This window comes from Actinoplanes nipponensis, from assembly GCF_016862275.1.
Lineage (GTDB): Bacteria > Actinomycetota > Actinomycetes > Mycobacteriales > Micromonosporaceae > Actinoplanes > Actinoplanes nipponensis.
This window is the reverse complement of the sequence record NZ_BOMQ01000017.1, coordinates 113047-169313: the sequence shown is the minus strand read 5'-3', so window position 1 is coordinate 169313 and position 56267 is coordinate 113047. Positions and strand designations below refer to the sequence as shown.

The following is a 56267-nucleotide window of genomic DNA, read 5'->3' as shown; positions in this document are numbered from 1 at the left end:
CATCGGGTACGCGATGCAGAACCGCCGGCTCACCGAGGCCGTGCTGCCGGAGCTGCCCCGCCCCGACGACCTGTTGAGCATCGAGGAGACCCCGCAGTTGCTGCTGCGCGCGCTGCGCGACGCGGCCGGCCCGGCGGCCGGCGACGACCCGGCGGTGGTCGTGCTCAGCCAGGGCCCGGACGACTCGGCCTGGTTCGAGCACCGGATGCTGGCCGAGGAGATGGGTGTGCCGCTGGTCCGCAGCACCGAGCTGCTGGTCGACGAGGGCCGGGTGCACCGGGTCCGCAACGGCCGCAAGCACCCGGTGGACGTGATCTACCTGCGGATGGGCGAGGACAGCCTGGTGCACTCGCCCGGCGCGGACGGGATGCCGCTGGGACCGAGCCTGGTCACCGCCCTGCACGCGGACACCGTCGTGCTGGCCAATGCGCTGGGCAACGGCATCGGCGACGACAAGGCCGTGTACGCGTACGTGCCCAAGCTGATCGAGTACTACCTGGGCGAGAAGCCGCTGCTGGCCGACGTGCCGACGTACCTGTGCGGCCTCCCGGAGCAGCGCGAGCACGTGCTCGGCCGGCTCGAGGAGCTGGTCTGCAAGCCGGTCGACGGCTACGGCGGCGACCGGATCGTGATCGGCCCGCACGCCTCGGCCGAGGACCTGGCCGCGGTCCGCCGGCAGATCCGCACGGCGCCGCACCGCTGGGTGGCGCAGGAGGTCGTGAACCTCTCCACCCACCCGGTGTTCGACGGCCACCAGCTCGCGCCGCGCCACGTCGACCTGCGCGCCTTCGTCTTCACCGGCAGCACGTCGGTGGTCGCGCCGGCCGCGCTGACCCGGGTCGCCCCCGCCGGCAGCATGATCGTCAACTCCTCGCGCGGCGGCGGCTCGAAGGACACCTGGCTGCTCGGCTGAACCTTCACACCCGCGACACATCCCCGAAACGGCAACAGCAGACCCTGAACGACTTGGAGGATCAGGCATGTGTGGAATCGGCGGCGAACTCCGGTACGACGCCCAGGCAGCGGACGGTGACGCCGTCCGGCGGATGATGCCGTGCCTGCAGTCCCGCGGGCCTGACGGCGAGGGTCTCTGGCAGCGCGGCCCGATCGCGTTCGGCCACCGCCGGCTCAAGATCATCGACTTGTCGGACGCCGGCTCCCAGCCGATGACCGACGAACAGCTCGGGCTGACCCTGGTCTTCAACGGCTGCATCTACAACTACCAGCAGCTGCGCGACGAGCTGCGCGGCTACGGCTACACCTTCGCCTCCACGTCCGACACCGAGGTGATCATCAAGGCGTACCACCGCTGGGGCGCCGACTGCGTCAAGCACTTCCTCGGCATGTTCGCCTTCGCCGTCGCCGAGCACGCCACCGGCCGGGTCATGCTGGCCCGCGACCGGCTCGGCATCAAGCCGATGTACCTGGCCGAGACCCCGGGCCGGCTGCGCTTCGCGTCCACCCTGCCGGCCCTGCTCGCCGCCGGCGACGTCGACACCTCGATCGACAAGGTGGCGCTGCAGCACTACATGACGTTCCACTCGGTGGTGCCGGCGCCGCGCACGATGGTCAGCGGCATCCGCAAGCTGCCCCCGGCCACGGTCCGGATCATCGAGCCGGACGGCACCTCGACCGAACGCGTCTACTGGGAGGCCGACCACACCCGCACCTCGGTCCGGTCGGCCGCCGAGTGGGCCGAGGCGGTGCACGAGTCGCTGCGCACCGCGGTCGAGCGGCGGATGGTCGCCGACGTGCCGGTCGGCGTGCTGCTCTCCGGCGGGCTGGACTCCAGCTACATCGTGGCGCTGCTGGCCGAGCAGGGCCAGCGCGGGCTGACCACGTTCAGCATCGGCTTCGAATCGGCGGCCGGCGAGAGCGGCGACGAGTTCGCCTACTCCGACATCATCGCCAAGCAGTTCGACACCACCCACCACCAGATCCGGATCGGCCGCGACCGGTTCCTGCCGGCGGTGGCGCGCACCGTCGCGGCGATGAGCGAGCCGATGGTCAGCCACGACTGCATCGCCTTCAACCTGCTCAGCGAGGACGTCTCCAAGACCATCAAGGTGGTGCAGTCCGGGCAGGGCGCGGACGAGATCCTGGCCGGCTACAGCTGGTACCCGCCGCTGGCCGACGTGCCGCGCGAGCAGGCCGTGGACGCGTACGCCCGGGAGTTCTTCGACCGCCCGTACGCCGAGCTGGCCCGCCAGCTCGCGCCGGAGTGGCTGCTCGACACCGACGTCAGCCGCGAGTTCGTCGCGGCCGGCTTCGCCCGGCCGGGCGCCACCACCAGCGTCGACGCGGCGTTGCGGCTGGACTCGCAGGTCATGCTCATCGACGATCCGGTCAAGCGGGTCGACAACATGACCATGGCGTGGGGGCTGGAGGCGCGGGTGCCGTTCCTCGATCACGAGCTGGTGGAGCTGGCCGCCGCCTGCCCGCCCGAGCTCAAGCTGGCCCACGGCGGCAAGGGCGTGCTCAAGGACGCGGCCCGCGGCGTGGTGCCGGACGAGGTGATCGACCGGACCAAGGGCTACTTCCCCGTTCCCGGGATCCGGCACCTGGAAGGCCCGATGCTGGAGCTGGTGCGCGACGCGCTGCACGCGCCGGCGGCCCGGGCGCGCGGGCTGTTCCGGCCGGAGTACGTTGACGCGCTACTGGCCGACCCGAACACTGCTCGTACCACGCTCGGGGCGAACCAGTTGTGGCAGCTGGCGCTGCTCGAGATGTGGCTGCAGGACAAGGGGATCTAGGAAGCCGAGGGAGGACCCGTATGACCGGTCAGCTCAACCGTGTCGACGTCACCGTGCTGCCCGTGGGGTGGATTTCCCTCCCCTCCGAGGTCGCCGGCAGCTGGTCGGCGACCCCGTCACCCGATGGCCGGCACGTGGCGTACGTCTCCGACCGCAGCGGCTCACCCAAGGTGTGGGTGCAACCGGTCGGCAGCGAGCTGACCTTCCTGGTCGACACCGGCGAGCACCCCGTCGTCTCGGTGCACTGGTCCACCGGCGGCGGCTGGCTCGCCTGCGTGCTGGCCCCCGGCGGCGCCCCCCGCACCGAGGTGTGGCTGGTCCGCCCGGACGGCTCGGCGCTGCACCAGGTGGCGGGCTTCGGCGCGGACAGCGCGGACAACGTGCGCTGGCTGCCCGGCCGGCCGCTGCTGGCGGTGACCGAGAACCTGGAGACCACGCTGCTGGTGGACGCCGAGCACGGCACCCGGGAGACGATCACCACTGCGGAACTGGTCGCCCTCTTCGACGTCGCGCCGGACCGCAGCCGGGCGCTGCTGCGCCTCGGCCCGCGCGGCGGTCGCCACATCGCGGTGCGCGATCTCACGACCGGCGTCGACGAGTACGTGACCAGCGGCGAGCAGGCCTGTTTCGGCCCGGACGGCGCGGTGTACGCCCGCAGCGACGCCGGCGAGCTGCCGGTGCTGATCCGGGTGGCCGACGGCCGGGCCGAGGTGCTGGCCTCGTCGGAGACCGCCGAGGTGGAATCCTTCGCGCTGACCGCCGACGGCCGGTCGATCGCGGTGCTCTGGAACGTGCGCGGCGGCGAGTCCGAACTGACCGTCCTGACGCCGACCTCAGCCACCACGGTCGACCTGCCCGGCCCGGTGGTCTCCGGCGTGTCCTGGTGCCACGACGGCAGCACCCTCACGTTCACCGCGGAGGGCCCGGGCCAGCCACACGGCGTGTGGACGTACGACGGCGACCTGCACCCGGTCTCGGTCGAGGAGCCGGCGCCGAACGCGGTCCGGCCGGTGCTGCACCGCTTCCCGTCGCACGACGGCCTGGAGATCAGCGGCTGGCTGTTCCGGCCGGCCGGCGAGGGCCCGCACCCGACGGTGCTGTGGCTGCACGGCGGCCCGGAGGCCCAGGAACGGCCGGGCCACGGGCCGCTGTTCCAGTCGCTGGTGGACCGGGGCATCGCGGTCTTCGCCCCCAACGTGCGCGGCTCGTCGGGCTTCGGGCGCAGCTTCGTCAACGCGGACAACGGCGCCCTGCGGTACGCGGCCATCGGCGACGTGGCAGCCTGCGTGTCGTACCTGGTGTCCACGGGCGTCGCCGACGAGGCCCGGGTGGGCTGCATGGGCCGCTCGTACGGCGGCTACCTGACGCTGGCCGCGCTGACCACGTACCCGTCGATGTTCGCGGTCGGCATCGACGTGTGCGGCATGTCGAACTTCGCGACCTTCTACGAGCACACGGAGCCGTGGATCGCGGCGGCGGCGGTCTCCAAGTACGGCGACCCGGTGGCGGACGCGGAGCTGCTGCGCGACCTGTCCCCGATCACCCGCATCGACAACCTGAAGACGCCGCTGATGGTGGTGCACGGCGAGAACGACAGCAACGTCCCGGTGATCGAGGCGGAGCAGGTGGTGGCGGCGCTGGCGGAGCGTGGGGTGCCGCACAAGTACCTGCTCTTCCCGGACGAGGGGCACGAGCTGCAGCACCGGACGTCGCGGGCCGAGTATCTGCGGGAGACGGTGAGCTGGCTCACCACGCATCTTGCGCCGGGGCCTGCGCTGCTCGGCTGATCTTTCTTCGCGGTGCGGGGGTACGCTCCCGCACCGCGATTTTTCTGTTCGCCACTCCTTCTCTGCGCCACTCCGCCACCCGGCTCTCCCTTCTCCCTTCCCCGCCTCCGTCTTCCTCCTCTGGATCTTGTGACGGCAAGCCACTTTCCGCGGCTGGCGCGCCACAAGATCGGAGCTCAATACCACCGCTCCCCGCCCCATTTCCGCCAACCAACACCGATCTTGTGGCGCCGAGGCTCGTTCCCCGGCCAGCCCGCCACAAGGTCCGGCTCCCACCCCAGCGAGCGACCTACGCGACCCGCAGTCCGCCACCGAAGCGCGCCACGTGCAGCCCCGGCCCCGCGTCAGTCGCCGGCCCGCCGCTCCCACACCGGTGACATGCGCCGCCTGCCCCGAGCCCTCGCGAACAAGGCCGCCTGCTGCTCGCCGCCTGCTGCCCGCCGCCCGCCGCCCGCCACCCGCCACCCGCCACCCGCCACCCGCCACCCGCCACCCGCCGCCCGCCACCCGCCGCCCGCCGCCGATCTTGTGGCGGCCAACCCCGTTCCACGGCCAGCGCGCCACAAGATCCGAGCTCAACACCACCGCTTCCCGCCGGCGCCACCGCCCACCAACACCGATCTTGTGGCGACAAGCCCCATTCCACGGCCAGCCCGCCACAAGATCCGAGCTCAACATCACCAAGCGACCAACGCCACGAAGCCGACCAGCACCACTCACCGCTCACCGCCCGCTGCCCACCGCGAATCTTGTGACGGCGAACCCCATTCCACGATCAGCCCGCCACAAGATCGGCTCCAACCGCCGCCAAGCCGACCGCACCAGGAGTCAAGGTGAGACCGCCGGCTGGGGTTCAGGACGATCGGTAGGGAGCTGGGTCATGTCGACGCTGGCCGAGCTGGGCAGCCGGAGCGGGCGAGGGGCAGGGGCGAGGGGCGGGCGAAGGCGTAGGCGAGGGGCGAGGCGAGGACGAAAGGCGAGGACGAAGGGCGGCGCTGAGACGAGCCGAGTCCCGGACGCCCAGCGCACCCGCTACCCCACCTGCAGCGCCTCCCGGATCTGCCCCGCCACCACCGCGGGATCACTCCGCAGCAACCACCCGGGAAACCGAAGAATCCGATCACCGGCAAGCCAGATCCTGTTCTGCCGAATCATGTCCCCGGCCCACTCCGCCACGTTCATGTGATACCCACCGTCCACCTCCACCAGCACCCGCCACTCCCGCCAGTACGCGTCCAGGTACCGCTGCCGCCCATCGGCATCCCGGCGGCGCTGCTGGGTGTCGGGCAGCGGCAGCCTGTACCGGCGGCACAGCGCCAGCAGGTCGAGCTCCGACAGCGCCGACGCCCCGCCCTCGATATCCCTCAGCGTTCTCCGCAGCAGCCCCCGCCGCCGCACCCGCGTCATCACCTTGAGCACGGTCAGGATCTCCTCCGGACGCACCAGCCGCTGTTGACAAGCGGCGGCGGCCATCAGGATCGCCTCCCGGTCCGACCGGGCCCACGCCGCCGCGTCGACCACCGACCGGGCCACTGTGGTTCGCGGGATCCCGACGGCCGGCTGACGGTGCTCCACCGGTAGCACGCTGCTGCGGTACACCCGTACGGTGCGCATGTCCGGCGGTAGCCGGGGCACGCGCCGGCTGGCGTTCCGCTCGGCCGGGATGAGCACCGGGATCTGCCTGACCGGCAGGCCGCGGGCGCCGCTCGCCGTCAGGGCCGCCGCTCCGGCCAGCAGGGCGCCCTTCCCGGCGGTCAGCACCGCGACCCAGTGCTGCTGTTCCGGGCTCAGCGCACCGTTGTTGGTCAGCAGGATCCCTGAGCAGATCCGGCGCCACCGGCCCTGACGCACGTGCCCGCGGACAGCGGGCGGCCCGGCCAGCTCGACGGCCTGGTCGCGGGTCAGGACGCCGTGTTGAAGGGCCGGGAGCTGCATCACCCCAACCTGGCAGATCCACCTCGCCCCCGGGACGGGCCTGTGGACAGCCCCAGCCTGTGGACAGCCCAGGCCCGTCCGCCAGCCCAGGCCTGTGGACAGCCCAGGCCCGTGGACAGCCCAGGCCTTGAGGACAAGCCCTGGACAGCCCTGCGAACAACCCAAGTCCCCCGGCGTGACGGGTCACACGTCCCATTTGTGACCCGGATCGTTGTCGCTCCCGGCCCGCCCGGGAAAGGGTGGGTGCACGCGATCGGATGGAGTTGACGTCATGCTGGGCGGTGCCCGGGCCTGGGCTGTGTGGGCCGTGGGGCTGACGGCCTACGTGGTCGCGGTTCTGCATCGCACCTCCCTCGGCGTCGCCGGGCTGGACGCACAGGTCCGCTTCGACATCGGGGCCGGCGCGCTGGCCTCCTTCGCCGTGCTGCAGCTGCTGGTCTACGCCGGCCTGCAGGTTCCCGTCGGGCTGCTGCTGGACCGGTTCGGTTCGGTGCGCCTGGTTGTCGGCGGCGCCGTCGTCATGGCGGCCGGGCAGGCGTTGATGGCGTTCTCCGACGGGGTCACCGGGGCCGTGCTGGCCCGGGTCCTGGTCGGGGCCGGCGATGCCATGACGTTCATCAGCGTGTTGCGTCTGGTGCCGCAGTGGTTCCCCGCGCGGCGGGTGCCGGTGGTGACCCAGTTGACCGGGCTGTCCGGGCAGCTGGGGCAGGTGCTCAGCGCCGTACCGCTGGCCGCGCTGCTGGCCGGTCCGGGCTGGACCACCGCGTTCGTCTCGGCGGCCGGCGCCGGGGTGTTCGTCGCCGTCGTCGCGCTGGTCGCCCTGCACGACACCCCGCAGCGGCGGGTCAACTCCGGCGCGGCCCTGACCCTGGGTCAGCTGGGGAGCGACCTGGCGAGCGCGTGGCGGCATCCGGGCACCCGGCTCGGGCTGTGGACGCATTTCACCACCCAGTTTCCCGGTACGGTGTTCGCCCTGATCTGGGGCTATCCGTTCCTGGTGGCCGGGGAGGGCCTGTCGCGGGGTACGGCGAGCGCGCTGCTCACCCTGTTCGTGCTGACCGGCATGGCCGCCGGTCCGGTGGTCGGCGTGCTGGTGCAGCGGCATCCGTTGCGCCGCTCCTGGCTGGTGCTCGGCGTGATCGGCGCCAACGCCCTGGGCTGGGGGCTGGTCATCGCCTGGCCGGGGCGGGCGCCGCTGGCGGTGCTGGTGGTGCTCGTGCTGGCGCTCGGGCTCGGCGGACCGGGCTCGATGATCGGGTTCGAGTTCGCCCGGACGTTCAACCCGCCGAACCGGCTGGGCACGGCCACGGGCATCGTCAACGTGGGGGGCTTCGTCGCCTCGCTCGTGTCGATCCTGCTCGTCGGCCTGATCCTGGACGCCCGCACGGGCGGCCGGGCCGCGTACGACATCGTGGATTTCAAGGTCGCGATGTCGGTGCAGTTCGCGATCGGCGTGATCGGCCTGATCGGCATCCTGCGGACCCGCAAGCTGGTCCGACGGCGCCTCGCCGACGAGCAGGGCGTGATCGTCCGGCCGCTGCGGGAGGTGCTCGCCGAGAAGGGTTGGTTTAGCGGCGAGCGCATCGGTAAAAGTTGAGGTTTTGCCCGCTCACGACAGTTCGATGCGAGGAGGACATGAGCGAGCGCACACCGGACCGCATCTGGTCCGGCATCGAGATCACCAAGGTCATCGCGGGCACACTCGCGGCAGTCACCGCGGCGGTGATCGGTTCCTTCCTGGGAGTGGCCGGCACGCTGGCCGGCGCGGCTGTCGCCAGCGTCGTCGGCTCGGTCGGGACGGAGCTCTACCAGCGGTCGCTGCACCGGGGGGCCAAACGGCTCAGCACCATCGCCCCCACGTTCGTGAAGGTGCCGGCCGCCGTGGGCACGCCCCCGGTCGCCGCGGCGGCCGAGGAGGAGAGCCCGTCGCACACGGTCGTGCCCGGCCGGAGCCTGCGCTGGGGTCACGTGGCCATCGCCGCGACGGCGCTGTTCGTGCTGGCGATCGGCTCGCTGACGGTGTTCGAGCTCATCGCGGGCAAGTCGGTGGCCTCGGCCGTGGGCAACGCGTCCACGGGCCGCAGCACCGTCAGCAGCGTCTTCGGCGACGACTCGGCGCGGAAGCCGGCGGTCACCCCGTCGCCGGACAGCACGCCGGCCCCCTCCGGGGAGCCGACCGAGCCGTCCGGCGGGCAGACGGAGCCGTCCGGGGCGCCCACCACCGCGCCGACCACGGAACCGGCCACCGAACCGACCACGGAACCGGCCGGCGAGCCGACCACCGGCGCGCCGGAGCAGACGCCGCCGCCCGACACCCAGGATCAGGAGCAGCCGAACCAGGACGTCGCCCCGGACCAGGGCACGACCAAGTAGCGGCGTTTCCCACCGAGCGAAGGAGCACGTCACCGTGGACCCCAGCGAACTGCTCACCGAGGCCTTCGGCCGGCTGCCCGCCCTGGTGCGGTCGGCGGTCGAGGGGCTGAGCCCGGAGCGGCTGCGTACGCCGCCGGCCGGGGGCGCCAACACCATCGCCTGGCTGGTCTGGCACCTGGCCCGGATCCAGGACGGCTATCTGGCCGAGCTGACCGGCCGGGAGCAGGTGTGGGTGGGCGGCGACCGGGCCCAGCGGTTCGGCCTGAAGCCGGACCCGGACGACAACGGCTACGGCCACACGGCGGCGCAGGTGCTGGCCGTCCGGCCGGAGAGCGCGACGGTGCTGGTGGACTACTACGAGGCGGTCCACCAGCGCACCCTGTCCTATCTGGCCGGCCGCACCGCGGACGACCTGGATCGGGTGGTGGACGAGTCCTGGGATCCGCCGGTCACGCTGGGCGTGCGCCTGGTGAGCATCCTGAACGACGACCTCCAGCACGTGGGCCAGGCGGCCTACGTGCGGGGCCTGCTCGAGAACTGACGTACGCCGGCCGCCGGCGCTCCCGCACGCAGCGGGGGCGCCGGCGGCTGCTATTCCGCCACGCCGAGCAGGCCCAGCGCCTCGGCCGCGGGTAGGCGCGTCCACGGCTCCCCCGGATCGCCGGTGACCGTGAGCGCCACCGAGCCCGCCGCCACGCCGTCGGGCACGAGCCGGTCCAGCGTCTCGCCGTCGACGGTGGCGGCCAGCACCGTCCGGCCGCGCGTCCCGTCCACGGCCGGGAGCACCCCGGTGTCGGCGGCCGCGGCCGCCCGGATAGCCGGGACCGCCGGCTCCACCTCGGTGCACGTGCCGTCGGCGTGGGCCACCAGCACCCGGTCCGCGCGGCCGGCCGCCTGCCAGGCCAGCAGGTCCAGCAGGGTCGCCCGGTGGCCGCCCGCGAAGTGCTCCCACTGGTCGGCCGCGGCCCGGGCCAGCTGGTCGCCGTGCCGGGTCACGCTGTGCCCGTAGCCGCGTCCGGGCAGAGCCAGGTCGGTCCAGAGCAGCTGCCGCCCGGTGAGGTCGACGACCATCGACAGCAGCATCCGGGTGTCGCCGCGCAGGTCGAAGCGCTGCTCGACCCGGGCCGCGTCGAACTGGGCGCCGCCGGCCAGCGGCCGCATCAGCCCGGCGAACGCCTCGGTGAGCAGCTCGAACGGCACGGCGTTGTAGCTGATCACCACCGGGAGCACGTAGCGCACCCCGGCCTCGGCGAGGCGGGCCGGCCGCAGATCCAGGAACTCCGTGGCCCCCAGCGGCGCCGGCGCGGAGGTGAGGTCCCCGGAGTGCACGGCGCCGTCGCCGGCGAACCGCAGCCGGGTGTAGTCGCAGTGCCCGACCCGCTGCCAGTTCGCGTCGTAGAACCCGCAGGACAGGTCGAGGTCGACCCGGTGGTCCTCGGTGTCCTCCCAGTGCAGGAACAGCCGCAGCACCGGCCCGCCGGGCAGGGCCCGGATGCTGCCGCGCGGCCAGCCGGCGAGCTGGCCGGAGGCGGCCCGCTCCCGCATCGGCATGGGCACCCGCGCGAGCGCGGCGTCGATCACGGCCAGGTCGAAGCGGCCGAGGCCCGCAGCCCGGCGGACCAGCTCGTCGTCGACGACGGTACGCACGGCGGCGACGGCCGCGGTGGGCAGCGGGGCACGGCGCTCGGGCTCGGTCCACGTCGTCACGGTGCTGCCCCGGGGGAAGAAGACCCGCCGCGGCATGCCGGGTCCCGGCCGCCCGCCGACGATCCCCGCCGCCGCACCGGCCTCCGCGCCGGCCCCGGCAACCGCACCCGCGGCACCCGGCACCCCCACATCCGCGCCCGGCACAGCGCCCGCGCTCGGCCCAGCCCCGCCCGCAGCAGCGCCCGCGCTCGGCCCAGCCGCACCCGGCACAGCGCCCGCGCCCGGCCCAGCCGCACCCGGCACAGCGCCCGCGCCCGGCCCAGCGAACCGGCGGCTCAGCGTCTCGAAGGCCGCCCGGAACGCCCGCCCGATGCTGGTCCCGGCCGGGTCAACGCTCACCGGGCCACCGGCCGGCCGGCCGGCACCCTGCGCCCGGACCATCGCCGCCGCCCGGGCGGCAGCCACCGCGGCGAGCTGCTCCTCGGTCGCCGCCACCGTCTCGTCCCGGCCCGCCAGCTCGGCGGCCGCCGCGGCCAGCACGCCCGGCGCGACCCGGCCCGCGCTGTCCCGCAGCACACCCGTCAGCCCCTCGTGGCCGTCCGGTCCCGTCGTCCGCAGCAGCTGGTCGACCCGCCGCCACAGCTCGCCGGGGCGCTCGGCGAGCAGCCGCGCGGCCCGGCCGGCGTCACCGTCGGCGAAGGCCCGCTCGACCAACGCCGCGTGGGTGCGGAGCCGGACGGTGACCGTACCGTCGGGGTGGTCGGTCAGCACCAGCCGGCGCGGATCCTCGGCGCCGGCCGCGACCATGGCCGCGCCGAGCGCGGAATCCCGCGCGGTGCGGGTGCCACGCAACGCCGCGAACGCGACCGCCGCGCCCGGGTGCGCCGGGACCCGCTCGTACGGGTGCAGCCGCTCCCCCAGCCGCTTCCACACCGCCGGATGCCGCCGCAGGTCCTCGGCCGCGGCGCCCGCACCGCACGCGTCCAGGCGCCCGAGGGCGGCCCGGCGCAGCGCCCGCGGCAACGCCCGCACCCGGGTCACCGGCACCGGCGTCGCCGGCTCGTCCACCGGCCGCCACGCCTCCCCCGGTGCGGACGGCCCGTCGGCCCGCGCCGGCAGGTTCAGTCCCGCGTCCCCGCCGGAGTACGCCCACAGCGTCCGCGCCACGTCCGTCGCCGTCTGCCACCGCCGCCGCGTCTCGGCGAGCACCTCCGGATACGCCTCGGTCAGCGCCGTCGCGTGCAGCGCCCACGCCAGCACCAGCGCGAGTGTCTCGCGGGCCGGCACGGTGGCGGGCAGCCAGCCGAGTTCGGCCGGCGCGGTGGCCTTGATCAGCACCGCCAGGTCCGCCCGGTCGGCCTCGCCCAGCGCGCCGGGCCGGGCGACCAGTTCGTCGCGCAGCTTGGTGGCGGCGGCGGCCGGATCGTGCTCCAGGCGCAGCAGCCGTACCCGTACCGGGGGCCCGGCCGCCGGCGGCCCGGCCGGCGCGACCATCGGCAGGTAGGGCGTCCCGGCCGCGGGCCGGCGCCCGCAGATCGGGCAGGCGCTGAACTCCTCGGGCGCGAAGCAGGACCGGCACACCGGGTGACCGCACGGGTCCAGCGGCTCGCCGTCCTGCTCGCGGCCGCACAGCACGCACGGCGCCCCCGGCACGGCCAGCAGGTGGGTCAGCAGCCGCCGGACGAAGACCGCCTCGGGGTTGCGCGGGGTGTCCGGGAAGGACCGGTACAGCGGGACCATGGTGCGGTCGGCGCCGGTCAGCTCGTCGACCGTCGCGAGCAGCCAGTCGGCCCACTGCACGCGCAGCGGCGGCGTCAGCTGGGCGGCGGCGGACCACAGCTCACGGTGCAGCAGCCAGCCCCGCTCGGCCAGGTCGGCCTCGAGCGCGCCGGCCCAGGCCGCGCCGTCGGCCGGTCCCGGCCCGGCCGCGGCGACCGCGACCCTGGCGGTACGGCGCAGCAGCACGACTGCGAAAGCATCCATCGTCCGACCTCCCCCGAGACATGCGGAAGCGGTGGGCGGAGAGTCGCGACGCTAGTTGGCGATTAGGAGTCGTGGAGAAGGAAGCACCGCGGGGAGCCGCCCACCGCTGAGTCGATCATAGGAGGCGCGGGCCGGTGGATCACCCGATTAACGCGACGCCTGCTCGGCCAGCGGCAGGCTGACCAGGAAGCGGGTGTCGCCCGGCTGGGACCGCAGCACGATGTCGCCGCCGTGGCCGTTGACCACGATCCGGTACGAGATGTCCAGGCCCAGCCCCGTGCCCTCGCCCACCGCCTTGGTGGTGAAGAACGGCTCGAAGACCCGCTTGCGCAGCTCCTCCGGCACGCCCGGGCCGGTGTCGCCGATCGACACCACGACGTGGTCGTCCTCGCGGTAGGTCCGGATGGTCAGCGTGCCGGCGCCGTGCATGGCCTGGACCGCGTTGTCGATGATGTTGGTCCACACCTGGTTGAGCTCGGCCGGGTGGGCGGGCACCTGGGGCAGGCCGCGGTCGTACTCCTTGACCACCTTGACGCCGTCGCCGATCTTGTGACCCAGCATGACCAGCGTGCTGTCCAGGCCGGTGTGCACGTCGATCCACTGGTGCGCGGCCCGGTCCAGCTGCGAGTACTGCTTGGCCGAGGCGACCAGCGAGGAGACCCGGCCGGTGGCGTCCTCGATGTCGCTCATCAGCTGCTCGGTCTCGAGCGCGTACCCGATCCAGTGGATGGCCTGGTCGAGCAGGCCGGGCTCGACCACCTTGGCCTTGATCAGCTCCAGGCACTCGATGTCGAGGCCGCCCTGGGCGAACACCGGCGCCAGGTCCCAGCCGCCGGTGACCTGGTGCTCCTCCATCCAGTCGCCGAGCTCGTCCTCGCGGTCGGCGGCCTGCAGGGCGGTCAGCGCGGGCGCCTTGGCGGCCCGCTCGATGACGTCCTCCTGGAGTTCGACCAGCGCGTCCAGCCGCTCCGGGGCGACCTTGCCCGCGGCCAGCATGCCCAGCTTGTGCCGCATGCCGGCGACCCGCTGGCGCAGCGCGCCGGTGGCCCGCGACGCCGCGGCGGCCGGGTTGTTCAGCTCGTGCATCAGGCCGGCCGACAGGGCGCCCAGCGCGACCAGCCGCTGCCGCTCCGAGATGGCCGCCTGGGTGCTGCGCATGCCCAGGGTCAGGCCCTCCAGCAGGTGGATGGCCATCGGGAACCATTCGCGCATCATCCAGCCGAAGTCCGCCGCCGACAGCACGAAGAAGTCCGAGTCGTCGAGGGCGCGCATGGACGCCATGTACTTGCGCTCGACCCCCTCGTCCCGGATGTACGCCTGGGTGGCGCCCATGTACACGCCGCGCTGCTCGGTGCGGGTGGTCTGCACGTCGTCCTGGCCGACCCGGCGGCTGAGCGCGATGGTGCCGCTGAGCAGCAGGAAGAACTTGTCGGCGGGCGCGCCCTCCTCGATCACCAGCTCACCGGCGGCCACGTGCTCGACGCAGCCGTGCTCGGCGATCCAGGCGAGCTGGTCGTCGGTGAGCTTCTCGAACAGGAACAGGGTCCTGAGCTCGTCAGGCGTGAGCTTGGGCGCGGACATCTACTGTGCCTCCAGGTAACGATGGACCAGCGTGACGGCCATCGCCCCCTCGCCGACCGCCGAGGCCACCCGTTTCACCGAGTTGGCCCGGACGTCGCCGGCGGCGAAGATGCCGGGAACACTGCACTCCAGGTAGAACGGATCCCGGTCCCGATCCCATCCCGCCGGACGGGTGCCATTTGTGAGCAGATCCGGGCCCGTGTAGACGAAGCCCTTCTCGTCGCGGGCCACGGCGCCGCCCAGCCAGTCGGTGCGCGGCTCGGCGCCGATGAAGACGAACAGGTAGCCGCACTCGACGCTGGTCACCGTGTTGTTCTTGCTGTCACAGATGGTGATCGCCTGCAGGTGCCCGTTGCCCTGGGCGCCGACCACCTCGCACCGGGTCCGGACGTGCACGTTGTCGATCTTGTTGAGCTGCTGGATCAGGTAGTACGACATCGACGCCTCGAGGGAGTCGCCCCGCACCAGCAGGGTGACGCTGCGGGCGTACCGGGCGAAGAACAGCGCCGCCTGACCGGCGGAATTCGCCCCGCCGATGATGTAGACGTCGCTGCCCGCGCAGGACGGGCCCTCGGTCGCGGCCGAGCCGTAGTAGACGCCCGAGCCGGTCAGCTCGGCGACGCCGGCGGCGGCCAGCGGCCGGTACGCCACGCCGGTGGCCAGCACGATCGAGTGCGCCGAGATCTCCCCGCCGTCGGCGAAGCGCAGGGTGCGGGCCGAGCCGTCGGCGCGCAGCCCGACCACCTCGCGGGTGTTGAGCACCTCGGCGGAGAACTTGCCGGCCTGCCGGCGGGCCCGGTCGGTGAGCTGCGCGCCGGAGATGCCGTCGGGGAAGCCGAGGTAGTTCTCGATCCGCGAGCTTTGCCCGGCCTGCCCACCCACCGCCTGCCGCTCCACCAGCAGCGTCTTGAGGCCCTCGGAGGCGCCGTAGACGGCCGCGCCGAGCCCGGCCGGCCCGCCGCCCACGATGATCAGGTCGTAGAAGTCGCGCTCCGGCGCGGTCGACAGCCCGGCCGCCTCGGCGACCTCGGACGGCGTCGGCTGCGCCATCGCCCGGCCGTCGGCGGTGACCACCAGCGGGATCGATTCCGGGCCGACCCCGGCCGCCTCCAGCAGGCGGCGGCCCTCCGGGTCGTCGGCGGCGAGCCACTTGTACGGCACCAGGTTGCGCGCCAGGAAGTCCCGGATCTGGTACGACGGCTCGCTCCACCGGTGCCCGACCACCCGGATGTCGGTGACCTCGCGGTCCCCGGTGGCCTGCCAGGCGTCCAGCAGCGCGTCGATGACCGGGTAGAGCTTCTCCTCCGGCGGGTCCCAGGGCTTGAGCAGGTAGTGGTCCACGTCGACCACGTTGATCGCCTGGATCGCGGCGTCCGTGTCCGCGTACGCGGTCAGCAGCGCGCGGCGCGCGTGGGGGAACAGGTCCATCGCCTGCTCGAGGAACTCGATGCCGTTCATCTGCGGCATCCGGTAGTCGGCCAGGATGACGGCCACCCGGCCGCCGCGCAGCTTGAGCTCCTTGAGCGCCTCGAGGGCCTCGGCGGCGGAGGCGGCCCGGATGATCCGGTACGCCTCGCCGTAGCGGCGGCGCAGGTCCCGGGCGATCGCCCGGGACACCGAGGCATCGTCGTCGACGGTCAGGATGGCGGGATGGCCCATGGGTCAGTCCTCAGGGGTGCGTGAACGAGGGGGCGTCGGCGACCTCGAAGGCCACGTTGTCCTGGTAGCACCACCACCATCGCTCGCCCGGCTCGTACGACTGCACGATCGGGTGGCCGATGCCGTGGAAGTGCGCGGTGGCGTGCTTGCCGGGCGACGAGTCGCAGCAGCCGACGTGCCCGCAGGTCATGCAGACCCGCAGGTGCACCCAGCGGCCGCCCTCGGCCAGGCATTCCACGCAGCCGTCACCCGACGGCTCGACGTCCTGGACCTGGTCGACGTGGGTGCAGACGGGGTTGGTCATCCGGGATTTCCTCTCGTGGCGAGCAGATCCTTGAACTCGGGGTGCCGTTCGACGTAGCCGGCGACGTACGGGCAGCTCACCACCACCGGGGTGGCGCGCCCGCGGGCGTCGGCGAGCGCGGCCGCGGCGAGCCGGCCGGCCAGCCCGCGACCCTCGAAGGCCTGGTCGATCTCGGTGTGCGCGAGCTCGACCGCGCCGCCGTGGCGGCGGTAGTGCAGGACCCCGGCGAGCTCGCCGCCGAGCAGGATCTCGTAGCGGGACTGCTCGAAGCTGTCGACCACGGTCGCGTCCGACACGTCGCCGGAACCGACCTGGGCGCTGCCCTCGACCCGCAGCTTGCGCCGGGCCCGCTCGTAGAACGACGTGCGGCCGAAGCGGATGACCTGGGCGGCGCCGGGCACCGGGGTGATGTCGAGCTGCTGGCCGGCCTCGGCGTAGCCGGAGATGATGCCGTCGACCTCGATGGCCAGCCGGCCGCTGGTGGCCAGCACGTCCAGCCGCAACCGCTCGTCCGGCGAGAGCACCAGCGAGCGGTTGAACGACGAGTGCGCGGCGGCCGCGCTGACCAGCAGGCCCTCGACGTTGGGCGACACGATCGGGCCGCCGGCCGAGAAGCTGTACGCGGTCGAGCCGGTCGGGGTGGCGACGATCACGGCGTCGGCCGCGTACCGGACGAAGTTGCTGCCCTCGACGGTGATGCCGACGTGGGCCAGCCCGTCGCCGGGCACCCGGACCAGCGCGACGTCGTTGAAGGCAGAGACCTCCTGGCCGCCGGGCAGCACCGTGCGCACCGCGGTGCGGGACTCGATGGTGAACCGGTGCTCGTCGATCGAGGAGAGCGCGCCCGCCAGGTCCGGCAGGTCCACCTCGGCGAGGAAGCCGAGGCGCCCGACGTTGACCCCCAGCACGGGCGTCTTGCGGCCCTCGACCAGGCGCATCGTGCGCAACATGGTGCCGTCGCCGCCCAGGCTGACCAGCAGGCCGGCCCGCTCGACCATCTCCTCGGCGTCGACCGCGACGGCGTCGCAGTCGATCCGGCTGATCTCGTCGTGCAGGCCCAGCACCGTGACGTCGCGCGCGGCGGCCCAGGCGACGATGGCCTGGATGGCGGCGCCGCAGTCCCGCCGGGGATGCAGGACCAGCCCGACCACCTTGATCATGCCCACGACTGATACCCCACGATCATCCCGCTTCCCCCGGCCGCACGCGTCAGCGTTCAGCCTTGCACGTCCGACCGGGTGACTGCGAGAGGGATCTAGCTCGTGAGGGCGACGGCCACCGGGGTCAGCACGCTGGTCTGGTCGCGCTGGCCGTCCTCGCCGGAGACCAGCGGGGCCGACTCGTACGTGGTCAGCGTGCGCAGCAGGCCGGGCGGCGCGTACCCCCGGCCGGGGTCGCCGAGCAGCACCGTCGCGCCGCGCTGCATCGCGCGGCCGATGAACGGCAGCATCTTGGCGGCGACCTCGGCGGTGTAGAGGCAGTCACCGGCCAGGATGACCTCGTAGTCCTCGCCGTCACCGTCGGTGAGGTCGTCCGCGACGGTGGCGATCAGCACGCCGTTGGCGTTGGCGTTGGCCTGGATCGCCGCGATGGCGTAACCGTCCGTGTCGTTGGCGGTCACCTCGGCGGCGCCGGCGAGCGCGGCGGCGATGGCGACCAGGCCGGAGCCCGACGCGAGGTCCAGCACCCGCCGGCCGGCGACCAGCTCGGGGTTGTCCAGGACGTAGCGGGCCAGGGCCTGGCCACCGGGCCACGGCGTCGCCCAGTACGGCGCGGACAGCGGCCCGTCCTCGGTCTCGAGCCGGGCCCAGAGCAGCACGGAGTCCTCGGCGAGGAAGAGGTGGACCTCCGGGACCATCGGCACGGCGCTCATCTTGAGCGCGTCCTGCTGCGCGGTGCGCGGCGGGAACGAGGCGTTGCGCAGCAGTCGTCGCTGCAGCGCGCTGTGGGTGGCGGCCGCGTAGGGGGCTCCGGAGTACGTCTTCACAGAACTCGTTTCGTCGCAGTAAGAGATCGGGACGGGGGTAAACGACCGAGGGCCGTGCCCTCCGCGGCTACGCGGAAGGCACGGCCCTCGCCGACGTTCGTCAGATGGGACGGATGTTCGCCGCCTGCAGGCCCTTCTGGCCCTGCTCGATGTCGAACTCCACCCGCTGGTTCTCCTCGAGGGTGCGGTACCCGTCAGAGGCGATGGCGGAGAAGTGAGCGAACACGTCCGGCGCACCGCCGTCCTGGGTGATGAAGCCGAAGCCCTTGTCCGCGTTGAACCACTTCACTGTGCCGACAGCCATGCTGAACCCTTTCGAAACCACAGGGAGCTCGCACCTCGCGAACTCCGTCGCCGCCCCTCAGGAACAGGAAACCGGACTCATACGACAAAAGCCCGGCGGGTTCGGATACCCACCAGGCTCTGGCAAATATGAGAAGCTCCGGCAAATATGAGAAATCGGAACGGCAACCCGCCCAAGCTAGCACGTCCGGCGGCCCGGTGCCGGGCGATGACGCGCTGACATCGATGGACAACGATCAGCAAAGTTTCTTGACAGCTCGTTAACAAATCGACACACTCCGATTCAGAGAGCGCTCTCCCATCCCCGGAGATCCCCGGCTCAGCGGAAGGACCCCCCATGTCCCGTGCTGCTCGTTCCCTGGGCGTCGCCACCGCGGCGCTCACCCTCCTCGGCGTGCTGCCGGCGGCCGGCTTCGCTGCCGAGTCGCCCGTACCCCCCGCGCCCACCGCCGCCGCCCGCTTCGACATGGCGCCCGGCATGGTCGCGGCGATGCGGCGCGACCTGCGGCTGACCGACGACCAGATCGCGGCCCGGCTCGCCACCGAGGCCGCCGCCCCGGTGGTCGAGAAGCGGCTGCGCAATCAGCTCGGCGCGGCCTACGCCGGCGCCTGGATCCCGGCCGGCGCCGCCCGGCTCACCGTGGCGGTCACCGATCCCGCCGCCGCCGCGACGGTCCGTGCCGCGGGCGCCATCGCCGCGGTGGTCGCGCACAGCGCCGCGGACCTCGCTGCCGCGCGCGGCAAGCTCGACCGGAACGCCGCGAAGGTGGCGAACACCACCGTCCACGGCTGGTACGTCGACGTCGCGGCCAACCGCGTGGTGGTCACCGCCGCGCCCGGCCGGTCGGCCGCCGCCCGCGCCTTCGCCGCGGCCAGCGGCGCCGGGGCGGTCACGGTCGTCGAGGCGGCCGAGGCGCCCCGGCCGATGTACGACATCCGCGGCGGCGACCAGTACGTGATCAACGGCAACACGCTCTGCTCGGTGGGCTTCGCGGTCGCCGGCGGGTTCGTCAGCGCCGGGCACTGCGGCGGCGTGAACAGCCCGACGCTGGGCTACAACAACGTCGCCCAGGGCACCTTCGCCGGCTCGTCCTTCCCGGGCAACGACTACTCGTGGATCCGGACCAACGGCAACTGGACGCCTCAGCCCTGGGTCAACAACTACGCCGGCGGCAACGTGCTGGTCGCCGGCTCCCAGGACGCCGCCGTCGGCAGCTCTGTCTGCCGGTCCGGGCGCACCACGGGCTGGCGCTGCGGCACCATCCTGGGCCGCGACGAGACGATCGTGTACGCCCAGGGCGCCGTCTCCGGCCTGGTCCGCAGCAACGCCTGCGCCGAGCCGGGCGACTCCGGCGGCTCCTGGATCTCCGGCAACCAGGCCCAGGGCGTGACCTCCGGCGGCAGCGGCAACTGCTCGTCCGGCGGCACCATGTGGTTCCAGCCGGTCAACGAGATCCTCGGCGTCTACGGCCTGTCGCTGACCACCAGCGGCAGCGGCAGCGGGGGCAACTCGCTGGTCAGCAACCTGAACGGCAAGTGCATCGACGTGCCGAACGCCAACTTCGCCGACGGCGTGCCCCTGCAGATGTGGGGTTGCAACAACACCGCCGCGCAGAAGTGGACCTTCGTCAACGGCACGCTGCAGACCTCGAACAACAAGTGCATGGACGTGGCCTGGGGCTCGACGGCGAACGGCGCGGTGATCCAGATCGCCAACTGCAGCGGCAACCCGGCCCAGCAGTTCGTCCTCTCGGCGGCCGGCGACCTGGTCAACCCGCAGGCGAACAAGTGCGTCGACATCGACGCCTGGAACGCCAACGACGGCGCCCGGCTCATCCTCTGGGACTGCACCGGCGGCGCCAACCAGAAGTGGCGGCGCGCATAGGCAAGAAACTGTTATCGCCCGCCGATCGCGCTGTCCGCGATCGGCGGGCAACTCTTTGTGTGCGCCGTTCCTGAGCAGAACTTTAATGATGGTCTTAATTAACGAATCTGCAGTTAGGACTCCTAATAATTAGGGGATCCCCGCTCATCCCCCTCCGGAGGCACACCCCCATGCGCCGCAAGCGAACACTCATCCTCTCCGCGGCCGCCGTCCTGGCGGCCGCGGGGACCACCTGGATCGCCCTGCCGGCGTCCGCCGCCGCGGCGACCGCGGCCTTCACCAAGACCTCCGACTGGGGCTCCGGCTGGCAGGGCGACGTCACCATCAGCAACGGTGGCTCCGCCGCGCTGACGTCCTGGAAGGTGGAGTTCGACCTGCCCGCCGGCGGCACCGTGGGCAGCTACTGGGAGGCCGACATGGTCGCGGCCGGCAACCACCGGACCTTCACCAACCGGTCCTGGAACGGGGCCGTCCCGGCCGGCGGCAAGGTCTCCTTCGGCCTGGTCGGCGCGGGCGGCACGCCGGTCAACTGCCTGCTCAACGGCCAGCCCTGCGGAGGCGGCCCGACCGCGCCCACGGTCGCGCCGACGACCCGGCCGACCGTCGGGCCGACCACGCCGGCCACCACCGCGCCCACCACCGCGCCCACCACCCGGCCACCGGCGACCACGCCCACCACGGCCCCGGCCACCGACCCGGCCCCGCCGCCGGCGTCGAACCTGCTGCCGGTCACCGTCACCAACCACACCGGCCGCTCCGACGCGGTGTACCTCTACCTGCTCGGCGTCAACCTGACCACCGGCAAGCTGGGCTACGTCAACTCCGCCGGCGCGTTCACCAACTGGACCGGCGGCCAGCCCACCCCGGTGCCCGCGCCGGACGTGTCGATCCCCGGGCCGGGCAACGGCGCCAGCACCACCATCAGGATGCCGAAGAACCTCTCCGGCCGGCTCTACATGTCGTTCGGCCGCAAGCTCGACTTCCGGCTCAGCACCGACGGGCTGGTCCAGCCCGCGCCGTGGGCCGGGGCCGACCCCAACAAGGACATCCTGTTCGACTGGAGCGAGTTCACGCTCAACGACTCCGGGCTCTGGCTCAACAGCTCACAGGTCGACATGTTCGCCGTGCCGCACATCGTGTCGGTGCAGGGCGGCAACGGCGCGACCAGCCGGACCGGCGAGCTCAAGGCCGGCGGGCGGCAGCGGGTCATCGACCAGATCAAGGCCCAGCCGGGCTTTGAGAAGACCGTCTACACCCGCGCGGACGGGACCGTGCTGCGGGTGCTGGCGCCGGGCAAGGCCGCCGACAGCGGACAGTTCAGCGCCACGTACCTGGACCCGTACATCACCTCGGCGTGGAACGCGTACGCCGGCCGGACGCTGACCGTGGTGCCGTTCGGCGACCAGCCGAACGTCAAGTTCTTCGGCCGGACCAGCGGCGCCGTCATGAACTTCACCGACACCACCGGCCGGACGGTGGCCTCCTTCACCAAGCCCTCCACCGCCAACGTGTGGGGCTGTGACGGGGCCCTGGGCGCCCCCAACGACCAGGTCGTCGGGCCGATCGCCCGGACGCTCTGCGCCGCCCTGCACCGCAGCACGCTGGGCACGCTGGACACCCAGCCCAGCGGGACCGCGGCCGACTTCTACCGGGGGACGCTGACCAACCACTACTCGCGGATCATCCACGAGCAGATGGTCGACGGGAAGGCGTACGGCTTCGCCTTCGACGACGTGCAGAACCAGGAGTCGCTGGTGCACTCCGGCGACCCGCGGCAGGCCGGCATCGTGCTGACGCCGTTCTGACCGTCGGCCGGGGGCCCGGCGCGTCAACCGGATTACCATTCTTCGGTCGGCGCGCCGGGCCATTTCCGCGAATTCCCGGCCACTGTGACGGGCGGCACGAAATTGCTTTCCGGGGAATCCCCGGAGCGGGCCCGAACTTGTCGTACCTGTGTCGGACGCTGGACAGCGACCGACCGGACGACGAGATGGGATCCACCTCATGACCCAGGCGCCCGAACGCCTCGCAGCACCGCCGGTGGCGCTGACGCCCGGGGAGCGCATGTCTGCCCGCGAGCGGCTTCAGCTCGTGCTGGTGCTCGGCTTCCTGATCGCCCTCGGCCCGCTCACCATCGACATGTACCTGCCGTCGCTGCCGACGATCACCGACGACCTGCAGACCACCACCGCGGCGGTGCAGCTCACCCTCACCGGCACCCTGGCCGGCCTGGCGCTCGGCCAGCTGCTGATCGGCCCGGTGTCCGACGCCGTCGGGCGCCGCGCGCCGCTGCTGGCCGGCGTCGCCGTGCACATCCTGGCGTCGGTCCTCTGCGTGATCGCGCCCAACCTGGCCCTGCTCGGCACGCTGCGCGTGCTCCAGGGGCTCGGCGCCGCGGCCGCCGCGGTCGTGGCGATGGCCATCGTGCGGGACCTGTTCACCGGTCTCGCCGCCGCCAAGCTGCTCTCCCGCCTCATGCTGGTGATGGGCGCCGCGCCGATCCTGGCCCCGACGCTCGGCGGCATCACGCTGAACTGGACGTCCTGGCGCGGCGTCTTCGTCGTGCTGGCTCTGTTCGGCGTCGCGATGCTCACCGTGACGGCGCTGGCCCTGCCCGAGACCCTGCCGGTCGAGCGCCGGCGCAACGGCGGCGTGCTCGGCACCCTGCGCGACTACGGCCGGCTCTTCGGCGACCGTCCCTACCTCGGGCTGATCCTGGTGGCCGGGCTGGCGATGGCGGCGCTGTTCGCGTACGTGTCGGGCTCCTCCTTCGTCTTCCAGGAGCAGTACGGCCTGAACGAGCAGGAGTTCGGCTTCGTCTTCGGCGCCGGCGCGGTCGGCCTGATCACCGCCACCCAGCTCAACGTCCGGCTGCTGCGCCGCTGGACCCCCGCCCAGATCCTGGTCTCGTCGCTGGCCGCGGGCGCGGTGGCCGGCCTGGTGCTGCTGCTGTTCGCGGCCACCGGCTTCGGCGGCCTGGTCGGCGTGCTGATCCCGCTGTGGGTGGTGCTGGCCTCGGCCGGCCTGGCCTTCCCGAACGCGCCGGCGCTGGCCCTGTCCCGCCACGGCGAGGCAGCGGGCACGGCGGCCGCGCTGCTGGGCGCGGTGCAGTTCGGCGTGGGCGCGCTGGCCGCGCCGCTGGTCGGCGTGCTCGGCACGGGGGCGGTGGGGATGGCTCTGGTGATCGCGGGGGGCATGGTCGCGGCCAACCTGGTGCTGCTGCTGGTGGTGCGGCCCTGGCTGCTGCCGGTCGAGGACGCGAACCCCGCGGTCGTCACCGGACACTGAGTCTCCGAGCAAGGCCCCGGGGCACGGCGTGCCGGGGAGCCCGGCCCGCGGACGTGCCGGTGATGCCCGCCGCGCCGGGCTTGCCCGTCGAGAACCGGCCCGGCGGCGGCGTTCATTGCAGGAGGCGGCGTACCAGCCGGATCCGGCGGATCAGGGCGCGCGCGAGCACACCCGAGACGACGAGCGCGACCAGGGCCACCACCCAGTTCCCGCTGTCCGCGACCGCATTGGGCAGCAGCAGCGCCGTCACCGCGGCGGACAGGGCCAGCAGCAGCGCGAGCCGGGTGACGCCCGCGTCCTTCCAGACCCGGAGGCGGCTGCCCGCCCGCGGTCCGGCCGTGCCCCGGTGGCGCTTCGGGTCCGGCCGGGGGATCGCCCACGGCTCACGTGCGGGCATCTCGATCCGGAGGTGGGCCGGGACGGCGGCGTCGATGGCGGACGGGATCGCCGCCGCGCCGGCGTACAGGGTCGGTTCGACCGTCACCGAGACCGCGTCGGCGCCGATCAGCAACCGGCGGCCGTCCGGCCACGCCAGCAGGGCCACACACTCCGCGAAGCGGACGGACTCGCGCTGGTGGGCGCCGATGAGGCCGACCCCCTCGGGACCGGCCACCAACTGCACGTCCACGCCGTCGAGGCACCGGTGGGTCCGGCCGGTCATCGCCTCGCCGGAACCCGTGGGCGCCTCGGTGAACCCCGCCCAGTCGGCGTGCCGTCCGTCGGGGACCATCAGCAGCGCCGCGTCGAGCGCCTCGACCGCGACCTCGTGCACGTCCGCGATCGTCACCTGCCCGAGCTCGGCGGTCAGTTCCTCGGCCGACGGCCGCGGCTCCCCGGTGAGCACGGAGAACGCGACGGACGGCAGCCGGGCGGCCGACCCCTCGGCGTCGGTGAGCGCGTGGGTCCGCTCGGCCACCACCGCGTCCACGTCGGCCGGCCGGATCCGGCCGACCCGCAGCGCGGCCAGGATGTCGACGAAACCGCCGAGCATCGCGTCCTGCTTCTCCGGCAGCGCGTCGGCCGACGCCGTGATCACGGCGTACCCGTCACCGCGGGGTTCGTAGTCGGCGGCCGCGGCGGAGGCGTAGTCGCCTTCCTGGCGCAGGCCGCGGAACAGCTCGCGCTCCAGCACCCCGGTGAACACCGCGGCCGCAGTCCGTCGCCGGACGACGGCGTCGAGCGCCACGGCGTGGGCGCCGTCGGAGAAGTAGGCCGGCGTGACGGGCAGCGCCGACGACGCGGCGGGCACCGGGCGGCGCTCACCGCCGGGCAGATCCAGGGTCAGGCCCGCGGGCACGTCGCGTCCGCCGATCCAGAGCACCGCGTTGTCCCGGGTGAAGTACCGGGCCGCCCAGGCGCGCAGGTCATCCGCGGTGATCATGGAGAGTCCCCACTCGGGGTAGGCGGCCAGTCCGTGGTCGCGGGCGCCGTGGCGCCACAGGGCCAGCGACCCGGCGGGGTGCGCCGGGCGGCTGCCGTACTCCGTCCGCAGGATCTCCTTCTCGGTCTCCAGCCGGCGCGTCGGCAGGTCCCGGAGCGCGGCGCACACGCCGGTGAGGAAGGCGGCGACGTCCTGGTCCGGGCCCTGGCTGTGGAAGGACGTCCGGACCGGGGAGGTCGTGCCGTCGTCGTGGCAGCCGGCCCGGCCGGGCGGAGCCAGCGCGAGGTGGGCGAGCAGGTGGGTGATGCCCGCGCGGGGCAGCGTCTCGTCGGCCCGGCCGACCCGGAACATCAGCCCGGCCCGCAGCGGCCCGGGGGTGGGCGCGATCAGCGTGGGCACGCCGTCGACCTCGGTGTACCGGATCATCAGAGGCCCGCCTTCGCGTAGGCCTGCGCCCGCCGGGTGACGAACACCTCGGCGGGATCACCGAGGAAGTGCCACGGGTGCTCGCTGGCGCAGCGGCCGAGCTCGGTGAACTGGCCGGCGGCGGCCCGGTGATCACCGAGCAGGCTGAACGCCATCGCGAACGTGTTGCGCACCCCGGCCCAGCCGTGGTCGTTGCCGAAACCCGGGTCCCACACCGACCGGGCGGCCGCCTCGTAGATCTCGGTGCGGACCTCCGGGCTGGCCAGGTGGGCATCGTCGGCGAGCCACCGCTCCAGATGACCGGTCACGACCAGCACGGCGTTGGGTGCGCCCGGCGGCGCCGCCAGCATGCACTCGTGGGCGAAGGCGTGCATCTGCTGCCAGGTGCCGCCCCACTTGGGACACAGCGACTGCAGCAGGTGCCCCTGCGCCGGCAGATGGTGCGGGTCGTGCTCGGCCAGCCGGTCGTACCGCCGGCGCACCTCGGCGAGGCCGAACCCCAGCCCACGGGCGCTCAGCAGCCGCTGGGACCAGAGCGCCGGGTCCGCCGGGTGGCGGGCGGTCGCATCGATGAGCACCCGTTCGGCCCGGACCAGGAAGTCGCGGAAAGTCCGGAACTGTTCCTGGCTCACGTAGGCGGCCGGCGCCGAGGAGCGGACCGCCCACCCCATGGTGATCAAGCGGCCACCCAGCACGGCCGCGGCGACGGCGTCGTCCGCGTCGCGGGCCAGCACGTCCGGCAGGAACAGCTCGGCGCCCGGGACGGTGGCCGCGTACTGGGTCAGCATGGTGCGGGCGACGGGTCCCGGCGCCGCCGCCACCAGCGCGCGGACCTCGGGCCAGTCCGGCGCCGTCAGCGCGGCCCGCAGCCGCCCCATCTCGGGGTACGCGGCGGCCGGGTCGAAGTCGGGTGGCGGGGCGGACGCGGCGGGCATGGCGCGGATCTTAAGTGATCTTCCGCGCCCCCGGAGTCCCCGTGCCGGACGTCTGGCGCGGCCTGCGGGCGTACGCGAAGATCACAGCATGCGTGGTCTCTCGCGGCGGTGGGCGTGGCTGGGTGTTCTCGTCATCGGCCTGGTGCTCTACGTCATCGTGCTGCGCACCCTGGTGCGGACGCAGAACCCGAACTTCATCCCGTCCCTGCTGCTGCTCGGCGCGACCGTCGTGCCGCTGGCCTTCCTGACGTTCGCCCAGGCCCGTACCGGCCGCTGGCAGGTGCCCGCCTCGGCGCTGGTGGTCGCGGCGTTCTTCGGCGGGGTCATCGGGGTCGTGGTGGCCGGCACCCTGGAGTACGACGCGCTGCGCGGGCTGGGCGCGCTGCCGATGGTGTTCGTCGCGCTCATCGAGGAATCCGCCAAGATGATCGTCCCGGTCGTGCTGCTGTTCACGCTGCTGGCCCGGCGGGGTCGCCGGCTGCCGTCGGACGGGCTGGTCATCGGGGTGGCGTCCGGCATGGGTTTCGCCGCGCTGGAGACGATGGGTTACGGCTTCACCGCGCTGCTGTCCTCGCAGGGCAACATCGGCGCGGTGCAGGAGACGCTGTTCGTCCGCGGGCTCACCGCGCCGGCCGGGCACACCGCGTGGACCGGGCTCACCTGCGGCGCGCTGTGGGCGCTGGTGGCCACGCCGTCCGGCAAGAAGCTGCTGGCGTTCCTGGCCACGTTCGTCGGCGCGGTCGCGATGCACACCGCCTGGGACTCCTTCGGCGGGGCGGTCGCGTTCGTCGTGCTGGCGATCCTCAGCCTGGGCTGGCTGTTCCTGGCCCTGCACCGGTACCGGGCGTTCGCCGAGCACAGCGCCTGGGCGCCGCGGGAACCGCTGCCCGCGTAGGGCGCCCGGGCGTCACCTCGGGTTGCGGCCGGCGAAGAGGTCGCGGGCCCGGGCGGTCAGGGCCGGCGAGCCGCACTGCTGGGCCAGTTCCAGCCCGTCGCGCAACACCCGGCGGGCCTGCGGCCGGCGGCGGGCGGCGTGCAGCAGGGTGCCGTAGTCGACCAGGGCCGTCGCCAGTTCGAAGCGCCGCGGGGTGCCCTGCAGCACCCGGATCGCCTCCTCGGCGGCTGCCATGCCCGCTTCGCCGGGCCGTACCTGTCCCTGGATGCGCAGCGCGCGGCCCAGCGCCGAGGCCAGCCCGTGCCGCCGGGTCAGGGCGACCTCCTCGGCGACGAGCCGCTCGGCCGCCTCCCGCGCGCCGAGTCCGGCCAGGACGGACGCGGCCGCCGACCGCCACGGCAGCACCGCCGGGTGGTCCGAGCGGCGCACCGCGAGGCGCTCGCCGCAGCGGTACAGGTCCGCCAGCCCCTCGCCGGGCCGCGCCGCCTGGGTGTGCAGGCGGCCGCGGACGTAGCGCAGCAGCAGGAACTCGGGCTCGTCGGGCAGCTCGCCGTCCAGCCCGGTCGCGGCCAGCAGGTTGTCGGCCAGCGCGGTGTCGCCGACGTCGAGCAGCACGGCCAGCCGCCGCGACAGCACCAGCGCGGCCGTGGGGCCGGCGGGGTCGATGCCGGACACGGCCAGCAGCTCCGCCGAGGCGTCGGCGTCGCGGGCGGCGTCGGCCAGCCGGCCCAGCCGCCGGGCCACCGAGCTGCGCTGCGAGTACGCCATGGCGAGCCCGCCCGCCGAGCCGTCGCGGCCGGCCACGTCGATGGCCAGCGTGCAGCCGGAGTGGGCCGCCGCGAGGTCGTCGGCGTCGGCCAGCCGGCGCAGGGCATGCAGGTATCGCGGGAGGTCGTCCACGCCGGCCGGCGGCGCCAGCGGCACCGGGCGGGTTGCCGGGGGGACGGCGTTGTCACCTGAGGTGATGTCCCGGCCGAGGTCCGCCAACCCCGGCCGTTCGTCACTGACGGTCATGCAAGCGTGTGTACCCTTCCGGGCGGGCGAGCCACCATCGATCTGGCTCCGATCCTTCGTGGACCCCAAGGTTTTCCCAACCGCGCGAGATGCACAATGCGGCATGCGCAGTCCGACCCAACGCAATCTCGACTTTTCCACGATCGAGGCGCTGCTCAGCAAGGCTTTCGCGGTGGATGTCCGCAGTGCGGCGGAATTGTCCGGCGGCGGTTTCGCCGCCGTCTGGCGGGCCGGCCTCGCCGACGGGCGCGAGGTGGTGGTCAAGGTCGGGCCGCCGCCCGGGGCCGGGCTGCTGCGGTACGAGCGTGGCCTCATCGCCGCCGAGGCGGCGTACTTCCGCATCGTCCGGGCCGGCGCGCCGGGCGTGCCCGTCCCGGAGGTGTTGCACCTCGGCGACGACTGGATCGTCACGACGCTGCTGCCCGGGGAGAGCCTGACCGGCCGGCCGGAGGGCGCCGGGCCGGCGGACGACGCGGCGGTCCGCGAGCAGCTCGGCGCCGCGATCGCCGGGCTGCACCGGATCACCGGCCCGCACTTCGGGTACACCGGCGACCGGCCGGCCGGCGCCGACTGGCCGGCGGCGTACGGCGCGATCATCGCCGCCCTGCTGGCCGACGCGGCCGACTGGGCGGTGCCGCTGCCGCCGGGCATCGGCGCGCTGGCCACCCGGCACCACGCCGCCCTCGCCACGGCCACCCGGCCCGCGCTGCTGCACTTCGACCTCTGGGACGGCAACGTGCTGGCCGCCGGCGACCGGCTGACCGGGCTGGTCGACGGCGAGCGCTTCCTGTGGGGCGACCCGCTGCTCGACCTGGTCTCCCCCGCGCTGTTCCGCCGCATCGAGGACGAGCCGGAGCATCCGTTCCTGCGGGGCTACACCGCCGCCACCGGCCTGGTGCTCGACGACACCGCGCGGATCCGGCTGGCGCTGTGCCGGGTCCACCTCTACGTGCTGATGCTGGCCGAGGGCCCGAGCCGGGGCATCCCGGTCGGCGGCGACCGGCACGACCGTCTCACCGGCCTGCTGGCGGCCGAGCTGCGCGACCTGAAGTAGCGCAGATACCAGGCGGAACGGGTGGACTGCCTCGCAACTGCGACCCTATGCTGGCCCTCGTGGCGACATACCGGATCGGTGAGGCGGCCGAGCTGCTCGGGGTCAGTGCGGACACCGTGCGCCGGTGGATCGACGCCGGACGGCTGGCCGCCGAGCGCGACGGTCACGGGCACCGGACGGTGGCCGGCGCCGATCTCGCCGCCTTCGCCCGGTCGCTGGCCGACGAGCCCGACACCGGGGCGCACCGCTCCTCGGCGCGCAACCGGCTGCGCGGCATCGTCACGGCGATCACCCGCGACGCGGTGATGGCCCAGGTGGACATCCAGGCCGGGCCGTACCGGCTGGTGTCGCTGATGAGCCGGGAGGCCGTCGACGACCTCGGCCTGGCGGTCGGCTCGCCCGCGACAGCGGTGATCAAATCGACGACCGTGGTCGTGGAGCGGGGGGACGGCGCGTGACGGCACGACGATGGGCGGCGGTTGCGGCGGCCGCCCTGCTGGCCACCGCGGGATGCGCCGGCGGCGAGAACGACGCCGCGGGCGGCGGCGCGTCGCCGGGGTCGGGGGGCGCCCGCGGCAGCGGCCCGGTGACGGTCCTGGCGGCCGCGTCGCTCACCGAGTCGTTCACCGCCATCGGCACGAGGTTCGAGCAGCTCAACCCGGCGCTGGACGTGACGTTCTCGTTCGGCGGGAGCTCGGGGCTGGCCCAGCAGATCGTCTCCGGCGCGCCGGCCGACGTGTTCGCCGCCGCCAGCCCGGCCACCATGCGGACGGTCACCGATGCGGGCGACGCCGTCGGCGCCCCGGTCACCTTCGCGCGCAACCAGCTCGTCATCGCGGTGGCCAAGGGCAACCCCCGCGGCCTGACCTCGCTGAGCGCGCTGGCCGGGCCCGGCGTCAAGGTGGCGCTCTGCGCCGAGCCGGTGCCCTGCGGCGCGGCGGCGAGCAAGGCCCTGGACGCGGCCGGCGTACGGCTCACCCCGGTGACCCTGGAGCAGGACGTGCGGGCCGCGCTGGCCAAGGTCAAGCTCGGCGAGGTGGACGCGGCGCTGGTCTACCGCACCGACGCCGGGGCCGCCGCGGCCGACGTGGACGGCGTCGAGTTCCCCGAGTCGGCCGGGGCCGTCAACGACTACCCGATCGTGGCGCTCCGGGACGCGCCGAACCCCGCGGGCGCGGCGGCGTTCGTCGCCTTCGTGCGGACACCCGAGGCCCAGCAGATCCTCGCCGACGCAGGGTTCCGGCAGCCCTGAGCCGGTCACCGTCGCGCGCGCCGCTGGCCCTGGCGATCCCCGCGATCGCCGGGCTGGCGTTCCTGGCGCTGCCCCTGGCCGGGCTGCTGATCCGGGCGCCCTGGGCCACCCTGCCGCAGCGGCTCACCGAGCCGGGGGTGCTGGCGGCGCTGCGGCTGTCGCTGCTCACCGCCACCCTGGCCACCGCGGCGTGCCTGCTGCTCGGCGTGCCGCTGGCCTGGATGCTGGCCCGGGTGCCGTTCCGGGGCCGCCGGCTGGTCCGGGCGCTGGTCACCGTGCCGCTGGTGCTGCCGCCGGTGGTCGGCGGGGTGGCGCTGCTGCTGGTGTTCGGCCGCCGCGGGCTGGTCGGCGGCTGGCTCGACGCCACGTTCGGGTTCAGCCTGCCGTTCACCACCGCCGGGGTGGTCGTGGCCGAGGCGTTCGTGGCGATGCCGTTCCTGGTGATCAGCGTGGAGGGGGCGCTGCGCGGCGCGGACGCCCGCTACGAGGAGGCCGCGGCGACGCTGGGGGCGAGCCGGTGGACGGCGTTCCGGCGGGTCACGCTGCCGCTGATCGGGCCGGGGGTGGCCGCCGGGGCGGTGCTGTGCTGGGCCCGGGCGCTGGGTGAGTTCGGCGCCACGATCACCTTCGCGGGCAACTTTCCGGGGCGTACCCAGACCATGCCGCTGGCCGTGTACCTGGCCCTGGAACAGGACCTGGACGCGGCGATCGTGCTCAGCCTGCTGCTGCTGGTGGTGTCGGTGGCGATCCTGGCCGGCCTCCGGGACCGCTGGCTGGGGGCGACGTGAGCGCGCTGGACGCGCACCTCGTGGTGCGGCGGGACGGGTTCACGCTCGACGCCGAGCTGCGGGCGGCGGCCGGCGAGGTGGTCGCGCTGCTCGGGCCGAACGGCGCCGGCAAGACCACGGCGCTGCGGGCCCTGGCCGGGCTCGTCGCGCTGGACGACGGGCACATCGAGCTGGGCGGTGAGCGCATCGACGGGATCGCGCCGGAGCACCGGCACATCGGCGTGGTCTTCCAGGACTACCTGCTCTTCCCGCACCTGTCGGCGCTGGAGAACGTGGCGTTCGGGCCGCGCTGCCGGGGCGTGCCGCGGTCCCGGGCCCGGGCCCAGGCGGCGGAGCTGCTGGCCCGGGTCGGGCTGGCCGGGCAGGCCGGCCGGAAGCCGCGGCAGCTCTCCGGCGGGCAGGCCCAGCGGGTCGCCCTGGTCCGGGCGCTGGCGACCGGGCCGCGCCTGCTGCTGCTGGACGAGCCGCTGGCCGCGCTGGACGCCCGTACCCGGCTGGACACGCGGGCGCACCTGCGCGGCCACCTCGCCGGGCACGCCGGGCCGACCGTGCTGGTCACCCACGACCCGCTGGACGCGATGATGCTCGCCGACCGGCTGGTCATCCTCGAGCACGGCCGGGTGGTGCAGACCGGCGACGCGGCCACGATCACCTCGCGGCCGCGCACCGACTACGTGGCCCGGCTGGTCGGCCTGAACCTGTACCGGGGCCGGGCCGACGGCGACCTGGTCCGGGTGGCCGGCGACTTCACGCTGACCACGGCCGGCCCGCAGCACGGCGACGTCTTCGTGGCCTTCCCGCCGGCGGCCGTGGCTCTCTACGCCGCCCGCCCCGAGGGCAGCCCCCGCAACACCTGGCCGGCGACGGTGGCGGCCGTCTTGCGGCACGGCGACGCCCTGCGGATCGAGCTGACCGGGCCGATCACGGTGGCCGCCGACGTGACGCCGGCGGCCGCCGTGCAGCTGGGGCTCGAGCCCGGTCGCCCGGTGTGGGCCAGCCTCAAGGCGACCGAGGCGACGAGCTACCCCGCCTGAGCCGTGAAGGTGTAACTGCCGGACGGCAGGCTGTACGAGGCCGATCCCCCGCCGTAGCCCTGCGGGACGGCCTCCGCCGGGGCGGTGACGGCCGCCGCGGACGGCGCCGGCACCTGGACCGTGGCCGTGGCGTTGGGCGGGATCACCACCTTCAGCGTCAGCGTGGCGCCGCTGCGGCTCCACTCCGAGCGCGTCGGGCCGTACCTCGTCTGCAGGGCCGCGGTCGCGGAGGTGACCGTACCGCCGGGTTTCGGGGCGATGAGCACCTGCCGGTAGCCCGGCGCGGCGGGTGCGACCCCGCCCACCGTGCGGTAGAGCCAGTCCCCCACCGAGCCCAGGCCGTAGTGGTTGAACGAGTTCATCCCGGCGTCCTGCAGCGAGCCGTCCGGCCGGATGCCGTCCCAGCGCTCCCAGATGGTGGTCGCGCCGCGCGCGGCCATGTAACCCCAGCCGGGATAGCCCGGCTGCTGCAGGATCCGGTACGCGGTGGCGAGGTGCCCGTGCTCGGCCAGCACCGGCAGCAGGTTCTCCACGCCCATGAAGCCGACGGAGAGGTGCCCGTCGCGCGCGGCCACCTTGGCGGCGAGCCGGTCCGCGACCGCCTGCTGCCGGTCCGGCGGCACCAGCCCGAAGGCCAGGGCCAGCACGTAGCCGGTCTGGCTGTCGCTGCCGACCGTCCCGTCCGCCGCGACGAAACGGCCGGTGAACGCGGCCGCGACCTGGTCGGCCAACGTGCCGTAGGCGGCCGCCGCGGCCGTCCGCCCGGTGGCCGCGGCCATCCGCGACAGCAACCGGGCCGACCAGCCGAAGAACGCCGTGCTGGACACGTCGTTGGGGGTGTTGTCGTCGACGTTGAGCCAGTCGCCGTAGGTCTCGTGGTCGCGGATCAGGTCCGCGCCCGCGGTCGACCGCAGGTAATCGACGTACTTGGCCATGGCCGCGAAGTGCTCGTCCACGACGGACAGGTCGCCGTAGCGCTGCCACACCGTGTACGGCACGATCACGCCGGCATCCGCCCAGCCGGCCTTGCCCGCCCCGTCGATGACGGCCGGCGCCACGTCGGTGAAGGCCCCGTCGGCCCGCTGGGCGTCCACCAGGTCGTCGGCGAACTTGCTCAGCAGCCCGTGGGTGTCGAAGCCGAACGTGGACGTGGCCCCGAACGCGGCGATGTCGCCGGTCCAGCCGAGCCGCTCGTCGCGCTGCGGACAGTCGGTCGGGATCGACAGCAGGTTGGACCGCGCGCCCCACAGGATGTTGTGCTGCACCTGGTTCACCAGCGGGTCGCCGGTGGTGAACGTGCCCGTCCCGGCCCCGTCCGTCCAGGCCGCCAGCCCGGTCAGGCTGTCCGGGGTGGGCGTGAACCCGGTGATCTCCACGTACCGGTAGCCGTGCACGGTGAAGTGCGGCTCGAAGACCTCCGGCGCGCCCGTCCCGGCGAGCGTGAAGGTGTCGGTGGCCTGGGCGGCCCGCAGGTTCGCGGTGTAGAGCGTGCCGTCGGCGTTGAGGATCTCGCCGTGCCGCAGCGTCACCCGGGTGCCCGCCGGGCCCGCGGCGGTGAGCCGGTTCCAGCCGGCGAAGTTCTGCCCGAGGTCGGCGATCCACACGCCCGGCTTCGGCTGGGTGAGACTCCTCGGCCGGAGCTGCTGCTGCACGGTGACGCCGGGGTCGACCTGGGCGACCAGCCGGGGCCGGGCGTCGGTCCGGACGGTCACGGTGGCGCCGGCCCCGGGCCGGATCCGGGCGTCCTGATCCTCGCCGTGGTACAGGTCGTCGGCGACGATCACGCTGGCCGTCGCCGACCAGGAGCCATCGGTACGGACCTCGGCCCGCGTGCCGTCGGCGTACTCGATGGACAGTTGCGCGGAGTACCACGGCGAGGTGCCGTACCGCCGGCTGCCGGCGAAGCCGAGGGAGCCCGAGTACCAGCCGTTGCCGACCAGCGCCCCGAGCGTGTTGCCGCCCGGCACGAGGCTCGCCGTCACGTCGTAGGCGCGGTACTGGAGGCGCTTGCGGTAGTCGGTCCAGCCCGGCGCGAGCCGCTCGGCGCCGACCTTCTCCCCGTTGAGGTAGGTGTCGTGCAGGCCGAGCGCGGTCACGAAGAGCCGGGCGCGGGCGACCGGCCGGGCGACGCTGAAACCCTTGCTCAGGTACGGCGCGGGGTTCGGCACCGTGACCTGTGCGCCCCACGGCCCGGCGCCGTACGCGGCCGTCACCCGGGCGGCGGGCCAGCCGGAGTCGGCGAAACCGGGTTGCTCCCACCCGGCGGGGCCGCTCTGCGACGCCTTCCACGTACCGCCGGTCGCGACGGTGGTGGCGCCGCTGGTCAGCCCGGCGATGATGCTCGCCGGGCCCGCCGTGCTGTTGGTCGCGGCGATCGCGATGGTGTTCGGACCGGCCCGCAGCTGCGCCGTCACGTCCACAGTGGTGGCTCGCTGCCACGAGTCGGTGACCCGCCGGGAGGTGCTGACCGGCGAGCCGTTGACCCACACGTCGGCCGTGTCGTCGCCGGTGACCACCAGGGTCGACGCGGTGACGGCGGGAAGGTCGAAGGTGCGGCGGAAGAACCGCTGCGCGGCGGGGGCGGTCACCGCCGGGTCGCCCTCGGGGTACCAGATCCACTCGGCGCCGGCGAGGCCGGGCGCGGCCGGGCCGCCGATGAAGTCGGCCCGCCACTCGGTCGCCGGGTCGAACAGCCCGGTGTCGAAGCGCGCCGGCGCGCTCCACGGACCGGGCCGGCCCTGCGCGTCCCACACCCGGACCCGCCAGTGGTAGGTGCGGTTGCTGGTCAGCGCGGGGCCGCCGTACGCGACGTCCACGCTCTGCCCGGACGCCACCTGGCCGCTGTCCCAGACGTCCGCGCCGCCCGGGCTGGTGCCGACGGTGACCTGGTAGCGGCCCTGGAGCTGGCCGTTGGCGGCGGAGACCAGCCGCCAGCCGAAGCGCGGCCGGGCCGCGTCGAGGCCGACCGGATCGGTGCGGCGCTCGGTGGTCAGGCCGGCGGCCGTGACCGGGGAGCCGGCCCCGGGGTCGGGCGCCACCACGTCGCCCCGCCACGGGCCGGTCCCGTAGGCGCCGAGGTCCCGGGCCGCGACCCAGGTCTGCGGTACGGAGTTCGCCGCCTGCCAGGCGCCGTCGGTGACCAGCTCCACGGCGCCCTGGGCGGAGGCGACGCGGACCCGGCCGAGGACGCCGGCCGGGCCGGCGCTGGTGTTGCGGGCGGCGATGGTCAGGGTGTTGGCGCCGGGGCGCAGGGCGGCGGCCAGGTCGACGTAGATCGCTTGCCGCCAGGAGTCGGCGGTGCGGGGCGAGCCGGCCAGATAGGTGTCGTTGAGCCAGACGTCGACCGTGTCGTCACCGGTGACGACCAGTTGGGCGTCGGTGTAGGGGCCGGCCGGGGCGGTGAAGGTGCGGCGCAGCTGGCGGGGTCCGGCGGGTGCGGTCGTCGCGGGGTCGCCCTCGGCGAACCAGATCCAGTGCGCGCCGGTCAGGCTCACCGGGGTGGTGACCAGGGCGGCGGCCGGCCCGGCGGGCTGCTCCGCCGCGGCTCGGCCGGCCGCTGGGGAGGCGGCGGGGGCGGCGAGAACCGTGGCCAGCGCGGTGACGACGGCGGTGATCAGGACGGTGGGTCGGGGGCGTTTCCGGGCAGCGGGGGGTAGGGACTCGGCCATGCGGTTCTCCTCGGTGGGGGGAGGTGCGCGGGGCGGGCGGATCAACGTATTTAAACGTTTCAATACGCTGGTCTTTCGAGCGTAGGACCAACCGCAAGATCCATACAAGGGGGCGGGATACGGTGGTCGGCGTGCAGGCACTCGAACTCGCCGACTACCGCGCGGCGGTGGCCCGGATCTACCTGACCGCGACCGATCTCCGGGACTTCCGCGCCCGGCGCGACGAGCTGTTCGCGTACCACCCGCAGTCGCCCATCCCCAGCCCGGGCGACTTCGACGGCCTGTCCTACTTCCCGCCCAGCGACGAGTTCCGCGCCGAGGTGGAGCTGCGGCCGGCGCCGGGCGGGATCGAGATCGACACCGGCGGCCCGGACGGCGTCTGCCGCTACGACCGGGTGGGGATCCTGGACACCCCGTGGGGCGAGCTGTCGCTGTGGTGGCTGGCCGCGTACGGCGGCGGCCTGTTCCTGCCGGTCCGCGACGCCACCTGCGGCCAGCAGTCCTACGGGGGCGGCCGCTACCTGACCGACACGGTGAAGGGCACGCACGGGCGCGGGGTGGAGATGGTCTCCCCCAGCCGGGTGCTGCTGGACCTCAACTACCTCTACAACCCGAGCTGCGCGTACGACGACCAGTGGCTCTGCCCCCTGGCGCCGCCGGAGAACAGGCTCACCGTCCCGATCACCGCGGGCGAGCTGCGGTACCACTGAAGCGGCGTCCGATTCGTACAAGACGCGGCGCGGCCGGGTTCCTACGATCGGGCCATGGACGACGTCTTCGCCGCCGCCGAGCGGTTCCTGCGGGCCGAGGCCCGGCTGCTGGAGCAGCGCCTGTTCGACACGCTCTTCCACGGCGCCCCGGCCGGCGGCGTGGTCGACGCGCTGCGCGGCTACCAGAACGAGGACGGCGGCTTCGGCCACGGGCTCGAGCCGGACAAGTGCTGCCCGGCCAGCCTGCCGCTGGACGTCGAGATCGCCCTGCGGCACCTGGTCGCGGCCGGCGCGAGCGACCCGCGGATGGTGCGCCGGGCGGCCGACTTCCTGGGGGCCGTGGCGGTCGACGGGGCGGTCCCGCTGACCACGCCCGTCATCGAGGCGTACCCACGGGCCGAGCACATGACGGACTGGACCTACGTGCCCGGGCTGAACCCGACCGCCGGCCTCGCCGCCCTGTTGTACCAGCTGGACGTCGCGCACCCGTGGCGCGACGCGGCCACCGGCTACTGCTGGCGGGCGCTGGAGGACGGCCCGCCGCCCGAGGACGTGCACGCCGTCCTGGAGGTGCTCGCCTTCCTGGCCCACGTGCCCGACCGGGAACGGGCGGACCGGCACGCCGCCGCCGTGGCCGAACGGCTGCGGACCGCAAAGATGTTCCACCTCGACCCGCACGCCGAGGGGTACGGCCTGACCCCGCTGCACTTCGCCCCGGCGGCCGACTCCCGCTGGCGCCCGCTGTTCACCGACGCGCAGCTCGACGGGCACCTCGACCACCTGCTGGCCGACCAGCAACCGGACGGCGGCTGGCCGCTGACCTGGGAGCCGCCCAGCGCGGCCGCCCGGCTGGCCTGGCGCGGCATGGTGACCCTGGAGGCGCTCCGGACGCTGGACTCGTACGGCCGGCTGCGACGATGAGCGCATGCGTGCGGTGATCTACGACCGATTCGGTGAGCTGCCGGAGCTTCGCGACGTGCCCGACCCGGCCCCACCGGACGGCGGTGTCGTGGTCGCGGTGCGGGCCACCGGGCTGTGCCGCAGCGACTGGCACGGCTGGCGGGGACACGACACCGACATCCGGCTGCCGCACGTGCCCGGGCACGAGTTCGCCGGGGAGATCGCCGCCGTCGGCGCCGGCGTACGGGACTGGCGGGTGGGCGACCGGGTCACCGCGCCGTTCGTGTGCGCGTGCGGGAGCTGCCCGGCCTGCCTCGCCGGGGACCAGCAGGTCTGCCATCGCCAGGAGCAGCCCGGCTTCACCTACTGGGGCTCGTTCGCCGATCTCGTGGTCGTGCCGCACGCGCAGACCAACCTGGTGCGGCTGGACGACCGGGTGGGCTACGCCGCGGCGGCCACGCTGGGGTGCCGGTTCGCCACGGCGTTCCGGGCGGTGGTGGCGCAGGGCCGGGCCCGCCCCGGCGAGTGGGTCGCGGTGCACGGGTGCGGCGGCGTCGGCCTGTCCGCGGTGATGATCGCCGTCGCGGCCGGCGCGCGGGTGGTCGCGGTGGACGTCTCGGCCGAGGCCCTCGCCCTGGCCCGCCGCTTCGGCGCCGAGGCCACCGTCGACGCCGCGACGCCGCCCGCGCCCGCGATCCGCGAGCTCACCGGCGGCGGCGCGCACCTCTCCCTCGACGCGCTGGGCAGCCAGGCCACGCTCACCGCCTCGGTCGAGGGGCTGCGCCGGCGCGGCCGGCACGTCCAGGTGGGCCTGCTGCCGGCGGCGACCGGCCGGCCCACCGTGCCGATGGAGTTGGTCGTCGCCCACGAGCTGGAGATCCTCGGCAGCCACGGGATGGCCGCGCACGCGTACCGGCAGCTGCTGCCGCTGGTGGGGACCGGCGCGCTGCGCCCCGCCGAGCTGATCACCGGGGAGCTCGCGCTGGCCGGCGCCCCGGCGGCGCTGGCCGCGATGGACCGGCCCGGCCCGGCGGGCATCCAGGTCATCGTGCCCTGACCGGCTCGTACTTTGGGACGATCTGGCGGCCGTACCCCTTCCGTACGATCAGCGGGTGCCCGACTTCCTGCGTTCCCTCTGGGCCGAACCCCGCTCCCCGCACCCGCCCGCGCGGGTGTGGCGGGACTGGGCGCTGGTCGCCGTCCTGGTGCCGCTCGCCGTGCTCGAGGGCCTGCTGCGCCCGGAGCTGTCCTGGCGCGTCGTTTCGGTGGCCGTGGTCGTCGCGCTGGTGCCGACGCTGCTGTGGCGGCGGACCCGGCCGCTGCTGATGCTCGCGATCGGTTTCGGGGTCAGCGGGGTGCTGCCGGTGTTGCTGCCCGGGGCGGCGCTGGAGACGTACACGATCGCCTTTCTCCTGATCCTGCCCTACGCCCTGGTGCGCTGGGGTTCCGGCCGCGAGGCCGTGCTGGGCGCGGCCGTGGTACTCGGCAAGGTCGGGCTGACCGCGGCGTCGGGGCAGCTCCGCGCGGCCGACCTGGTGGCCGGGTTCGCCGTGCTGTGCGCGACGGCCGCCCTCGGCCTGGCCCTGCGCTACCGCGCCCGGGCCCGGCAGCGCGAGCTGGCACAGGTCAAGCTGCTGGAACGCGAACGGCTGGCCCGGGACCTGCACGACACCGTCGCGCACCACGTGTCGGCGATGGCGATCCGGGCCCAGGCCGGCCTGGCCCTGGCGCCGACCGACCCGGCCGCCGCCACGGACGCGCTGCGCGTCATCGAGGCCGAGGCGTCCCGGGCGCTGGCCGAGATGCGCGGCATGGTCCGGGTGCTGCGGCACGACCGGCCGGCCGAGCCCGCCCCGGCGCCGCGGCTGGCCGACCTGGCCACGCTGGCCGAGCCGGCCCGCTCGGGACCGCCGGTCGAGGTGGGCGTCAGCGGCGACCTCGGCGACGTCCCGGCCCCGGTGGGCGCCGCGATCTTCCGGCTGGCCCAGGAATCGGTGACCAACGCCCGGCGGCACGCCCGGCACGCGACCCGCATCGAGGTGCGGGTCAGCGCCGATCCCACGGCGGTGCGGCTGCGGGTCACCGACGACGGCGAGGGCGGCGGGCGGCCGGCCGGCGCTCCCGGGTACGGGCTGCTGGGCATGGCCGAGCGCGCCGGGCTGCTCGGCGGCACGTGCGAGGCCGGCCCCGACCCGGTCCGCGGCTGGACCGTGACCGCCGTGCTGCCCCGTAGCGGCGCGCCGGCGTGAGCGTCCGGGTGCTCGTCGCCGACGACCAGGAGATCGTCCGGACCGGGCTCACCATGATCCTCAACTCCCAGCCGGGCATCGAGGTGATCGCCGAGGCCGCCAACGGCCGGCGGGCGGTCGAGCTGGCCCGGCGCCTGCGCCCGGACGTGTGCCTCTTCGACATCCGGATGCCCGGCGTCGACGGCATCGCGGCCACCCGCGCGCTGGCCGGCCCGGACGTCGCCGACCCGCTCGCGGTGGTCGTCATCACGACCTTCGACCTGGACGAGTACGTCTACGCCGCCCTGCGCGCCGGCGCCCGCGGCTTCCTGCTCAAGGACGCGGGAACGGCGATGCTGGCCCAGGCCGTGCACGCCGCGGCCGACGGCGAGGCGCTGATCGCGCCCAGCATCACCGCCCGGCTGCTGGAGTCCTTCGCCAGCAGCGGCCCGGCGGCGGCGGTGCAGCTGGTCGACCCGCTCACCGACCGCGAGGAACAGGTGCTGACCGCGGTGGCGCGCGGGCACACCAACGCCGAGATCGCGGCCGGCCTGCACATCACCCTCAGCACGGTGAAGACCCACGTCACCAGCCTGATGAACAAACTCGGCGCCCGGAACCGGGTGGAGATCGCGATCTGGGCGTACGAGACGCACCGGGTGCGCCGGCGCTGACGCCGAAAGTACGGCCGGGTCACCGGACCGGGGACGGATGAGCCGGCCCGCGCCGGAGGCCACGATCGGTGCCATGACGAACACCTCCTCCCGGGCCGAGTGGCGGGCGACCGCGGGCCTGCTGGCGCTCAGTGCCGTACCCGTGATCGCCGGGTCCGCCCGGCTGACCGAGCTGGCCACCGGCGCCGAGGTCACGCCGGCCAACGCCCGGTTCCTCGCGGTGCCGCTGCCCGTCGTGGCGCACATCATCGGCGCCACCCTGTTCTGCGTGCTGGGGGCGTTCCAGTTCCATCGCGGCCTGCGCCGGCGGCGGCCCCGCTGGCACCGGATCACCGGCCGGCTGCTGGTGCCGTGCGGCCTCGCCGCGGCGGGCTCCGGCATCTGGATGACGCTGTACTACCCGCTGCCGGCCGTCGACGGCGCGCGCTTCGGCGTCCTCGGCGTGTCCCGGCTGGCCTTCGGCGCAGTCATGGCGGCAGGGATCGGGTGGAGCGTCGTGGCGATCCGCCGGAAGGACATCGTCTCGCACCGCGCCTGGATGATCCGGGCGTACGCCATCGGGCAGGGCGCCGGCACCCAGGTCCTGACCCACCTGCCGTGGGTGCTGGTCGCCGGCCAGCCCGGCGTCGGCGCCCGGGCGGTGCTGATGAACGCGGGCTGGGTGATCAACGTGGTGGTGGCCGAGTGGCTCATCCGGCGGCGTCCCGCGCGGCCGGCCAGGCCGGTCTCACGAGGTTCTTACGGTGACCCCGCACGCGTCGCGGCGGACCGGCCCGCCCTGCGCGGCTGAGCACGGTCCGCGTGCGGGGTTCAGGCGGTGATGCGCTCCAGCCACTCCGCCAGCAGTGCCTTCTCCCCCGCGCTGAGGCTCTCCACCTCCGGCAGCGCCGCCCGCAGGGCCACCGCCGCCGTCACCGGCCCCGGCTCCCGGCCCACGGGCTGGTCGGTGCTGATCGCCGCGATCACCGCCTCCCGGGCCGTGGCCGACAGGTGGGGCTCGCGCTGCTCCCGCGGGGTCGCGATCAGGGCCAGGGTGGTGCCGGAGCCGGCCGCGTGCACGAGCGCCACGGCCAGCGACTCGGTGACGCGCAGGCGCCCCGCCGCGGCGATGCGGCGGATGTGCCCGGCGAGGACGTCGGCCGCCGCGCGGGTGGCCGCCGAGACGGCGCCGTCGGTGCGGGGGCGGCCGTACATGAGCGTGTAGAGGGCCGGGTTCGCCAGGCCGAGTTCCACGTGCAGGTCCCAGCCGCGGCGCAGGTCGGCCACCGGGTCGTCGGACTGCGCCGCCGTGGCCTTGGTGGCGAGGTATCCCCGGAGCCCGTGCACCGCGATGGCGTCGAGCAGTCCCTGCTTGTCGCCGAAGAACCGGTAGATGGTCGGCGGTTGCACCCCGGCGGCGGCGCTCACCGCGCGGGTGGAGACGGCTTCCTCGCCGCCCCGGGTCAGCAGGTCGAGAGCCGCCGCGATGATCCGCTCACGCGTGCCGTCAGTCACAGCACCGATGATAGCGCAAAGCTGTTTCCATTGGTATTTCCAGTGGTACGGTCTCACTGATATCAACGGAAAGGACCAGACATGATCATCGTTACCGGAGCGGGCGGCCAGCTCGGCGGCGCCGTCCTCGCCGAGCTGCTCGGGCACCTGCCGGCCGAGCAGATCGGCGTCAGCGCGCGCGAGCCGGGCAAGCTCGCCGGCCTCCAGCAGCGGGGCGTGCGGGTACGCCCCGGCGACTTCGGCGACCCCGCCGGCCTGGAGCACGCCTTCGCCGGCGCCGCCACCGTGCTGATCGTCTCGGCCAACAGCACGGGCGCGGATGCCGTACGCCTGCACAGCAACGCCATCGCCGCCGCCGCAGCAGCCGGCGCGAAGCGGATCGTCTACACCAGCCACATGGGCGCCGGCCCGTCGTCGCCGTTCCCGCCGATGCCCGACCACGCCGCCACCGAGGAGGTCCTGCGCCGCTCCGGGGTGGCGTACACGTCGCTGCGCAACGGCTTCTACGCCAGCACGGTCCCGCTGCTGCTCAGGGCCGCCCTGGCCACCGGCGAGCTGCGGGTGCCCGAGGACGGGGCCATCGCCTGGACCACCCACGCCGACCTCGCCGCGGCCGCCGCGCGCATCCTCGTCGACGAGCCGTTCGACGGACCCACCCCGCCGCTCACCGGCCCGGAGGCGGTCGACATGACCCGGGTCGCCGAGATCGCCGCGCGGATCACCGGGCGGCCGGTCCGGCGGGTGGTCGTCCCGGACGAGGAGTACCGGCAGGGGCTGCTCGCCGCCGGGCTGGAAGTACCGGCCGCCGACATGCTCGTCGGGCTGTTCGCCGCCAGCCGGCGCGGCGACTTCGGCCCGGCCGGTCCGGCGCTGGCCGGCCTGCTCGGCCGGCCCGCCACCACGATCGAGGACTACCTGCTCAGCGCGCTGGCGGCCGGTCCGGGGCGATGAGCGACCACACCTCGGTGTCGTGCCGGACGCCGCGGTAGAGGAACTCGCCGCGCAGCACGCCGTCGCGGCGCATGCCCAGGCGGCGGGCGACGTTCGAGCTTGCCGTGTTGTCCGGACGGCAGCGCCACTCGACGCGGTGGATGCCGCGGACCTCGATCGCCCAGTCGATGATGAGCCGCATCGACCGGGTGATCAGGCCGCGGCCGGAGCCGGCCGGCTCCAGCCAGCAGCCGGCCTCACAGGTGCCCGCCGCCGCGTCGAAACGCACGAACATCACGCCGCCGACCAGCGTCCCGTCGAGCCAGATGCCGTACAGGCGGCCGGCGTCGGCCGCCGCCTTGTCCGCGTACCGCTGCAGGGTCGCCGTGGCCGACGCGAGGTCGGTGCTGATCCCGGCCCACGGGATCCACGGGTCCACTGTCGCGCGAGCCCGGTCCATGTGAGCGAGGAATTCGGGCGCCTGCCACGGTTCCAGCGGCCGCAGCTGCGCGCCGTCGCCAAGATCGATCGCGTACATCCGGGCAGCCTACCCAGCCGCGACAACCAGCCCGGGCGTCGCGACACCGATCGGGCCGCCGTACTCGGTCGCCGCCTCCGCCACCGCGGCCGCGTGGTCGGCGCCCGGCCACAGGTGGGTGAGCAGCAGGTGGCGTACGCCGGCCGCGCGGGCCTGCCGGCCCGCATCCCGCGGGCCGCTGAGCAGACCCCGGGCTTCCTCCGGTACGGCGCCCGGATGCGTCGCGTCGGCGATCAGCAGGTCCGCGTCCCGGGCCAGCGCCACCACCTCCGGGCTGGGCCCGCAGTCCCCGGTGTACGCGAGCACCCGCCCGCCCGCGGCCAGCCTGATCCCCGCGTTCGGCACCCAGTGCGGCAGCAGCCGGGTCGACGCCACGAACGGACCGACCCGGAACGACTCCCCCGCCGCGATCTCGTGCAGCTCGTACGCGTGGTCCAGCATCCCCGGCCGGTCCAGCGCCAGGACCGCGTCCAGGGCGCCCGGCGGGGCGTACACCGGCAGCGGCGGCAGCGGTTCCGGACTCATCGCCCGGGCCCGCAGCAGCGGGTTCAGGTCGGCGCAGTGGTCGGGGTGGCCGTGGCTGATGAAGACCGCGTCGACCGGGCCGGGCAGCCGGGGCATCGTGGCGTAGCCCAGGTCCAGCACCAGCCGGAACCCGTCCCGCTCGACGACGTAGCCGCTGCAGGCCGAGCCCGCCTCGGGCCACGCGCCGCAGCCGCCGAGCACGGTCACGCGCATCACCGGCCACCGCTCAGCGGATTCACAACAAAAGGCCGCATAGTGGAGAGCGCCCCCGTCCGGCCTTGGAGGTCCCCATGGGTCTTGTGCTCGCGCTCGTGAGCCTGGTGTTGCTGCTGGTGCAGGTGCTGCTGATCGTGCGGGCGGTGCTCGACTGGACGGTGACGCTGGCCGGGCCCTCGGCATACGGCTCGGTCCGCTCCCGGCTCACCGCCGGGGTGTACGCGGTGACCGAGCCGATCCTCGCGCCGGTCCGCCGGGTCGTGCCGCCGCTGCGGCTCGGCGGGGTGTCGCTGGACCTGGCGTTCATCCTCGTCTTCCTGGCCATCGTGATCATCCGCTCGCTGATCGGCTGATCCCCGGCCGGTCCGGACACGGCGGGTCGGCGCGACCAGAGCCCGGTCGGCCCGGCCAAAGCCGCGGCGGGTCCGCGCGGCCATTAACACGACCGACCGGCGCGGCCCGGGGCTCAGGCGGGCTCGGGCACGTTCCCCGGGTCGCCGTTGGGCACGTTGCCCGGGTCGTCCGGACCCGGCATCGGCTCGACCGGCGCCGGCGGCAGCGTCTCCGGCGTGTCCGGGGACAGCTCGCCCGGGTCGTCCGGGACGGGCTCACTCGGGTCGATGGGCGGGTAGTTGTCCGGGTCAGGACCTGGCTGCACCATGGCCACCAGTGTGCCCGACCGGCCGCCCGAGCCGAAGTCCCGCCGGTCCCGGGCGCGGCGGCAGCGCGACGAGGGCCAGCGCGAGCAGCGCGGCGCCGCCCACCGCGAGGCTCACCGACGGGAACACGGTCAGCAGGAACTCGGCCAGCTGGACGCCCGGCCGCCGCGGATCGTGCGCTGTCATCAGCACGGCCATCGCGGCGTAGCCCAGGGTGAGGGCGGTGACCACCACCGCCGGAGCACCGGCGACCAGGCTCACCGCGGGCCCGTGCCGGCGGAACCGCCGGTGGGCGAGCCGCACCAGCAACCCACCGAGCGCCGCCCCGAGCAGGAACCCGGCCACGGCGAGCACGCCGGCCAACGGCGACGTGAGTTTCGACGCCACCACGGTTGCCCGGACCCCGCCGCCCGCGTCCGCGATCTGCAGGCCGACGGCCAGACCGTCGCGGGTGAGGTCGCCGTCCCGGTCCGCGCGCCATCCGGCCGCCGCGAGCCGGTCGCGCGCCCGCGCCTCGACCGCCGGCGCGGACGTGCCGGACAGCTCGTAGGTCACCGTGACCACGTCCGTGCGGTCCGGCGCGGAGTCGTAGGACACCACGCCGTCGCCGTCGTCCTCGGGGCAGAAGAAGTCGCAGACCACGACCGGTCCGGGCCGGTCCAGCGGGCGCTGCCCGATCGCCGTGACCGCGGCGGCGACCGCGTCGGCCTCGGCCGGCGGTCCGGGAAAACCGCTCAGCCGTACGGCGGCCGCCGACCCGAGGGCGCCGGCGAGCAGGGCGCCCGCCACGCCGACCGTCCGGGCCCACGTCACCACGCGTCGCATGGCCTCAGCCTGGCACACCGGCACCCGTCCGGACAGCGCCGGCGGCTCGGTTCAGGCGCCGACCTCGCCGTCGATGCCCTCGCGCAGGAAGTCCGCGTGGCCGTTGTGCCGGGCGTACTCGTGGATCATGTGGAGCATGACCAGGCGCAGCGAGACCTTCTCGTCCCACCGCGCCTGGTAGCCCGTCACGTCGAGCGACTCGGCCGCCCGTTCGATGCGGCGCGCGTGCTCGACCTCCTCCTGCCACGCGCCGAACGCCTCGGCCCGGCTGGACGCCGACGCGTCGTACGCGGCCTGGAAGTCGCCCTCGGCCGACCAGCGCAGCGGGACGTCCTGAGCGTCGATCACCCGGCGGAACCAGGTGCGCTCGACCTCGGCCATGTGCCGGACCAGGCCCAGCAGGCTCAGCGTGGACGGCGGCATCGACCGCTGCCGCAGCTGCTCGTCGGTCAGGCCCCGGCACTTCATCTCCAGCGTGGCCCGGTGGTAGTCCAGGAACGCGCGCAGGGTCTCGCGTTCCCCGCCGAGCAGCGGCGGTCCGATCCGGTCGTCGGGCACGGGAACCTCATTCGTTGCGGGCCGCCTCCGGTCCGGTGATCCGGCGCAGCAGCGGCATGGTGGAGGCGATCACGGCGAGCGACGCCGCGAGCCCGCCGACCACGATGGCATAGAACGACACCCCGGGCGGGCTCAACGACAGCTCCATCTGGCCGGTCAGGAACAGCTGCGCCGCCAGCAGTCCGGCGCCGAGCGCGACCAGGCAGGCCAGCACCAGCGGGGTGACGCTCTCCAGCGCGACCACCCGGCGCAGCGTGCCCAGCGGGACGCCGGTGAGCCGCAGCATGCTGAACGGGCGCTTGCGCTCGCTGAGGCCGCCCGCGACGCTCACCGCCAGGCTGCATCCGGCGATGGCCAGGCTGACCAGGATGACGACGTCGGCCAGCCGCCGCCAGCCCTGGAAGACCTTGGTCGCCTCGGCCTGCCACTCCCTTTCGGAGTAGGGCGAGTACAGCATCGGGTGGGCGAGCTGCAGGACCGTGCGGGCCCGTTCCAGCGCGGCGACCGAGCCGTCCGTCACGGTGACGATCGACTGGGCCCGGAAGGTGCTCAGCCGGGCCGGGTCGACGTCCGCGGCCGGCCACGGCCCGGTCCATTCGTCGGGGCCGGACAGGTCGGGCCAGACCCAGGCGGTCCGCGCCCCGGCGGCGCACCGGGTGACGCCCGGCAGCCGGGCGATCTCGTCGCACGACGCCAGCACGTACGGCCCGCCGAACGAGTCCGAGGGGGACTCGGGCACCGGCACGCCGGCCGGCGGGAGGCGGGTCACGACGCTGGCCCGCACGCCCGGCTGCGCGGCCAGGCCGGCCGGCACCGGGTCGCCGGCCGGGGCCGTCTCCTCGTCCCGGAACAGCGTGTACAGGGTCGCGACGTCCGGGTCCGCCCGCGGGCCGCGGTCGGCGGAGATCGACCCGATGACGCCGACCGCCACGCTGGTGACGAACAGCGCGAGCACCAGGCCGCTGACCGACCGGAACCCGGCCCGCGGGTCGTCGGCCAGCCGGCGGGCGGCGATCAGCGCCGCGGGCCGGCGCGCCCGGCGGGCGACCAGCCGGGAGCCGGCCATCGTCAGCCAGGGGCCGGCCGTGACCAGGCCGATCAGGATGGTGAAGATGCCGGACAGGTAGGCGGCGATCTGCCCGTTGGTGGTGTCCGGCCGGCGGCCCACGAAGTACGCCATCTCGGCCAGGCCGGCGGCCAGCGGCACCAGCCGCCACGCCCGCGGCGGCCGGGGCGTGACCCGGCGGCTGACGCCCAGCGGGGAGATCCGCACCCGGCGCAGCGCGAGCCGGGCGGCCAGCGCGGCGATCAGCGGCACGCCCAGCCCGACGCCGAGGACGGTGACCGGGTCGAGCGCCAGGTCCGCGGGGAACATCGGGGCGCCGGTGAACGGGATCCCCGCGACGGCGTCCCGGAACAGCAGGAACAGTGCGAAGCCGAGGACCGTGCCGGCCAGCGCGGAGACCGTCGACTCGACGGCCGACACCACCGACACCTGCGCGGGGGTCGCGCCGACCAGCCGCATAGCCGCGAACCGCTGCTCGCGCCGGGTGGCGGCGAGCCGGGTGGCCGTGCTGATGAGGATGAACAGCGGGAAGATCAGCGCGGCCGCGACCACCGACAGGATGAGCTGCAGCCCCGAGGACGGGATGCCGGACCAGCACCCGCGCGGGCACCGGGTCGGCGCGGTCGTGGCGATGGTCCCGACCCGGGAGACACCGGCGCGTCGCGACAGCTCGGCCGGCGCATAGCCGACCACGGCGACCAGCGAGTCCGGCGCGGGCAGGGCGCGGGGCCCGATCGTGCCGGCCAGGCGCCGGCCCGGGAAGCGGTCGGCCAGCTCCGCGGCCGGGGTCGCCGCGATGAGCCGGGCCAGCTCCGGCGAGGCGAAGTACTCCCCCGGCCCGGGCAGGCGGGGCAGGCCCGGGGGCACCGGCGAGCGCGGGCCGGTCGCGGCCAGGTCGACCCGCCCGATGGTACGGCGATCGAAGCCGTCCACCCGCAGCTGCCACCAGAGCGGATCCACGCCCCGTTCGGCGCCCGGCGCGTCCGCCGAGTTGGCCCACCCGTACCGGTCGTTCTGGCTGGTCACGCCGTGCAGCCCGGTGAGCGCGACCAGCAGCAGGCCCACCCCGAGGGCCACCGACAGGGCGATCACGGCCAGGCGTACCGCCGCCTCCCGGCCGCCGGCCAGGGTGAGCCGCAGGCCGAAGCGGATCATGCGATCGCCTCGGCGGTCAGCGTGTGCACCTTGCCGTCGCGGACGATGACCTCCCGGCCGGCGTACGCGGCCACCCGCGGCTCGTGGGTGACCAGCACGACGGTGGTGCCCTGCTCGCGGGCCGCGCCGACCAGCAGGTCCATGACGTGCTCGCCGGTGAGCGAGTCGAGCGCGCCGGTCGGCTCGTCGGCGAACAGCACCCGGGGCCGGGCCACCAGCCCCCGGGCGAGGGCGACGCGCTGGGCCTGGCCGCCGGAGAGCTCGCCGGAACGCCGCTCCTCGAGCCCGTCGAGCCCGAGCCGGGCGAACCAGGTGCGGGCCTCGGACACCGCGGCGGCCCGGCGTACGCCGCTGAGCAGCAGCGGCAACGCCACGTTCTCCTGCGCGCTGAGCTCGGGGACGAGCTGGCCGAACTGGAAGACGAAGCCGAACTCGTCGCGCCGCAGGGCGCTGCGCCCGGTCTCGCCCAACCGGTCGATCCGCCGGCCGGCGAAGCGGACCTCGCCGGCGTCGGGCACCAGGATGCCGGCCAGGCAGTGCAGCAGGGTGGACTTGCCGGAGCCGCTCGGTCCCATGATCGCCAGCAGCTCGCCCTCGGCGACGGCGAGGTCGGCGCCGCGCAGCGCCGGCGTCTCGCCGAAGGACAGCACGACCCCCCGAGCCTCGAGAATGCTCATGAGTGGACCTGCTCGGCCAGGGCGCCCAGCCGGGCGGTGGTCAGCTCGATCCAGCGCAGGTCCGCCTCCAGGTGGAACAGGCCGTGGTCGGCGAGCAGGGAGTCGACCAGGCTGCCGCCGCGCTTGATCTCGGTGAGCTCGCGCATCCGCCGCAGGTGGGCGGCGCGCTGGGCGTCGAGGTAGGTCTCGGCGTCGCGGCCGAGCATGAGCGCGAGGGTCACCTTGGCGAACAGCACGGTCTGCAGGTGCGGCTCCGGGGCGACCGGCTGGGCCAGCCAGGAGTCGACCTCGGTCGCGCCGAGCTCGGTGATGACGTAGCGCTTGCGGTCGGGGCCCTCGCCGGGCTCCGGGTCGCTGATGACGACCTTGCCGTCGCGGGCGAGCCGGGACAGCGTCGAGTAGACCTGGCCGAACGACAGCGGCTTGCCCCGCCCGAAGTAGGCGTCGTAGTCGCGCTTGAGGTCGTAGCCGTGGCTGGGTTCGCGTTCGAGGAGCCCGAGGAGGGTCAGCGGCACTGTCATGCCGCCACTATACGCCGAGAGTATACGCCGAGGGAATAGTCAGTCGGCCGCGCCGGAAGCCGCACCACGGCATGCGTCAGTTGGCTAGCGTCCGAACCCATGGCCGAGCAGACGACGCGATTCGTCGGGGCCTGCTGCTCTACGGGCCGCCGGGCACCGGCAAGACCCACACCGTCCGCTACCTGCTCGGCGCGCTGCCCGAGCTGACGGTCATCCTGCTGGCCGGACCGTCCATCCAGTACGTCTCGGAGGCCGCCCAGATGGCCCGCGCCCTGCAACCGGCGCTCGTGGTGCTGGAGGACTGCGACCTGGTGGCGGAGAGCCGCGACCACTTCGCGGGCGAACAGCCCTTGCTGTTCGCCGTGCTGGAGGCCCTCGACGGGCTGAGCGACGACGCCGACGTGGCGTTCCTGCTCACCACCAACCGGGTGGACGTGCTGGAGCCGGCGCTGGCCCAGCGGCCCGGGCGGGTGGACCTCGCGGTAGAGGTGCCGCTGCCCGGCCGGCCGGCGCGCCGGCTGCTGATCGCCCGGTACGCCCACCGGCTGCCGTTCAGCGCGGGGATCCTCGACGAGGTCGCCGACCGCACCGAGGGCACCACCGCCTCGTTCGCCAAGGAGCTGGTGCGCCGGGCCGTGCTCATCGCCGCCGAGGCGGGCCGGGAGCCGGGCGACGCCGACCTGCGCCAGGCGGTGGACGAGATGCTGGACGAGGCGCAGAACGTCACCCGGGCCCTGCTGGGTGGCGGCGACGCGGAGCCGGCCCGCGAGGCATGACAAATATCAGTGGCTGAGTGAGTGCTCGCTCATTAGGCTCCACCGGGTGAGTTCCACCGCGGGGAGTCCGCGCCGCCGACGGGTGCCTGCCATGGCCCCCGAGGATCGGCGCGCCGCCCTCATCGCCGCCACCATCCCGCTGCTGCACGAGCACGGGCTGGACGTCAGCACCAAGCAGATCGCGCAGGCCGCCGGGGTGGCCGAGGGCACCATCTTCGGCGTCTTCCCCGACAAGCGGTCGCTGCTCGTCGCGGCCATCACGCAGGCCTTCGACCCCGCCCCCACGCTGGACGCCATCGCGGCCATCGATCCGGGGCTGGACCTGCGCGCGCGGCTCAGCGCCGCGGCCACGCTGATCACCGGCCGGTTCACCGGCAACGTCCGGCTGATGAACGCCGCCCGGCTGGCCCACCACTCCGCCGACCCCGAGGCTGCCGTGCGGATGAACCAGGCCCGGGAGCGGCTGCTGGCCGTGCTCACCAAGCTGATCGAGCCGGACGCCGAGCTGTTGCGGCGCCCGCCGGCCACGGTGGCCCGGCTGGTCCTGCTGTTCTGCGGAGCCAACACCTACGGCCCGTTCGGCGACCGCACCTACGGCGGCGACGACCTGGTGTCCCTCCTGCTCGACGGGCTGCTCGCCGGCTCCGGCCCCGCTTCCACCCATCCAGACCAGACCACGGGGGTGTCCGAGTTTTGCTAGTCCAACTTCTGCGCGCGCGGCTGCGGCCGTACGGAAGAGCGATCTTCCTGGTCGTGCTCTTCCAGTTCGTCGCCACGCTCGCCACGCTGTACCTGCCCACCCTGAACGCGGACATCATCGACAACGGCGTGGTGCCCGGCGACACCGGATACGTCATGCGGGTCGGCCTGGAGATGCTCGGCATCACCCTGGTGCAGATCACCGCCCAGGTCGCCGCCGTCTACTTCGGCGCCCGCACCGCCATGGCCGTCGGCCGCGACATCCGGGCCGCGATCTTCTCGCAGGTGCTGGACTTCTCGGCCCGCGAGGTGGGCCAGTTCGGCGCGCCGTCGCTGATCACCCGGACCACCAACGACGTGCAGCAGGTCCAGATGCTGGTCCTGATGACGTTCTTGTTGATGGTGTCGGCGCCGATCATGTGCGTCGGCGGCATCCTGCTGGCGCTGCGCCAGGACGTGCCGCTGTCCTCGCTGCTGCTGGTCGTCGTGCCCGTGCTGATCGGCGTGGTGGCGCTGCTCATCTCCCGCATGCGGCCGCTGTTCCGCACCATGCAGGTACGCATCGACAAGGTCAACCGGGTGATGCGCGAGCAGATCACCGGCATCCGGGTGATCCGCGCGTTCGTCCGCGACGACCGGGAGCGGGACCGCTTCGGCGTCGCCAACGCCGAGCTGACCGACGTCTCGCTGCGGGTCGGCCGGCTGATGGCGCTGATGTTCCCCACCGTGATGCTGCTGGTCAACGCCTCCAGCGTGGCGGTGCTGTGGTTCGGCGGGCACCGCATCGACGACGGCTCGATGCAGATCGGCGCGCTGACCGCGTTCCTCAGCTACCTCATGCAGATCCTGATGGCGATCATGATGGCCACCTTCATGTTCGTGATGATCCCGCGTGCCGAGGTCTGCGCCGAGCGCATCGAGGAGGTGCTCGGCCTGCCGACGAGCGTGGTCATCGCGCCGCGTCCGGTCACCGAGCTGCGCCGGCACGGGTTCCTGGAGCTGCGCGGGGTCGACTTCCACTACCCCGGCGCCGAGGCCCCGGTGCTGAGCGGGATCGACCTGACGGCCCGGCCCCGGGAGATCACGGCGGTCATCGGCAGTACGGGCAGCGGCAAGACCACGCTGCTCAACCTGATCCCTCGCCTGTTCGACGCGACCGGCGGCACCGTGCTGGTCGACGGCGTCGACGTCCGCGAGCTGGAGCCGGGGCTGCTGTCCCGCACGGTCGGGCTGGTACCGCAGAAGCCGTACCTGTTCAGCGGCACGGTCGCCTCGAACCTGCGCTACGGCAACCCGGACGCCACCGACGAGCAGCTGTGGACCGCGCTCGAGGTGGCCCAGGCCCGCGAGTTCGTGGAGCGGATGGAGGGCGGGCTGGACGCGCCGATCGCCCAGGGCGGCACGAACGTCTCGGGCGGGCAGCGGCAGCGGCTGGCGATCGCCCGGGTGCTGGTGCACCGGCCGGAGATCTACCTGTTCGACGACTCGTTCTCGGCGCTGGACTACGCCACGGACGCGGCGCTGCGGGCGGCCCTGACCGCGCACATCGCCGACGCCACCGTGGTGATCGTGGCGCAGCGGGTCAGCACCATCCGCGACGCCGACCGGATCGTGGTGCTCGACGACGGCCTGGTGGTCGGGACGGGAACCCACAGCGAACTGATGGACGGCAATCCCACGTACCGCGAGATCGTTCTTTCTCAGCTGACGGAGCAGGAGGCTGCGGCATGACCGAGCGAAGCGAGCGTCATGATCGCATTCGGGTCCATCTTGGTCGTTCGGGAGGCACAGCATGACCGAGCGAAGCGAGCGTCATGATCGCATTCGGGTTCTTCTCGGCCGTTCGGGAGGCACAGCATGACCGCGCCCACTCGCCGGCCGGGTGGGCCGCCCATGGGCGGGCCCGCGGCCCGCATGATGGCCGGCCAGATGCCCGTCGAGAAGCTCCAGGATTTCAAGGGTTCCAGCAAGCGGCTGCTGCGGATGCTGTATCCGCACCGGGTCCTGGTCGCCCTGGTGCTGCTGCTCGGCATCGCCAGCGTGACCCTGTCGGTGACCGCGCCGCGGCTGCTCGGCCACGCCACCGACATCATCTTCGACGGCATCGTCGGCAAGGACCTGCCGGCCGGGGTCAGCAAGGAGGTGATCGTCGAACGGCTGCGCGCCGAGGGCGCGACCAACCGGGCCGACATGCTGGCCTCCATGGACATCGTCCCCGGCCAGGGCGTGGACTTCACCCGGCTCGGTCACGTGCTGCTCTGGGTGCTGCTGATCTACGTGGCGGCCTGGGTCTTCGGGGTGTTCCAGGGCCGGCTGACCGCGACGGTGGTGCAGGCCACCGTCTCCCGGCTGCGCGAGCAGGTGGAGGAGAAGCTGGCCCGGCTGCCGCTGTCCTACTTCGACCAGCAGCCGCGCGGTGAGGTGCTGAGCCGGGCCACCAACGACACCGACAACATCGCGCAGACCCTGCAGCAGACCTTCAGCCAGCTCGTCACCAGCCTGCTGACCATCATCGGGGTGCTGGCGGTGATGTTCTGGATCTCCCCCCTGCTGGCGCTGATCGCGCTGATCACCGTGCCGGTGTCGGTGTTCGTCACGACCCGGATCGGCAAGCGTTCGCAGCCGCAGTTCGTCGCCCAGTGGGCGACGACCGGCCGGCTCAACGGCCACATCGAGGAGATGTTCACCGGCCACTCGCTGGTCAAGGTCTTCGGCCGGGAGCGGGAGGCGGCCGAGACGTTCCGGGAGCACAACGACAAGCTGTACGCCTCCAGCTTCCGCGCGCAGTTCATCTCGGGCCTGATCCAGCCGGCCATGATGTTCATCAGCAACGTGAACTACGTGCTGGTGGCGGTCGTCGGCGGGCTGCGGGTGGCCTCGGGCTCGCTGTCGCTGGGCGACGTGCAGGCCTTCATCCAGTACTCGCGGCAGTTCAGCCAGCCGCTGACCCAGGTGGCCAGCATGGCGAACCTGGTGCAGTCCGGGGTGGCCTCGGCCGAGCGGGTCTTCGCCCTGCTGGACGCGCCGGAGCAGTCCCCCGAGCCGCCCGGCCCGGTGCTCGGCGACCGGGTCCGGGGCCGGATCGCCTTCGAGCACGTGTCGTTCCGCTACCTGCCGGACAAGCCGCTGATCGACGACCTGTCGCTGACCGTCGAGCCGGGCCAGACGGTGGCCATCGTCGGCCCCACCGGCGCGGGCAAGACCACGCTGGTCAACCTGCTGATGCGCTTCTACGACGTGACCGGCGGCCGGATCACCCTCGACGGGGTCGACATCGCGTCGATGCCGCGGGAGGAGCTGCGCGAGCACATGGGCATGGTGCTGCAGGACACCTGGCTGTTCGGCGGCACCATCGCGGACAACATCGCGTACGGGGCCGACCATCCCACGCCGGAGTCGGTGGCCGAGGCCGCCGAGGCCGCGCACGTCGACCGGTTCGTCCGGTCGCTGCCGGACGGCATGGAGACGGTGCTCGACGAGGAGGGCTCGAACGTGTCGGCGGGCGAGAAGCAGCTGATCACGATCGCCCGGGCGTTCCTGGCCGAGCCGAGCATCCTCATTCTGGACGAGGCGACCAGCTCGGTCGACACCCGCACCGAGGTGCTGATCCAGCGCGCGATGAACACCCTGCGCACCGGCCGGACGTCGTTCGTGATCGCGCACCGCCTGTCGACCATCCGGGACGCGGACGTGATCCTGGTGATGGAGAACGGGGCGATCGTCGAGCACGGCACGCACGACGCCCTGATCGCGGCCGACGGGGCGTACGCGCGGCTGTACTCGGCCCAGTTCGCCCAGGCGGCGGTGGAGGTGGACTGAGTTGCGGTCGGGTTGTGGGCCCGGTCGCGGTGCCGGCATCCCTCAACCACGGGCGGGGGCGCCCGAAGGTTCCGGCGACGCCGCCCGGCCCCGCGCGGCGTGACGCTGAGCCGGAGGTCGTCACGGTGCGGAACAGTCTCAGGTCCGCCGCGCTGGCGATGACGGTGCCGGGCCTGCTGGGGAGCGTCGCCGCCCCCGCGAGCCCGGCGGCGGCTTCCCCGGCCGTGTGTTGGCAGCCGGCCGGCGGCTGCGGCTTCGCCGTCACCGCCGGCCGGGCCTACACGATCAGCTCCGCCTACCGGGCGACCGCGACGGTCCGGGCGGTCGCCTACACGTACAGCGCCGCGGCGGGCTGGCGCCAGTGGTTCACCGGCTCGCCCTACGGCGGGTCGGCGTCGTGGGCGCCCCTGGCGACGACCACACCGGTCGTGCCGGCCGGCGTCGAGCGCCTGGGCCTGGCCTTCACCCCGGCCGCGGCGATCCGCGACGTGGCGGTGACGGCTGCCCCGGCGCCGCGGCGTCCGCAGGAGGTCTACCGCCCGGGGCTCGGCCGCGGGTCCGGGCTGGTGACCGACGGGTTCGCCTACCACAACCCGAGGAGCGCCAAGGCGGTCCGCTCGGCGGTCTGGCACGTGACCACCGGCTCGCTGTTCGCCGTGCGCGGCAGCGGCGACACCGGCTCGCCGGTGTTCCGGATGCACACGGTACGCGCGGACTTCACCGACGTCCGGGTGGCGTTCCGCCTGGACATCGCGTACCAGAAGGCGACGTCGTACACCCCGGAGAGCAGCTACGACGGTGTGCACATCTGGTTGCGCCACAGGTCGCAGTACGAGCTGTACGCGGCCAGCGTGGCCCGCCGCGACGGCAAGGTGCTGATCAAGAAGAAGTGCCCGGGCGGCCCGGTGAACGGCGGCACGTACTACACCCTGGGGGCCGAGCTCCCGGGGCGGCCGATCGTGCGGAACAAGTGGCGCGAGGTGTCGGCGACGGTGCGCAACAACCCGGGTGGCTCGGTGACCGTCGTGCTGTCCGTCGACGGCGAGGCGCTCGTCAGCGCGGTGGACGCCGGGGTGGGCTGCGCGCCGATCCGGGCGGCGGCCCCGGTCGGGATCCGCGGGGACAACACGCGGTTCCGCTTCACCGACGTGACGGTGACGACGCTGTAGCGGGAAACGGAACAGGGGCGGCCCGGTGGGCCGCCCCTGCCTCAGATCCCGTCGGGAGTTACTTGACCCGGACGTTCTTGCTGTAGGACGAGTAGTTCGTGGCGATGCCCCGCTCGGTGTTGCCGAGGACCTGCGCCTTGAAGGTGTAGGACTTGCCGGACGTGAGACCGGTGATGGTCCTGGTGTACGTGCCCGC

50 protein-coding genes (2 of these 50 only partly in view) are annotated in these 56267 nt (G+C 74.0%); 28 read left to right on the top strand and 22 right to left on the bottom strand.

The genetic code is table 11. The features are described from left to right. The 3 genes from Ani05nite_RS07115 to Ani05nite_RS07105 all read left to right on the top strand — a co-directional run. On the top strand, nt 1–913 hold the 3' portion of the coding sequence (locus Ani05nite_RS07115; protein ID WP_239129435.1) for a carboxylate--amine ligase/circularly permuted type 2 ATP-grasp protein. Its footprint begins 1637 nt before the window's first position; the window shows 913 of its 2550 coding nt (coding positions 1638–2550); its start codon lies beyond the left edge, outside the window; the stop codon is at nt 911–913. Nucleotides 914–980: 67 nt separating this feature from the next. Next, nucleotides 981–2753 carry an N-acetylglutaminylglutamine amidotransferase gene (locus tag Ani05nite_RS07110; protein ID WP_203766155.1) on the top strand — a complete coding sequence of 591 codons (1773 nt, stop codon included), beginning with the start codon at nt 981–983 and terminating at the stop codon, nt 2751–2753. A 20-nt stretch (nt 2754–2773) separates the two neighbouring features. Further along, nucleotides 2774–4540 carry an alpha/beta hydrolase family protein gene (locus Ani05nite_RS07105; RefSeq protein WP_203766153.1) on the top strand — a complete coding sequence of 589 codons (1767 nt, stop codon included), beginning with the start codon at nt 2774–2776 and terminating at the stop codon, nt 4538–4540. A 1032-nt stretch (nt 4541–5572) separates the two neighbouring features. On the opposite strand, the gene Ani05nite_RS07100 is transcribed toward Ani05nite_RS07105, so the two are convergent. Beyond that, the gene (locus Ani05nite_RS07100; protein ID WP_203766151.1) at nt 5573–6475 is read right to left on the bottom strand and encodes an endonuclease domain-containing protein; all 903 of its coding nucleotides are present in this window, start codon (nt 6473–6475) and stop codon (nt 5573–5575) included. Between the two features lie 271 nt (nt 6476–6746). Between Ani05nite_RS07100 and Ani05nite_RS07095 the strand changes: the two genes are divergently transcribed. Genes Ani05nite_RS07095 through Ani05nite_RS07085 form a run of 3 tightly spaced genes read left to right on the top strand, consistent with a single transcriptional unit; the run spans nt 6747 to nt 9389 of the window. Then, entirely contained in the window at nt 6747–8072 is a 1326-nt protein-coding gene (locus tag Ani05nite_RS07095; RefSeq protein ID WP_203766149.1) for an MFS transporter, read from the top strand. Between the two features lie 38 nt (nt 8073–8110). Further along, a complete protein-coding gene (locus Ani05nite_RS07090) occupies nt 8111–8848 on the top strand; it encodes a hypothetical protein (protein ID WP_203766147.1) in 738 nt (245 codons plus the stop codon). Between the two features lie 34 nt (nt 8849–8882). Beyond that, on the top strand, nt 8883–9389 hold the full coding sequence (locus Ani05nite_RS07085; RefSeq protein ID WP_203766145.1) for a mycothiol transferase: 507 nt from the start codon (nt 8883–8885) through the stop codon (nt 9387–9389). Nucleotides 9390–9439: 50 nt separating this feature from the next. Here the strand turns inward: Ani05nite_RS07085 and Ani05nite_RS07080 are convergent, their stop codons facing one another. The 7 genes from Ani05nite_RS07080 to Ani05nite_RS07050 form a co-directional block, all read right to left on the bottom strand. After that, nucleotides 9440–12478: an MXAN_6230/SCO0854 family RING domain-containing protein gene (locus Ani05nite_RS07080; protein ID WP_203766143.1), complete on the bottom strand. Its 3039-nt coding sequence runs from the start codon at nt 12476–12478 to the stop codon at nt 9440–9442. 147 nt (nt 12479–12625) lie between these two features. After that, nucleotides 12626–14059, bottom strand: coding sequence for an ATP-binding protein (locus Ani05nite_RS07075; RefSeq protein WP_203766141.1), 1434 nt, complete (start codon nt 14057–14059; stop codon nt 12626–12628). Continuing rightward, the gene (locus Ani05nite_RS07070; protein ID WP_203766139.1) at nt 14060–15718 is read right to left on the bottom strand and encodes an NAD(P)/FAD-dependent oxidoreductase; all 1659 of its coding nucleotides are present in this window, start codon (nt 15716–15718) and stop codon (nt 14060–14062) included. Between the two features lie 10 nt (nt 15719–15728). Further along, nucleotides 15729–16022 (bottom strand): UBP-type zinc finger domain-containing protein, encoded by a 294-nt coding sequence (locus Ani05nite_RS07065; RefSeq protein WP_203766137.1) that lies wholly within the window; start codon nt 16020–16022, stop codon nt 15729–15731. After that, entirely contained in the window at nt 16019–17182 is a 1164-nt protein-coding gene (locus Ani05nite_RS07060; RefSeq protein ID WP_239129434.1) for an NAD(+)/NADH kinase, read from the bottom strand. Before Ani05nite_RS07060 ends, Ani05nite_RS07065 begins: the two co-directional genes overlap by 4 nt. Nucleotides 17183–17277: 95 nt before the next feature. Then, nucleotides 17278–18009, bottom strand: a complete 732-nt coding sequence (locus Ani05nite_RS07055) for a class I SAM-dependent methyltransferase (protein WP_239129433.1) — start codon at nt 18007–18009, stop codon at nt 17278–17280. Between the two features lie 100 nt (nt 18010–18109). After that, nucleotides 18110–18313 carry a cold-shock protein gene (locus tag Ani05nite_RS07050; RefSeq protein ID WP_023561244.1) on the bottom strand — a complete coding sequence of 68 codons (204 nt, stop codon included), beginning with the start codon at nt 18311–18313 and terminating at the stop codon, nt 18110–18112. A gap of 336 nt (nt 18314–18649) precedes the next feature. Between Ani05nite_RS07050 and Ani05nite_RS07045 the strand changes: the two genes are divergently transcribed. From Ani05nite_RS07045 to Ani05nite_RS07035, 3 genes are all read left to right on the top strand, one after another. Continuing rightward, the gene (locus tag Ani05nite_RS07045; RefSeq protein ID WP_239129432.1) at nt 18650–20197 is read left to right on the top strand and encodes a ricin-type beta-trefoil lectin domain protein; all 1548 of its coding nucleotides are present in this window, start codon (nt 18650–18652) and stop codon (nt 20195–20197) included. Between the two features lie 170 nt (nt 20198–20367). Further along, nucleotides 20368–22002: a beta-1,3-glucanase family protein gene (locus Ani05nite_RS07040; protein ID WP_203766133.1), complete on the top strand. Its 1635-nt coding sequence runs from the start codon at nt 20368–20370 to the stop codon at nt 22000–22002. Between the two features lie 199 nt (nt 22003–22201). Further along, nucleotides 22202–23485, top strand: a complete 1284-nt coding sequence (locus tag Ani05nite_RS07035) for a multidrug effflux MFS transporter (protein WP_239129431.1) — start codon at nt 22202–22204, stop codon at nt 23483–23485. Nucleotides 23486–23597: 112 nt separating this feature from the next. Here Ani05nite_RS07035 and Ani05nite_RS07030 read toward each other — a convergent pair whose 3' ends face one another. After that, entirely contained in the window at nt 23598–25292 is a 1695-nt protein-coding gene (locus Ani05nite_RS07030) for a peptidase M16 family protein (RefSeq protein ID WP_203766131.1), read from the bottom strand. Next, nucleotides 25292–26227 carry a hypothetical protein gene (locus tag Ani05nite_RS07025; protein WP_203766129.1) on the bottom strand — a complete coding sequence of 312 codons (936 nt, stop codon included), beginning with the start codon at nt 26225–26227 and terminating at the stop codon, nt 25292–25294. Before Ani05nite_RS07025 ends, Ani05nite_RS07030 begins: the two co-directional genes overlap by 1 nt. An 88-nt stretch (nt 26228–26315) precedes the next feature. On the opposite strand from Ani05nite_RS07025, the gene Ani05nite_RS07020 reads away from it, so the two are divergent. Continuing rightward, the gene (locus tag Ani05nite_RS07020; RefSeq protein WP_203766127.1) at nt 26316–27122 is read left to right on the top strand and encodes a PrsW family intramembrane metalloprotease; all 807 of its coding nucleotides are present in this window, start codon (nt 26316–26318) and stop codon (nt 27120–27122) included. A 12-nt stretch (nt 27123–27134) separates the two neighbouring features. Here Ani05nite_RS07020 and Ani05nite_RS07015 read toward each other — a convergent pair whose 3' ends face one another. Then, nucleotides 27135–28136 carry a hypothetical protein gene (locus tag Ani05nite_RS07015; RefSeq protein ID WP_203766126.1) on the bottom strand — a complete coding sequence of 334 codons (1002 nt, stop codon included), beginning with the start codon at nt 28134–28136 and terminating at the stop codon, nt 27135–27137. Between the two features lie 103 nt (nt 28137–28239). Here Ani05nite_RS07015 and Ani05nite_RS07010 point away from each other — a divergent pair, with 103 nt between their 5' ends. The 5 genes from Ani05nite_RS07010 to Ani05nite_RS06990 are packed head-to-tail and all read left to right on the top strand — an operon-like array spanning nt 28240 to nt 32264. Further along, nucleotides 28240–29190, top strand: a complete 951-nt coding sequence (locus tag Ani05nite_RS07010; RefSeq protein WP_203766125.1) for a phosphotransferase family protein — start codon at nt 28240–28242, stop codon at nt 29188–29190. Between the two features lie 59 nt (nt 29191–29249). Continuing rightward, nucleotides 29250–29648 (top strand): TOBE domain-containing protein, encoded by a 399-nt coding sequence (locus Ani05nite_RS07005; RefSeq protein WP_203766124.1) that lies wholly within the window; start codon nt 29250–29252, stop codon nt 29646–29648. After that, nucleotides 29645–30442 carry a molybdate ABC transporter substrate-binding protein gene (modA, locus tag Ani05nite_RS07000; RefSeq protein ID WP_239129429.1) on the top strand — a complete coding sequence of 266 codons (798 nt, stop codon included), beginning with the start codon at nt 29645–29647 and terminating at the stop codon, nt 30440–30442. Before Ani05nite_RS07005 ends, modA begins: the two co-directional genes overlap by 4 nt. Further along, nucleotides 30439–31230 carry an ABC transporter permease gene (locus Ani05nite_RS06995; protein ID WP_203766204.1) on the top strand — a complete coding sequence of 264 codons (792 nt, stop codon included), beginning with the start codon at nt 30439–30441 and terminating at the stop codon, nt 31228–31230. The genes modA and Ani05nite_RS06995 overlap by 4 nt, the downstream gene beginning before the upstream one ends. Next, nucleotides 31227–32264, top strand: coding sequence for an ABC transporter ATP-binding protein (locus Ani05nite_RS06990; protein WP_203766123.1), 1038 nt, complete (start codon nt 31227–31229; stop codon nt 32262–32264). Before Ani05nite_RS06995 ends, Ani05nite_RS06990 begins: the two co-directional genes overlap by 4 nt. Here Ani05nite_RS06990 and Ani05nite_RS06985 read toward each other — a convergent pair. After that, the gene (locus Ani05nite_RS06985) at nt 32252–35932 is read right to left on the bottom strand and encodes an alpha-L-rhamnosidase (protein WP_203766122.1); all 3681 of its coding nucleotides are present in this window, start codon (nt 35930–35932) and stop codon (nt 32252–32254) included. The two genes, Ani05nite_RS06990 and Ani05nite_RS06985, sit on opposite strands and share 13 nt — an antisense overlap. A gap of 131 nt (nt 35933–36063) precedes the next feature. On the opposite strand from Ani05nite_RS06985, the gene Ani05nite_RS06980 reads away from it, so the two are divergent. The 6 genes from Ani05nite_RS06980 (at nt 36064) to Ani05nite_RS06955 (ending at nt 41234) form a co-directional block, all read left to right on the top strand. Next, on the top strand, nt 36064–36642 hold the full coding sequence (locus Ani05nite_RS06980; RefSeq protein WP_203766121.1) for a DUF1684 domain-containing protein: 579 nt from the start codon (nt 36064–36066) through the stop codon (nt 36640–36642). A gap of 54 nt (nt 36643–36696) precedes the next feature. Beyond that, complete coding sequence (locus tag Ani05nite_RS06975; RefSeq protein WP_203766119.1) at nt 36697–37563, top strand: hypothetical protein; 867 nt, start codon at nt 36697–36699, stop codon at nt 37561–37563. A gap of 4 nt (nt 37564–37567) precedes the next feature. After that, nucleotides 37568–38599 carry a zinc-binding dehydrogenase gene (locus Ani05nite_RS06970; protein ID WP_203766117.1) on the top strand — a complete coding sequence of 344 codons (1032 nt, stop codon included), beginning with the start codon at nt 37568–37570 and terminating at the stop codon, nt 38597–38599. Between the two features lie 55 nt (nt 38600–38654). Beyond that, nucleotides 38655–39791 carry a sensor histidine kinase gene (locus Ani05nite_RS06965; protein WP_203766116.1) on the top strand — a complete coding sequence of 379 codons (1137 nt, stop codon included), beginning with the start codon at nt 38655–38657 and terminating at the stop codon, nt 39789–39791. Beyond that, complete coding sequence (locus Ani05nite_RS06960) at nt 39788–40444, top strand: response regulator (protein WP_203766114.1); 657 nt, start codon at nt 39788–39790, stop codon at nt 40442–40444. Before Ani05nite_RS06965 ends, Ani05nite_RS06960 begins: the two co-directional genes overlap by 4 nt. 73 nt (nt 40445–40517) lie before the next feature. After that, nucleotides 40518–41234, top strand: coding sequence for a DUF2306 domain-containing protein (locus Ani05nite_RS06955; RefSeq protein WP_239129428.1), 717 nt, complete (start codon nt 40518–40520; stop codon nt 41232–41234). A 20-nt stretch (nt 41235–41254) separates the two neighbouring features. Here the strand turns inward: Ani05nite_RS06955 and Ani05nite_RS06950 are convergent, their stop codons facing one another. Next, on the bottom strand, nt 41255–41938 hold the full coding sequence (locus tag Ani05nite_RS06950; RefSeq protein ID WP_203766112.1) for a TetR/AcrR family transcriptional regulator: 684 nt from the start codon (nt 41936–41938) through the stop codon (nt 41255–41257). A gap of 81 nt (nt 41939–42019) precedes the next feature. Here Ani05nite_RS06950 and Ani05nite_RS06945 point away from each other — a divergent pair, with 81 nt between their 5' ends. Further along, nucleotides 42020–42889, top strand: coding sequence for an NAD(P)H-binding protein (locus Ani05nite_RS06945; RefSeq protein ID WP_203766111.1), 870 nt, complete (start codon nt 42020–42022; stop codon nt 42887–42889). Here Ani05nite_RS06945 and Ani05nite_RS06940 read toward each other — a convergent pair. Both Ani05nite_RS06940 and Ani05nite_RS06935 read right to left on the bottom strand, forming a co-directional pair. Next, a complete protein-coding gene (locus Ani05nite_RS06940; protein WP_203766110.1) occupies nt 42858–43406 on the bottom strand; it encodes a GNAT family N-acetyltransferase in 549 nt (182 codons plus the stop codon). The two genes, Ani05nite_RS06945 and Ani05nite_RS06940, sit on opposite strands and share 32 nt — an antisense overlap. 9 nt (nt 43407–43415) lie before the next feature. Continuing rightward, entirely contained in the window at nt 43416–44144 is a 729-nt protein-coding gene (locus Ani05nite_RS06935; RefSeq protein ID WP_203766109.1) for an MBL fold metallo-hydrolase, read from the bottom strand. 77 nt (nt 44145–44221) lie between these two features. Between Ani05nite_RS06935 and Ani05nite_RS06930 the strand changes: the two genes are divergently transcribed. After that, nucleotides 44222–44500, top strand: a complete 279-nt coding sequence (locus Ani05nite_RS06930; protein WP_203766108.1) for a YggT family protein — start codon at nt 44222–44224, stop codon at nt 44498–44500. 113 nt (nt 44501–44613) lie between these two features. Here Ani05nite_RS06930 and Ani05nite_RS06925 read toward each other — a convergent pair whose 3' ends face one another. From Ani05nite_RS06925 to Ani05nite_RS06900, 6 genes are read right to left on the bottom strand one after another with little or no spacing between them, the layout of a single operon-like run. Then, the gene (locus tag Ani05nite_RS06925) at nt 44614–44808 is read right to left on the bottom strand and encodes a hypothetical protein (protein WP_203766107.1); all 195 of its coding nucleotides are present in this window, start codon (nt 44806–44808) and stop codon (nt 44614–44616) included. After that, nucleotides 44789–45631 (bottom strand): hypothetical protein, encoded by an 843-nt coding sequence (locus Ani05nite_RS06920; protein ID WP_203766106.1) that lies wholly within the window; start codon nt 45629–45631, stop codon nt 44789–44791. Before Ani05nite_RS06920 ends, Ani05nite_RS06925 begins: the two co-directional genes overlap by 20 nt. 51 nt (nt 45632–45682) lie before the next feature. After that, nucleotides 45683–46189 (bottom strand): DinB family protein, encoded by a 507-nt coding sequence (locus Ani05nite_RS06915; protein WP_203766104.1) that lies wholly within the window; start codon nt 46187–46189, stop codon nt 45683–45685. Between the two features lie 7 nt (nt 46190–46196). After that, nucleotides 46197–48410, bottom strand: a complete 2214-nt coding sequence (locus Ani05nite_RS06910) for an FtsX-like permease family protein (RefSeq protein ID WP_203766103.1) — start codon at nt 48408–48410, stop codon at nt 46197–46199. Beyond that, nucleotides 48407–49087, bottom strand: a complete 681-nt coding sequence (locus Ani05nite_RS06905) for an ABC transporter ATP-binding protein (protein WP_203766102.1) — start codon at nt 49085–49087, stop codon at nt 48407–48409. Before Ani05nite_RS06905 ends, Ani05nite_RS06910 begins: the two co-directional genes overlap by 4 nt. Beyond that, complete coding sequence (locus Ani05nite_RS06900) at nt 49084–49608, bottom strand: PadR family transcriptional regulator (protein WP_203766101.1); 525 nt, start codon at nt 49606–49608, stop codon at nt 49084–49086. The genes Ani05nite_RS06905 and Ani05nite_RS06900 overlap by 4 nt, the downstream gene beginning before the upstream one ends. 80 nt (nt 49609–49688) lie before the next feature. Between Ani05nite_RS06900 and Ani05nite_RS06895 the strand changes: the two genes are divergently transcribed. The 5 genes from Ani05nite_RS06895 (at nt 49689) to Ani05nite_RS06875 (ending at nt 56071) form a co-directional block, all read left to right on the top strand. Further along, nucleotides 49689–50384, top strand: coding sequence for an AAA family ATPase (locus tag Ani05nite_RS06895; RefSeq protein ID WP_203766100.1), 696 nt, complete (start codon nt 49689–49691; stop codon nt 50382–50384). Between the two features lie 91 nt (nt 50385–50475). Continuing rightward, nucleotides 50476–51084, top strand: a complete 609-nt coding sequence (locus tag Ani05nite_RS06890) for a TetR/AcrR family transcriptional regulator (protein ID WP_203766099.1) — start codon at nt 50476–50478, stop codon at nt 51082–51084. Beyond that, nucleotides 51078–52814 (top strand): ABC transporter ATP-binding protein, encoded by a 1737-nt coding sequence (locus Ani05nite_RS06885; protein WP_203766098.1) that lies wholly within the window; start codon nt 51078–51080, stop codon nt 52812–52814. The genes Ani05nite_RS06890 and Ani05nite_RS06885 overlap by 7 nt, the downstream gene beginning before the upstream one ends. Before the next feature lie 126 nt (nt 52815–52940). Further along, nucleotides 52941–54902 (top strand): ABC transporter ATP-binding protein, encoded by a 1962-nt coding sequence (locus Ani05nite_RS06880; RefSeq protein WP_203766097.1) that lies wholly within the window; start codon nt 52941–52943, stop codon nt 54900–54902. 125 nt (nt 54903–55027) lie between these two features. Continuing rightward, a complete protein-coding gene (locus Ani05nite_RS06875; RefSeq protein WP_203766095.1) occupies nt 55028–56071 on the top strand; it encodes a hypothetical protein in 1044 nt (347 codons plus the stop codon). A gap of 58 nt (nt 56072–56129) precedes the next feature. Here the strand turns inward: Ani05nite_RS06875 and Ani05nite_RS06870 are convergent, their stop codons facing one another. Then, a protein-coding gene (locus Ani05nite_RS06870; RefSeq protein WP_203766094.1) for a Calx-beta domain-containing protein crosses the window boundary here: on the bottom strand, nt 56130–56267 show its final stretch. 2805 nt of this gene lie beyond the right edge of the window; 138 of the gene's 2943 nt are visible here — the last part of the coding sequence; the start codon falls outside the window, past its right edge; it ends in the stop codon at nt 56130–56132.

What these genes read in the sequence shown, in the direction of transcription:
- Ani05nite_RS07075 (WP_203766141.1), bottom strand. Translation starts at nt 14,059, where the DNA reads ATGTCCGCGCCCAAGCTCACGCCTGACGAGCTCAGGACCCTGTTCCTG.
- Ani05nite_RS06970 (WP_203766117.1), top strand. Translation starts at nt 37,568, where the DNA reads ATGCGTGCGGTGATCTACGACCGATTCGGTGAGCTGCCGGAGCTTCGC.
- Ani05nite_RS07065 (WP_203766137.1), bottom strand. Translation starts at nt 16,022, where the DNA reads ATGACCAACCCCGTCTGCACCCACGTCGACCAGGTCCAGGACGTCGAG.
- Ani05nite_RS07090 (WP_203766147.1), top strand. Translation starts at nt 8,111, where the DNA reads ATGAGCGAGCGCACACCGGACCGCATCTGGTCCGGCATCGAGATCACC.
- Ani05nite_RS06920 (WP_203766106.1), bottom strand. Translation starts at nt 45,631, where the DNA reads ATGCGACGCGTGGTGACGTGGGCCCGGACGGTCGGCGTGGCGGGCGCC.
- Ani05nite_RS06890 (WP_203766099.1), top strand. Translation starts at nt 50,476, where the DNA reads ATGGCCCCCGAGGATCGGCGCGCCGCCCTCATCGCCGCCACCATCCCG.
- Ani05nite_RS07030 (WP_203766131.1), bottom strand. Translation starts at nt 25,292, where the DNA reads ATGATCCGGTACACCGAGGTCGACGGCGTGCCCACGCTGATCGCGCCC.
- Ani05nite_RS07080 (WP_203766143.1), bottom strand. Translation starts at nt 12,478, where the DNA reads ATGGATGCTTTCGCAGTCGTGCTGCTGCGCCGTACCGCCAGGGTCGCG.
- Ani05nite_RS06900 (WP_203766101.1), bottom strand. Translation starts at nt 49,608, where the DNA reads ATGACAGTGCCGCTGACCCTCCTCGGGCTCCTCGAACGCGAACCCAGC.
- Ani05nite_RS07035 (WP_239129431.1), top strand. Translation starts at nt 22,202, where the DNA reads ATGACCCAGGCGCCCGAACGCCTCGCAGCACCGCCGGTGGCGCTGACG.
- Ani05nite_RS07105 (WP_203766153.1), top strand. Translation starts at nt 2,774, where the DNA reads ATGACCGGTCAGCTCAACCGTGTCGACGTCACCGTGCTGCCCGTGGGG.
- Ani05nite_RS07020 (WP_203766127.1), top strand. Translation starts at nt 26,316, where the DNA reads ATGCGTGGTCTCTCGCGGCGGTGGGCGTGGCTGGGTGTTCTCGTCATC.
- Ani05nite_RS07025 (WP_203766129.1), bottom strand. Translation starts at nt 26,227, where the DNA reads ATGCCCGCCGCGTCCGCCCCGCCACCCGACTTCGACCCGGCCGCCGCG.
- Ani05nite_RS07040 (WP_203766133.1), top strand. Translation starts at nt 20,368, where the DNA reads ATGCGCCGCAAGCGAACACTCATCCTCTCCGCGGCCGCCGTCCTGGCG.
- Ani05nite_RS06880 (WP_203766097.1), top strand. Translation starts at nt 52,941, where the DNA reads ATGACCGCGCCCACTCGCCGGCCGGGTGGGCCGCCCATGGGCGGGCCC.
- Ani05nite_RS07100 (WP_203766151.1), bottom strand. Translation starts at nt 6,475, where the DNA reads ATGCAGCTCCCGGCCCTTCAACACGGCGTCCTGACCCGCGACCAGGCC.
- Ani05nite_RS06955 (WP_239129428.1), top strand. Translation starts at nt 40,518, where the DNA reads ATGACGAACACCTCCTCCCGGGCCGAGTGGCGGGCGACCGCGGGCCTG.
- Ani05nite_RS06910 (WP_203766103.1), bottom strand. Translation starts at nt 48,410, where the DNA reads ATGATCCGCTTCGGCCTGCGGCTCACCCTGGCCGGCGGCCGGGAGGCG.
- Ani05nite_RS07070 (WP_203766139.1), bottom strand. Translation starts at nt 15,718, where the DNA reads ATGGGCCATCCCGCCATCCTGACCGTCGACGACGATGCCTCGGTGTCC.
- Ani05nite_RS07050 (WP_023561244.1), bottom strand. Translation starts at nt 18,313, where the DNA reads ATGGCTGTCGGCACAGTGAAGTGGTTCAACGCGGACAAGGGCTTCGGC.
- Ani05nite_RS07010 (WP_203766125.1), top strand. Translation starts at nt 28,240, where the DNA reads ATGCGCAGTCCGACCCAACGCAATCTCGACTTTTCCACGATCGAGGCG.
- Ani05nite_RS06940 (WP_203766110.1), bottom strand. Translation starts at nt 43,406, where the DNA reads ATGTACGCGATCGATCTTGGCGACGGCGCGCAGCTGCGGCCGCTGGAA.
- Ani05nite_RS06975 (WP_203766119.1), top strand. Translation starts at nt 36,697, where the DNA reads ATGGACGACGTCTTCGCCGCCGCCGAGCGGTTCCTGCGGGCCGAGGCC.
- Ani05nite_RS06930 (WP_203766108.1), top strand. Translation starts at nt 44,222, where the DNA reads ATGGGTCTTGTGCTCGCGCTCGTGAGCCTGGTGTTGCTGCTGGTGCAG.
- Ani05nite_RS06985 (WP_203766122.1), bottom strand. Translation starts at nt 35,932, where the DNA reads ATGGCCGAGTCCCTACCCCCCGCTGCCCGGAAACGCCCCCGACCCACC.
- Ani05nite_RS06945 (WP_203766111.1), top strand. Translation starts at nt 42,020, where the DNA reads ATGATCATCGTTACCGGAGCGGGCGGCCAGCTCGGCGGCGCCGTCCTC.
- Ani05nite_RS07060 (WP_239129434.1), bottom strand. Translation starts at nt 17,182, where the DNA reads ATGATCAAGGTGGTCGGGCTGGTCCTGCATCCCCGGCGGGACTGCGGC.
- Ani05nite_RS07015 (WP_203766126.1), bottom strand. Translation starts at nt 28,136, where the DNA reads ATGACCGTCAGTGACGAACGGCCGGGGTTGGCGGACCTCGGCCGGGAC.
- Ani05nite_RS07110 (WP_203766155.1), top strand. Translation starts at nt 981, where the DNA reads ATGTGTGGAATCGGCGGCGAACTCCGGTACGACGCCCAGGCAGCGGAC.
- Ani05nite_RS06935 (WP_203766109.1), bottom strand. Translation starts at nt 44,144, where the DNA reads ATGCGCGTGACCGTGCTCGGCGGCTGCGGCGCGTGGCCCGAGGCGGGC.
- Ani05nite_RS06925 (WP_203766107.1), bottom strand. Translation starts at nt 44,808, where the DNA reads ATGGTGCAGCCAGGTCCTGACCCGGACAACTACCCGCCCATCGACCCG.
- Ani05nite_RS07095 (WP_203766149.1), top strand. Translation starts at nt 6,747, where the DNA reads ATGCTGGGCGGTGCCCGGGCCTGGGCTGTGTGGGCCGTGGGGCTGACG.
- Ani05nite_RS07045 (WP_239129432.1), top strand. Translation starts at nt 18,650, where the DNA reads ATGTCCCGTGCTGCTCGTTCCCTGGGCGTCGCCACCGCGGCGCTCACC.
- Ani05nite_RS06905 (WP_203766102.1), bottom strand. Translation starts at nt 49,087, where the DNA reads ATGAGCATTCTCGAGGCTCGGGGGGTCGTGCTGTCCTTCGGCGAGACG.